Source organism: Geomonas silvestris (genome assembly GCF_014193515.1).
In the GTDB taxonomy this organism is placed as follows: domain Bacteria; phylum Desulfobacterota; class Desulfuromonadia; order Geobacterales; family Geobacteraceae; genus Geomonas; species Geomonas silvestris.
Map to the genome: position 1 here is coordinate 57,672 of NZ_BLXX01000003.1, position 57,671 is coordinate 115,342.

Below are 57,671 nucleotides of genomic sequence, written 5' to 3' on the forward strand. Positions count from 1 at the left end.
GTTCTCGACGAAGCCGCGGATCATCCAGAGCAGGGTGTGCAGCCAGAACACCGCGAAGGTGCCGGTCAGCAGGCCGGTCATGGCGATGAAGGTGTAGTAGAGGATCGGGTAGTGCTCGCGGTCGTTGTGCTCGCCGTGGGCGTAGAACTTGGTGAACAGCACGGAGCCTTTCTTGTGGCAGGCGCCGCAGGTCTTCACCAGGTTGTTCGGGTTGACCGAGGAGTTGGGATCCTTGGAGGGGAGGATGCCGTGCGCGGTGTGGCAGTCGGCGCAGCCGGCGACCTTCTCCGGGTAGCCCAGGCGGTAGTTCTTGCCGTGGTAGCTGGCCAGGTAGCTCTCTACGGCAACCTTGGAGATATGGTTGCGCTCGACGAGTTTCTCGTCGCCGTGGCAGCGCAGGCAGACCTTGGTGTGGAACTCGCGGTTGGCGTGCGAGGTCGGATCACCGATCGCCTTGATGTCGTGCAGGTTGTGGCAGTCGTTGCAGGCAGCGGAGTCCTGGTTTCCGGCGATGACACCCTTGCCGTGTACCGACTGGGCAAAGCCGCGCTCATCCTTGTGGCACTGGACGCACTTGGCGATGACGCGACGCTTGTCCTTGTTCCAGGAGGTGTGGGTGTGGATGTCGGTGTGGCAGTTGTAGCAGCCGACCCCCTTCTGGGTGTGGATGCTGCCGGCGTGCTCGGCGGCTTCCTTCTTGTGGCAGCGCACACACTGCACCTTGCCGACCTTCACCTCGCCCTTCATGTGCTTGGCGAGCTCGACGATCTCGATGTGGCAGCTGGTGCAGCCGTTCTTGCCATGCACCGAGTTGGCCATGAGCGTTGCGGAGATCTTGTCTCCGTGGCAGCCAAGGCAGGTGGCCGGGTCGATGGCCAGGCCTTGCTGGGCGGCGACCGGCCGCGCAAGCACAATGAGCAACAGTAGGGGGAGGATACGTCTGAAAACTAGGGCCATTGGTAATCTCCTGTAATTAAAAAAACGACGTTTTACAAAGTCGTATTCATGTGAACTGCCCCTGAGACGGCGCCTAATGTATAACGGGATGTCTCATAAATCAACACAAAATATGCAAAATAATAAGGTACATACAACAGCGGTGCCTGGTTATTTCGCGGAATTGGCGGCGCGAGTGTCGGTGAAATCGCCGAAATCGAAATAGTCTTCATGAACTAAAACACGGGAAGCAGGGGCCAAAGAGGAATGAGTCGCAAGGGAGCGGTAGGAAAACCCCACCAGGATACCGGTGAACGTGAGGGTTCCCCAGAAGGGGCTATCGAGGGGGTGGCCGGCTGCGGTCAGGCTCCAGGCGCGCCCCCGGGGGAAGCGCGGGGCGTTCCGTGTAGTGCGGGGGCGTGTCGGTCCTGTCCGACACGCAGGCACTCAAGGTGGTGCCCGGGTAAGTTAGCGTAAAATAACGATTCCTTCGCTGAGGGCAAATTCGAGAAAGGGGAGGGTGTCGCGCCAGAGGAGCTTCAGTCGACTCGCCAGCTCCCCGGTAGCGGTGCTGCCGTCCAGGGAGGCCAGGAGATCGTAGTAGGCCTGGTCGAGCGATTCGGTGCAGACCTCTCCCTGGGCGGGGTAGATCACCGCGCAGGAGGCCTGCGGCCTGAAGCAGGAGGCAAAGGGGGCGAGCTCGATGTCGCCCGCTTCCAGCAGGTCGAGGATCTCGTACGAGAAGCGGCCCAGGAAAGCGGAGGGGGCGAGGGCCAGCGCCCGGTGCCTGAGGTCGAGCTTCTTCAGCTCCTTGGGGGCTGGCGGCCGGGGGGGCGCTGCCATAAGCGCCAGGGCGTAGTAGTGGTGGTAATCGACCAGGTCCAGGGCGAGCGGCAGCAGCTTCGCTTTCTTGCGCGCCGGGAAGATCTCGCTCAAAAAGCCGCGCTGCAGCTCCCAGATCTCCTCCTCGGCCACCTCCTCCTCGCCGCGACCGGCGCGCGCGCCGAGGAAACGGGCGAACTCGGCGAGGAGCTGCGCGGGGGCGAGCTTCACGGCCTGGGTGATGGCGTTGAACCAGGCGACCGCCTTGCCGCGGCTGTAGAAGACGTCGCAGGCTGCGGCGAGGCGTTGGGCCTGGTCAAGCTCCTCCCCGGAAAAGGTCGGGGTGACTGTCACCGTGTAGGGGGGGGCGTCCAGGTACTCGAGCTTGAGTGCTGCGGCCTTGGTGGAGAGCCGGGTCCCGGGCAGCACCGCGAGCGGGAAGATGTCCAGGTGGTTTGGGTAGAGCGACAGGGCGAAGTCGAGCGACTCCCGGAAGAGCGCGAGGCTGTCGCCGGGAAGGCCGAAGATGAGGTCGAAGCCGAAGATGGCGCCGGTCTGGTTCAAAAGCGAGACCCGGTGCACGAAATCATCGCGGTCGAAACCCCGCCCCACGCCGCGCAGTACGCCGGGGTCGGCGCTTTGCAGGCCGATCTGCAGCGAACAGGTGATCGAGGCGAAGAGCTCGGCCATCTCGGGGTCGAGGAACTCGCTGCGCACCTCGAAGTGGAAGTGCACCCCGGGCGCCAGGCGCCGGATCAGCCTGAGGATCTCCTTGGCGCGGGAGGGGATCTTGTTGAAGGTGGAGTCCAGGACGAAGACCTGGGGCACCTCGAGCCGGTCGAAGAGGCGCAGTTCGGCTTCGATCCGCTCCAGGGAGACCCGGCGCACCCCGCCACCTCCCTTGTGGTCGAAGCAGAAGGAGCAGGCGAAGTCGCAGCCGCGCGAGAGCTGCCAGAGCGCCCCGCCGACCGCGGTCGGGTCGAGGATGCCGGTCAGGTAAGGGGAGGGGATCTCCTCGGGATCGACGGAGAAGGCAAGCGGTGCGGGAGCCTCTCCCGGAACCTGCACACCCGGAATGCCGGTGAGCGTGCGCCCCTCCTCGAGGGCCTGGACCGCGGCCGCGAAGGGGGCCTCGCCCGCGCCGCGCACCAGGAAGTCGCAGAGCCCCTCGCCGAGAAAGATCTCCCCGGCGGTGGTCGGCTCCGGTCCCCCGGCGCACAGCATCACCCCCGGCCGGGCGCGGCGCAACCCGCGGGCCAGGGCGAGGGCGTCCTCGCGGCACCAGACGTAGACCGAAAGGGCAACGAGGTCGGGACGCTTGTCGAGGATCGCCGCGGCACCCGCGGAGGCGTCGGCCCCGGCGTAGCGGTCGACGATCTCGATCCGGTGCCGGCCCGGCTGGATTTTTTCGAGGTGGGCCTTGAGGAAGGCGCAGGCCAAGGGGACCGCTTGGGGCGACGGGTGGGGATGGATGGCTACCAGGACGATGTTCATGAACGGACCGGACGAGCCTTCAGGCGAGGCTTGCCTCCTTCCACGATGACCGCGAACTCGATGTCGCTGCAGCGGTACTTCTCCATGATGGCGGGTTTCTGCCGTTCGATGGCCGCGGCGATCTTGTCCTTCGAGAGGTGATCCACCGGGAGGTTGCAGGCGGAACAGGCGGCGAGGTAATCCTGGTAGATCTTCTCCACCCCGGCCCCCCCGCTCTTCGGGGTCCTCTTGGAGGACTTCTCCGCCCCCTCGCGCTGGTGCAGCGACATCTTGAAGCGGTCCCGGTTGTACTTCCCCTCCTCGATGAGCCGGTTGATCCGGCTCCACTTCTGCCGGTGCACGGAGAGGGTGGCCACCAGCGAATTGTACTTGAACTTGTACATCGAGTTGGTGATGTTCACGTTCTGGTAGCGCCGGCAGGTCCGCTCCGCCGCCTCCAGCAACAGCAGGGGCTCGCGCTTCTCGATGCCGCAGAAGTACTGCTCGTAGCGGATGATCAGCTCGCGCAGGTCCTTCTCCAGTTGCGCTATGTCTTCGGGTAAACCCATGCCACTCCTCCACGAGCGACTATAACGGGAAGTTATCGCCCTGTAAATCTTAAAAGTTAGGCACGATACGGGCTTGGGGGGCCGGTTAAAGACCTTGACGCGCATCGCTAATGTTGTTAGAAATACGCAATCTCGCATATTGAAGGGTTAAGGAGGAGAGATGGCAGCAATATCTGCAGTGGTGCTGGCAGCCGGAATGGGAACCAGGATGAAGTCCGGGCTGGTGAAGGTCATGCATCCGCTGGCCGGCCCTCCCATGATAGCCTGGCCGGTGGCCGCGGCGCTCGATGCCGGCGTGGACGCCTGCGTGCTGGTGGTCGGCCACCAGGGGGAGAAGGTGCGCGACTACTTCGCCGGCCGCCCCGAGATCGCCTTCGCGACCCAGGCCGAGCAGCTGGGGACCGGGCACGCCGTGGCCTGCGCGCTGCCGGAGCTTCCGGCGGCAACCGACACCGTCCTGATCCTTTGCGGCGACACGCCGCTTTTGACCTCTGGCACCTTGAGCGCCATGCTTGCCGCCCATGCCCAAAGCGGCGCCGTCCTCACCGTGATGACGGCGAGCTTCGCCGACCCCTTCGGCTACGGCCGGATCATCAAGGGGGCCGACGGCAAGGTCCTGAGGATCACCGAGCAGAAGGACGCCACCCCCGAGGAGCGCGCCATTCGCGAGGTGAACGCCGGTGTCTACTGCGTGGAGCGCGCCTTCCTGCAGCGGGCGGTGGCGGAGCTGGGGAACGACAACGCCCAGGGTGAGTACTACCTGACCGACGTGGTGCGTCAGGCCGGAGCCGAGGGGCTCACCTGCCTGAGCTATCCCGTCCCCGACGCCGAGGAGATCACCGGGGTGAACGACCGGGTGCAGTTGGCCGAGGTGGCCCGCGTGCTGCGCAGCCGGATCAACCGCGAACTGATGGTGGCCGGCGTCACCATGATCGACCCGCAGGCCGTCTACATCGACCGCGGGGTCTCCATCGGCCGCGACACCGTGGTCTATCCCGGCGTCACCATCACCGGAACCACCGTGATCGGGGAGCGCTGCGTGATCCAGCAGGGAGCGATCATCGAGTCCTCGCAGATCGCCGACGGCGTCGTGGTCAAGGCGGGGAGCGTCGTGGAAGAGGCCGTGGTGCACGAGGAGGTTTCCATCGGACCGATGGCGCACTTAAGGGCGGGTAGCGAGCTCTCGGCCCACGTGAAGATCGGCAACTTCGTGGAGACCAAGAAGGTCTTCATCGGCGAGGGGTCCAAGGCCTCGCACCTCACCTACCTGGGGGACGCCACCATCGGCCGCGACGTCAACATCGGCTGCGGCACCATCACCTGCAACTACGACGGCGTGCGCAAGCACCAGACCATCATCGAGGACGAGGTCTTCGTGGGGAGCGACGTGCAACTGGTGGCACCGGTCACGGTGGGGCGGAACTCGCTCATCGCCGCCGGGACCACGGTCACCAAGAACGTGCCGCCCGACTCGCTGGCCCTCTCCCGGGTGCCCCAGGTGAACAAGGAAGGGTGGAAAAAGAAAAAAAAGGCCTAACAGGGGTCTAGGTTCTAAGTTCTATGTTCTAGGTTAAAAGCCGAGATTGTAGTATGATGGCACGTTCCCCTACGTGCCACCATGGGCGAGCCCAGGTGCCCGACGGGGGGCGCAGTTCACTTAGAACGTAGAACATAGAACGTAGAACGGATTTTTTGAGAGGATTTTATGTGCGGAATCGTTGGATATACCGGAAGTCAGGAAGCGACCTCCATCATCGTCGAGGGGCTGAGGAAGCTTGAGTACCGCGGCTATGACTCTGCCGGGATTTGCACCATAAGCAGCGGCAAGGCGGCCATCAGGCGCAGCGAGGGGAAACTCGCGAACCTCGAGCGGCTGCTTAAGGCCGAGCCGATCAACGGTTCGCTCGGCATCGGGCACACCCGGTGGGCCACCCACGGGCGCCCCTCCGAGATCAACGCCCACCCGCACCAGGCCGGCAGCTTCATCGTCGTGCACAACGGCATCATCGAGAACTACCTGCAGTTGCGCGACGAGCTGAAGGCGGCGGGTCACACCTTCAAGAGCGAGACCGACACCGAGGTCATCTCGCACCTCATCGAGGACCGGCGCCGGCGCACCGACAGCTTCGAGGCCGCGGTAAGGCTTGCCCTCTCCGAGGTACGCGGCGCCTACGCCCTGTGCATCCTCTCCGAGCAGGAGCCCGATGTCATGATCGCCGCCAAGCACGGCGCTCCCATGGTGGTGGGGCTCGGCGAAGGGGAGTTCTTCGTCGCCTCCGACATCCCGGCCATCCTGGCCCACACCCGCTCCATGGTCTTCATGGAGGACGGCGAGCTCGCGGTCTTCAAAAACGGCACCGTTAACTTCTCCACCGTGGCCGGCGTCGAGCTGGAGAAGACGCCGCGTCACATCGACTGGTCGCCGCACATGGCCGAAAAGGGCGGCTACAAGCACTTCATGCTGAAAGAGATCTTCGAGCAGCCGCGCGCGGTGCGGGACACCCTGGCAGGGCGCCTGCGCGAGGAAGAAGGTGACGTCTACCTCGAGGACCTGCAGCTCTCCGACGAGCAGTTGAAGGGGATCGACCGGGTCACCATCATCGCCTGCGGCACCTCGTGGCACGCGGCGCTGGTCGGCAAGTTCCTCATCGAGGAGCACTGCCGCGTTCCGGTCGAGGTGGACATCGCCTCCGAGTTCCGCTACCGCAACCCGGTGATCGACGAAAAGAGCCTGGTGATGCTCATCTCGCAGTCCGGCGAGACCGCCGACACCCTGGCCGCCATGCGCGAGGCGCGGCGGCGCGGCGCCAAGTGCGTGGCCATCTGCAACGTGGTGGATTCCTCCATCGCCCGCGAGGCCGACGGCGTCGTCTACACCCACGCCGGTCCCGAGATCGGTGTCGCCTCCACCAAGGCCTTCGTTACCCAGTTGATCGCCCTCTACCTCTTCACCATCCGGCTGGGGCGTTCGCGCGGTATGATGACCGTCGATGCCGGCCGTGCGCTGATCGCCGCCGTGGTGCGGGTCCCCGCGCTCATGGAAGAGGCGCTGAAGCTGAACGAGCAGGTCGAGAAGGTGGCGCGCAACTACCTGCAGGCCCGCGACTTCCTGTATCTCGGGCGCGGCATGAACTACCCGATCGCGCTGGAAGGTGCCCTGAAGCTGAAGGAGATCAGCTACATCCATGCCGAGGGGTATCCCGCCGGCGAGATGAAGCACGGCCCCATCGCCCTCATCGACGAGCACATGCCCGTCGTTGTTCTGGTGCCGCAGGGATCGAACTACGAGAAGGTCTTCTCCAACATGGAGGAGGTCATCGCCCGCGGCGGCCGCGTCATCGCAGTTTGTTCGCAGGGAGACAGCGAGGTCGCTGCCAAGGCAGAAGTGGCCCTGGAGATCCCGACCGAAGGCGAGGAAGTGGCGCCGATCATCCTCTCCATCCCGATGCAGCTGCTGGCCTACCACGTCGCCGTCCTGAAGGGGACCGACGTCGACCAGCCGAGGAACCTCGCGAAGAGCGTGACGGTGGAATAAGTAGGGACACGAGAGAAGTAGGTAGGTGAGGGGGGAGGGCTTCGGCTTTCCCCCCTTTTTATTTGATGCCCGGGATTCCCAGGGGCGCGCTACCGGCAAAGGCAGTCGCGGCAAGTAGCAGGTCGGTCATTTAGTGGAGGAAGGTGCTCGTGCGCTCCCCCCCTTTCCAACGTGGGGAACCTGAGGTCACCTGCAGTGTAGGCTTCCTCGGAATCAGGTCAATACGCTGTCTATCGCGATGCACACGCCGTAGAGAGCGATTCACACGGTGTAACTCGCGGTTCACGCGGCGTAACTCGCGGTTCATACGGCGTAACTCGCGGTTCACGCGGTGTAACTCGCGGTTCATACGGCGTAACTCGCGGTTCATACGGCGTAACTCGCGGTTCATACGGCGTAACTCGCGGTTCATACGGCGTAACTCGCGGTTCATACGGCGTAACTCGCGGTTCACACCGTGTAACTCGCGGTTCACGCGGTGTAACTCACAGTTCACGCGGTGTAACCCGCGGTTCACACGGCGTATATCGCGGTTCACACAGTGTAACTCGCGGTTCACACGGTGTAACCCGCGGTTCACGCGGTGTAACCCGCGGTTCACACGGCGTAACTCGCGGTTTACGCGGTGTACATCCCGATTCACACGGCGTATATCGCAGTTTATATCGAAAGACTGTCAGCACAGTCGGAAGCCATGGGGCATAATCAGGCTTCCATTGCACAGAGCACTAAAAAAGCCCCCGACTAAATCTGCAGGGGGCGGGCGCCCCCGCCCCCGGAGACCGGGAGGTAGTTCCAGGTGGCACCGTTGTCGCGCGAATAGATCGGTGTCCCCCTTCGGTCATCTGACCAGGTGCGCCAGCGCCTGGCGGATCGCCTCGCGGAGCGTGCCCATGGTGTAGGGCTTGCGCAGGAAAACCTGGGGCCACTGCAGGTGGTCGCCGCACATCACCTGGCTTTGGTCGTAGCCGCTGGTCAGGATGGCGGGGAGATCCGGGTCCAAGTTGCGCAGGGCTGCGAGGGTGGACCAACCGTCCAGACCGGGCATGGTCAGGTCGCTCACCACCAGGCAGATAGCTCCCGGGTTCTGCCGGTACAGCTCGAGCGCCTCCGCACCGTCCCTGGCCTCGAGGACGGCGAAACCCGAGACCCCCAGCATGGCACTGGTGGTCTTGCGGACCGCCGGCTCGTCCTCGACCAGGAGTACCGTCCCCCCGGAGAGCGCCTGCGGCTGCTCGCCCGCGCTTTTAGGATGGGGGGCGTATTCGAGCTGCGGCAGGTAGACCCGGAAGGTGCTCCCCTTACCTGGCTCGCTCTCGACGGTCACCGCCCCGTGGTGGGTGCGCACCACCCCGAGCACGATGGCGAGCCCCAACCCGCGGCCGGTGAACTTTTTGGAGAAGAAGGGATCGAAAAGCTCGCCGATGTCCGCATCGCTGATCCCGCACCCCTGGTCGACGATCTCCAGGGCGCAGAACCGGATCCCCTCCTCGGGTTCCCAATCCAGCGGAAAGCGGTTCGCGGTCCCAATCTGGGCGGCGTCGACCGACTTAAGGCTTAGCCTGACCTCCCCGGTTCCCCCCGCCAGTGCCTCCCAGCCGTTGGTCACCAGGCTCGCCAGGAGCTGCTGCAACTGCTGCTCGTTGCCGCTCACCCAGGCCGGGGCACCGTCCATTTCGACGACCAGCGCGACCCCCGGCGGCAGGCCGTTTTGCAGCGCCGCCGTGCTGTGCCGGCAGAGCTCGGCCAGGTCCAGCTTCTCGTGGCGCCCAGGGGCCTGCCCCAGGTAGGTGAGCATGAGGGTGCTGACCTCGGCGGCGCGCGAGGCCGCCTTCAAAGCCTCGCCGAGGTTCTCCGCCGGCGGCTTGCCGGGGGGGATACTCAAAAGGGCGAGCTCGAGGTTCCCCAGCACCGCGCCCAAAAGGTTGTTGTACTTGTGGGCGATGGCCGCCGCCATACGGCCCAGGCTTTGGGCCTTGTGGGCCAACTGCAGCCTCTTCTCCAGATCGCGCCTCGCCTCCTCGGAGCGGACCCGCTCGGTGATGTCGTGGATGATGGTGTGCAGCAGGGTTCGGCCGCCAACCCGGATCGCGGTGGAGTAGATCTCGACGTTGCGCAGCTCCCCGCTGGCGAGCCGGTGCCGGAACAGGAAGTGGTCCTCGCCCCCGAGGGCACGGGCCAGCTCTTCCTTGATCCTGGGCTGGGGGAGGTCGTTCAACTGGTCGATGCGCTTCTCGGTGAGGGCGCCAGGGGGGTAGCCGTAGAAGGCGGCGGCGGCCTCGTTGGCATCCAGGATCTCCCCGGTGCCGGGATCGATGAGGAGCTGGACCGCGCTGCTTTTTTGGAAGAGGTCGTGGTAGATCTGCTCGCTTTCGCGCAGCGCCTCTTCGTTCAGCATGAGCCGGTGCGAGAGGGCGATCAGGTTTTCCAGGTTGAGCGCGTTGTTGAGCACCACGGCGCAGACCACCACGGTCTCCCGGGCCACCTGGAGGTACTGTTCGAGGTGGTCCGGCAGGGCGATCCGGTCCACGCAGATCACCCCCAGGGCCTGCCCCTCCCACTCCACCCGGAGCAGGAACCCGGCACCGGAGGGGAGCAGCTGGCTGGGGGCCTCGAGTGCGAGTGCGGCTGCCTTCAGGCGGTTGTCCTGGGCCGGGTCGCCGGGGCCGGTACGCACCACCTCGCCGGCGGCCCCGTCGCCGATCGGGACCCAGGCCACCTCGCCGGCCGCGAACATCATCTGGTAGAGCTGCAGGATCTCGCCCAGCACCGTCTCCTTCCCGGTGGTCTGGACGATCAGCTTGAGGAGGTCGAGCACCATGGCGTAGTCCGCGTTGCGGCGCCGGACGAGTTCCAGGCGCTCCCCCGCAGCGGTCTCGCGCCGCTCGGCGCGCCAGGTGAGCACCAGCCGCTCGCAGCGCAGCGCAAGCTGGTCCAGCCCCAGCAGCACGGTCTGGTGCGGCAGCCGGAGTTGGGAGGCGAAGGCGCTGAGCTCGCGGTCGGCCTCGGGGAGGACCCCCGTGTCGAGGTGCAGGATCCCGGCGACCGACTCGCCGAAGAGTTCCGCGGCCGTCTCGCCGGCGAGCCCCTGTTCGGCGAGGCGCTCACGCCACTGGCCAAGCCACCCCGAGGTCACCAGGTACAGCCCCTGTTCCTGGTAGCGCGCGACGGCGAAGTCCCCGGCCAGGGGGGAGAGGCAGTGCGCGAGGCGGGTGACCCGAAAGACGGGGGCGCCAGACGGCTCTCCGAGCCTCTCCAGGCAGCACCCGGCGAACAGCTCGACCCGGTCCACCTCAAGCGCCTCGGGTATGAGCCGCACCAGTTCGTCCCAGGCAAGGGGGGGGCGGCCGCAGCGCGCGGGGTAGCTTAAAAAGACCACCTCGGCGGGGTCGAAGCCGCGTGCCACGTGCTCGAGCTCGGTTGCCAGCCGGGCGCAGGCCACGATTGCCAGGCGTCGCTCACGCATCGGGGGACACCTCCTTGGCGATCGGGTAGCTGCCGTAGCGCCGCACCGTTTCCGAGATCGCCTCCAGCACGGTTTCCGGCACCTGCCAGGGGATCTCGCCGTGGTTGTCGGCCAGGATGAACCCGCCGCCGGGGGCGCCGGCGGCGATGGCCCGGCGCACCTGGAGTTCCGCCTCGCGGGGAGACCAGCCGCCCATCTCCAGGCCGTTCAGGTTGCCCAGGATGGCGAGCCGCCCGGCGAGCGCCGCCTTGAGCTCCGCCAGGTCCTCGCGGGCGCTCACCCCGATGGCCGCAGTGCCGGTGCCGGCCACCTGGTCGAGGAGCGTCCCGACGCGGCCGGAGGCAAGGTGCGTGGCGGTGGGGCCCTTGATGCGGGGGAGGGTGGCGCGGGCGACGGCGCCTCCCAGCTGCAGGTAGTCACTGGCGGGGGTGATCTCGGGAGAGGAGAGGGGGTCGAAATAGCAGATGGCGTTGGCCCCGGCGGCGAGCTGGGCGTTCGCCCAGGCCACGCAGAACTCGGTGTTGAGGCGCATCAGCTCCCAGAACAGCTCGCGGTGCAGGTAGATGAGTTCCAGGTAGTTCTCGAACCCCAGTTGCAGGACCGGGAGCGAGAACGGGGACATGACGGTGCCGATGATGGGGACGCTCCCCTGGGAGCGCGCCTTGAGGCCGGCCAGTACCGCGAGGACCCTCATGAGCCCCGGGGCCCCCTCGATGCGCGGCGGCGCGAGTCCCGGGATGCTCGCAATAGCGGTGATGCAGGGGGCGGCCGCGTTGGGGGGGCCGTCTTCCCGGAAGGCGGTCTCCCCGCCCCAGGCCTCGGACTCGACCGCGGCGTAGAGGAACCCGTACAGGCAGTCGTGGCCGTAGCGCTTTCTGAGCCTTAGTTGCGCCTCGACCACCAGCTCGGGGGAGTGGTAGTACTCCCGGATCCCCACGCCGAGCTCGCGGGCCCCGTGCATGGTGAGGAGCAGGAAGAAGGGGACCCGGTCCGGTTCGCGGTGTCCCAGGGTGCAGAGCACCCGCTCGAGGGGGGTCATCTCTATCATGGGAGCTCCGCGATGAGTCGGCGCAAAAGGGGGACCACCCCTGAGGCGGTAGCGCTGGTGCCGTCGGCACCCACCTCCCACCAGAGGTCGGGGTGCAGGCGGAAGGGGGCTCCCCCCACCACCAGCCGGGTCCCGGGGAGGTCGCGGTCCAGGCACTCCTTGAGCTCGCGCACCCTGAGGGCAGCGGGAAGCATGAGGGTCGAGACCAGCAGGATCCGGATGCCGTCGTTTTGGGCACGCCGGACCAGGTCGTCGACCCCGATCAGGCCGTAATCGGCCAGGCGGAAGCCGCTGGCGCGCACCACGGAACTCACGATCCGTTTGCCTAAGGGGTGGAAGTCGTCCAGGACCGCGACGGCCATGGCCGGGTGGCTGGTGTCGGGGAGTTGCTGCGGGGGGAGGATCTCGTCCAGGAGTTCTTCGCTGATCCGGCCGCTCATGTAGACCTGGGAAAGGGCGACCTCGCCGCGCTCCCATCCCGTTCCGACCCGCTCCAGTGCCGGGGCGAGTACGGTCTCGGCGAAGGCGAGCGGCACGAGGGCGCTGCGCTGGAAACAGTCCCGCGCGGCGTTGCGGTCCAGCTCCAAGAGGGCAGCGACCAGCAGGTTGATGAGCTCTCCGGTTTCCAGGGGACAAGATGGCATGGCGCCTCGCAGATGCAACGGGCTGAAACGCTGGAACTGGTTTCAAAAGCTTGCAAAGCGGTGGTCGGTTACAGCATATACTCCTTTCGCCAGGCTTTGTCCAGCACCGACTCCGTTTCGCCGGGCTCCGGAAAAACTTTCAGAGATCAGACGGTTAGCTGTCGGAGCGGTATGGACATCCGCGGCCACGTGCGGGCTCGTGCGGTTGCAGGATAAATCTTACTTGGGTGCCGGGAGGGTGCGGGGACAGCCAGGGAAGCCGCTCGAGGCGCGGCAGAGAAGCGGAGGTTTGGCGGGAGGCGCAGGGGGGCGGCAGACGAAGAAGGCCCGGGTGCCAGTGCGGCCCCGGGCCCTCGAAAAGGCGGAATGCGTGCGGCTCCGGAGAGCCTCAGGCGGCGCTGCGTCTTCTGGTGCTTCGGCAGCGGGTGGAAGCGGAATCAGGCGCCGTCGCCGGCCAGCAGGATGTACCCCATGTTGTGGCGGGCACGCAGCGGCAGGGTGGTCCCCGGGTCCGCCTTCTGCACCTTGGTGCGCAGCCTGGAGATCAGCACCTCGATACGTGCGTTCGAGGAGATCTCGTCGGGCTGGCCCAGGGCTGCGAAGATCTGCTGGCGCGAGACGTTCTGCCCCAGGTGCGCGAACAAAAGCTCCAGGAGGATGCACTCCTGCGCGGTCAGCGACACGGTCACCCCGTTGGGGGTCTGCAGGCTCGAGGTCTGGGCGCTGAAGCTCCACGGCGTGCCGACCGGGGGCGCCAGGCGCCGGCCCAGGTTCTTGATGGCCGCCGCGAGTTCGGCGATCTCCACCGGTTTCACGAAGTAGTAGTCCGCTCCGCTCTCGAGACCCAGGATGCGCTCTTCGGTCATGCTGCGCCCGGTGAGGATGATGATCCCCAGCGTCGGGTTGTCCCTCATGCGTGCCGCGATCTCCAGTCCCCCCTCCTTGGGGAGTCCCAGGTCGAGCAGGATGATGTGCGCCGGCCGCTCGGCAAGGGCGGCGTTGAGCTCGGCCCCGTCGCCGACCCCCCGCAGATCAAAACCAAAGTACGACAGTCCTTTCATGAGGTGGTCGCGCAGTTCCAGGTCGTCTTCGACAATGACAATTGACAACGTGTTCTCAAGCTTCATGGGGATGTCCGCTCCAGTCGTGAGTTGCAGTTGTTCCCGAGGAAAACGGCAATAATATACGTCATTTCGCGCACTACCTATAACAAAAAATACTTACAGTTCCTAAACCGTTTTCAGGGGTGCAAAGTGCCGAAAGAAAGTGTAAGTCTGCTTCACTTTACTCCGTAAGGAAATAATTGCAACAGCCAAAATGCGCCCGACACTCCTCAGGTAAAATCCCGTGGGGCTCGGGGGAAAAGCCAGAAAATTCGGAAGCTTCTCTCAGTGTACGCCGCGCCGCCACATGAAAGCCGCCCTCCGGCGGCCGCAGAGCCCGGTGCGTCGGTCAGAAAAATCTCACAATTCCCGAAGGATAGCCACCTCCGCCGCAGCCGGCCTGCCGACCCTGCGGCAGCTCAGCGCCGGGAGAGGCCGGCGGGAAGGGGGAGGCGCCGCACCGGGGGGCTTGCCCTGCAGGGGAAAGGTTGCTATCGTTCTGGGCTTGAGGGGGCCCCGAGCCCCGCCAAGGAGGTCATGAGTTGGAACCGACGATTCTACTGGTCGACGATGTGCGACTTTTCCTGGAGATGCAGAAAGAGTTCCTCGAGAGCGCGGCAGTGCGCGTGGTTACCGCCCGCAACGGGCGAGAGGCGCTGGAGTGCATCGGCAAACGGCGCCCGGACCTGGTGTTCATGGACATCGAGATGCCCGAGATGGACGGGATCGAGTGCTGCCGCACCATCAAGTCCACCCCCCAACTGGCGGACCTCCCGGTGGTGATGATCACCGCCAAGGGGGACGAGGTGAGTCAAAAGCGCTGCCACGACGCCGGCTGCGACGACTTCCTGACCAAGCCGTTGAACCGTACCAGGTTCCTGGAGGCGGCGGGGCGCTTTTTGCGCGGGCTGGACCGGCGCGCCAGGCGCAGTGCCGTCTCCCTCCCGGTCACGGTCCGCTGCCGCGGCAGCGAGGTCGCCGGGTGGGTCATGAACCTCAGTGCCGGCGGTGCCTTCGTGGCCGCCCCCTGCCTGGCGGAGGTGGGGCGCAGCGTCGAGCTCACCTTCCAGCTGCCGGGGGGGGCGCTCCAGGAGTTCCGGGCCAAAGTGGTCTGGACCCAGGCCGCGGAAGGTTCCAAGGCCGGGTTCGGGGTCTCCTTCGTCCTGTTGCCAGATCAGATCCGCAGAACTCTCGAGGGCTACCTGAAGACCGGGGGCCACCTCGCCTAGGGGGGCGGCACGCCCCGGAAACGCTCCACCGCCTCCGGGATGCGCTCCTCGGTGATGTTGCCGAAGGCAAGCCGCAGGTAGCGCTCCAGTCCCGGACCGAAAACCTCACCCGGCAGGAGCAGCATCGCGTGCTGCTGCGCCAGGCGCCGGGCCACCTCCCGCCCCGACTCCCCCGCGAAGGGGTGCCGCACCCAGCCGAAGAAGGGACCGCTCGCCACCAGGGTGAACGGGTTCCCTCCCCGGGCGAACTCCGCCTGGAACACCTCGTGCCGGCGCTCCATCATCACCCGGTTTCCCGCCACCCACTCCCCAAGGTTCTCCACCCCGAAGCGCACCGCATGCTGGGTCAACCGCGGCTGACAGACCGCCATGGTGTCCTGCGCCTTGAGCGCGTGCCCCAGGAACTCCTCGGAGGCGACCAGCATCCCGGCCCGGTAGCCGGTGAGGGCGTAGGTCTTGCCGAAGGAGGCAATCTGGATGAAGTGGTCCATCCAGCGCGGCTTCTCGAAGAGGTGGTGGGGTCGCCTGCCGCCGGTTATGAAGCTGTGGTAGGTCTCGTCCAGGATGAGGGCGATGTCGTGGCGGGCGGCGAGCTCGTAGAGCCTCTCCACCAGCTCGGGGGGGATGACGGCGCCGGTCGGGTTGCTCGGGGTGACCAGGAGGATGGCGCGGGTGCGCGGGCCGATCAGGGAGGCGATCCGGTCCGGGTCGGGGAGGCCGCGGCGCTCCTCCTCGAAGGGGGCGAAGACGCAGCGGATCCCGAGCATGGCGAGCGCCATGGGGTGGTCGAAGTAGGCGGGGAGCTGCACGATCACCTCGTCGCCGGCGCGGCACAGGGTGACCATGGCGAGCCAGAAGGCCTGGCTCGCACCGACGCTCAGCAGGACCTGGCGCGGGTTCAGCTCGGCCCCGTACTGGAGCCGGTAGCCGGCGCAGATCGCCTCGCGCACCTCGACGAGCCCCTCGTCCGGGGTGTAGCGCGAGGTGAGCGGGTCCTTTAGAAGCCCGGCCAGGTGCTCCACCAGGGCGGGTGCCGGCGGGTAGTCGGGGACCGCCTGGCAGAGGTCGATGAGCGGCAGGGCGGGATCGGCGGCGGCAAGCCACCCCCTCACCTCGGAGATGGGGGGTGGATGCACCCCGCGGATCAGGTCGGAGACGGGAAACTGCATGTGGTACCCCTGCGGGCCCGGAGGCCGGGCTCAGGTGGCGGTGGAACTCCCTTAAGGTGCTGCGGCAGACACCGGCTCACCCGGGTCCCGGGTGAGCCGCTTCTCAACCTCAACCTTGACCTCCCTCCTTCGACGGGAGGTGCTGCTCGAAGAGCTTCTTGTCGTTGCAGCAGCGGTAGGCCTCCTCGGGGGAGATCCGCTTGGTCTTCAAGAGGTCGAGGATGTGCTGGTCCATGAGCTGCATGCCGTCTTTGCGGCCGGTCTGCATGATGGAGGGGATCTGGAAGGTCTTCCCCTCGCGGATCAGGTTCCCGATGGCCGGGGTCCCCACCATGATCTCCAGCGCCGCCACGCGCCCCTTGCCGTCGGCGCTCTTCAGGAGCTGCTGGCAGATCACCCCCCTGAGCGCCTCGGAGAGGACGGCGCGCACCTGCTCCTGGGCGTCCTTGGGGAAGACGTCCACGATGCGGTCCACGGTCTTCGCGGCCGAGGCGGTGTGCAGGGTCCCGAAGACCAGGTGGCCGGTCTCGGCGGCGCTCATGGCGAGGTGGATGGTCTCCAGGTCGCGCATCTCCCCCACCAGGATGACGTCCGGGTCCTCGCGCAGGGCGGCCCTGAGCGCCGTGGTGAAGCTCTCCGAGTGCTCGCCGATCTGACGCTGGTTGAACAGCGACATCTTGTTCTCGTGGATGAACTCGAGCGGGTCCTCGAGGGTGATGATGTGCTCCGAGCGGGTCGAGTTGATCAGGTCGATCATGGCGGCGAGCGTGGTGGACTTCCCCGAGCCGGTCGGGCCGGTGACCAGCACGAGCCCCTTCTTGAGGGAGGTCAGGCCGCGCACCGCGTCGGGGAGCCCCAGCTCGTCGGCCGAGAGGATCTTGGTCGGGATGATCCTGAACACCGCCGAGATGCCGCGGTGCTGCATCATGAGGTTTCCGCGGAAGCGGGCGAGCCCCGGAACGGAGTAGGCGAAGTCGAGGTCGTGGTGCTCCTCGAAGTGCTCGCGCTGCGCCTGGGTCAGGATCTCGAAGAGGATCGCCTTCAGCTCCTCGTGCCCCAGCGCCTTGAAGTTCTGCCGTTCCATCTCGCCGCGCAGCCTGAAGATCGGCGGTGCCCCGGTGGAGAGGTGCAGGTCCGAGGCCCCCTTGTCGCTCATCAGTTTGAACAGCGCATCAATTCGTGCCATGGCTGGTCTCCGTCATAAAAGGATCGCGGCGACGTACTCGCCCGGGGAGATCTCGCCGCGCTCCAAGAGCTGGGCCCCCTCCTCGGTGATGCCGCGATACCCGTTATCTTTCATGTAGCTTATGATGTCGGAACTCTTGCGGATGGTCTCGAAGATCTCGAGAAAAGCCGCGTCGAAGCGGATCACGTCCACCAGGTAGCGCCTGCCGCTTAGGCCGGTGAAGTCGCACTCCGGGCAGCCGCTCGGGCGGAAGTAGTCGCCCCGGTGCGGCGGGAGCCTCAGGGCGGCGAGCTCCTCGGCGGTCGGCTGGTAGCGTTCCTTGCAGGAGGGGCACAAGAGGTGCACCCCCTTGCAGGAGAGCACCCCCTTGAGCTGGCTGGGGACCAGGAAGTTCTTCTGGTGCAGGTAGAGGAGCTGCTTGAGCACCTCCCCCTTGCTGCCGTGGGAGAGCCCGGCGAGCACCCTCTTGCCGCGCAGCACCGCCTTGCTGGCCGCGATGAAGGAGGCCGTGTCGCTCACGTCGTCCAGCACCAGGAGGTCCGGCTCGTGATCGAGAAGCGCCGCGATGGTGCCGGCCGCCCCGTCGGCGACGCCGGCGCCGGCCGGGATGCGCGGGAAGCGCTTCTTGCCCCGGCCCAGCCGCTCGCCCACGAGGAGCACGGTCTTCCCGGCGGTGTCGCAGCTCTCCAGCACCAGGTCGATGAGCCGGCAGCGCTCCTCGGGGTCGCGCTGGGCGACGAGGAGGAGCCCGTCGGGCGCCTGCAGGAGCTCCTCCAGGTCGCGGAACTTGGCGGGGGAGAGCTGCAGGTCGGCAAGCCCCTCAAGCCTCGGGGCGGAGATCTGCAGCTTGATGGTCACGTACTCGCCGCCGTCGCCCGCTAAAAGCAGCACCTGGAAGGGGATCCGCTTCCCCTGCCAGAGAAAGCTCAAGACCCCGGAGCAGGCGAGTCCCGGCTCGGCGGGGAGCTTGGCGAGCTTGCGGATGCGGCCGGTGAGCTTCGCGTAGTGGGCGGGCTCGAGCCGCCCCAGTTCGCTCGTCTGGCCGGTGCTGCGGGCGACCAGCAGCACCCGGTCGCCCAAGGGCTGCAGGGCGAGGCTCGCGTACTTCTGCTGCACGATGCGCAAGAGCAGGTGGTTCAGTAACAGCGCGCAGCTCAGGTCGGCGTTGATCGCCTCGACGACCTTGGCCGGGAAGAGGGCCGAGCTGAAACCGAGGTCTGCCACCCCCTGGTCCGGACCGTAGGCCAGTTCCTGCATCTCGCGGATCTCGCGGATGAGCCCCACCGAGATGGTGATCTGGCAGCCGGTCACCCGGCGCAGCGCCTCGATCGCCTCCTGGTTCAAGGGGTCGGCCATGGCGACCGAGAGCTCGTTACCCGAAAGGAAGAGGGGGAAAAGCTGGTAGCGCCGGGCCAGTTGGGCGGGGACCCGCTCCACCGCCGCGGCGTCCAGGTTGTCCTTTTTGAGGCGGACGTAGGGGATGTTCAGCTGGTGGGCCAGCGCCCAGTCGATGTCCTCCTGGGTCACCACACCCTGGCGGACCAGGGCCTCCCCGACGCGGCAGCCGGAAACCTGCTGCTCCTCGAGCGCGGCCTTCAGTTCCTGTTCCGTGATGATCTGCGATCTGAAGAGGACGGCTCCAATGGAGCCCTCCTTGACAAGCCCGTTCATAGCCACACCTCCAGGGATAGTCAGACGGACGGCAAAGGGGAAATGTACCCGAAAAAGGAAGTGTCGACAACCTTTACTTTGACAGCCGCTTCATGGTAGTTTGGGCCGAATTGACAGTTGACAATGGACAATTGGCAATGGTCGTCCCCCCCTCCACGAGGCAGGTGAGGACGTCTCCTTTTTTTATGTCACTGCACACCACCCGTTTATCAGGCAGCAGTCACCACTTCCCTTCTGAAACCAGCAGCCGACCCCGTCGAGCTAAAAATTCATCGTCAATTGCCAATCGTCCATTGTCAATTGGGGTATAGGAGAACGCATGCAACGTAAAGCCATCGCCCTTTTGTCCGGGGGGCTCGATTCCACCCTCGCCGTCAAGGTGCTCCTCGACCAGGGGATCGCCGTGGAGGCGCTCAACTTCACCTCCCCCTTCTGCACCTGCACCGGGAAGAACGCCGGCTGCAAGTCCGAGGCGGTCCGGGTGGCCGAAGAGTTCAAGATCCCCATCAAGGTGATGCACAAGGGTGCCGAGTACCTGGAGATCCTCAGAAACCCCAAGCACGGCTACGGCAAGGGGATGAACCCCTGCATCGACTGCCGCATCTACCTGTTGCAGAAGGCCAAGGAGTACATGCACGAGGTCGGCGCCGACTTCGTCTTCACCGGCGAGGTGCTCGGGCAGCGCCCCATGAGCCAGCGTCGCGACACCCTGAGGGTGATCGAGCGCGAAAGCGGCCTGGAGGGGTACCTCTTGCGCCCGCTCTCCGCGAAGCACTTCAACCCGACCATCCCCGAGCAGGAGGGGTGGGTGGACCGCGAGAAGCTCCTCGCCATCCAGGGGCGCTCGCGCAAGGACCAGATGGAGCTTGCCGCCGAGCTCGACGTGAAGAACTACCCCTGCCCGGCGGGGGGGTGCCTTTTGACCGACCTCTGCTTCGTGGGTAAGGTGCGCGACGTCTTCGAGCACTCGGACGAGCTGAACCTGAGGGATTTCCGGCTCCTCAAGGTGGGGCGCCACTTCCGCATCGGGAACCGCACCAAGGTGCTGGTGGGGAGAAACGAGGCAGAGAACGCCCTCCTGGAGAGCCAGGTGCAGTCCGGCGAGGCGACCCTGCGCTGGGCCGACGGCCCGAGCCCCCTGGCCGCCCTCACGGGCGAGACGACCGAGGAGCTCTTGGCCCTGGCCGGCCAGGTGCTGTTGCGCTACACCAAGGCGCCGGCGGGCGAGAGCGCCGAGCTCGAGCTGAAGGTGGCGGGGGAGGAGCGCCGGATCAGCGTGGTGCATGCGCTCGACGAGGCCGCCGTGGAGAAGCTCAGGCTGTAACCGGCTCAAGAAGCCTTTTAGCCACAAAAGGCGCAAAATTCACAAAATGAAAACCTCTGAAACGGGTTCGGACTCTGTCGCTTACGCACAGGGCCGGACAAGTTTGCAGAGGTTTTTTTGTGTCGTTGGTACCTTTTCGTGGCAAGAACGTTTTTTCCATTTCACGCCGCGTCCAGCACGTCGCGCACCCGGCTCAAAAGGTCCGACGGGGTCAGCGGCTTGGAGATGAAGTTCACCTCCTTGGTGAACATCCCCTGCGAGCGGATGTACTCCTCGGAATAGCCGCTCATGAACAGTGCCCGAACCCGGGGGTCGAGCATCCTGATCTCCCGGTACAGGTCGAGCCCCCCCTTCCCGGGCATGATCACGTCCACCAAAAGCAGGTTCACCTCGCCGCTGAACCGGGCAAAACGCCTGAGCCCCTCCTCTGAATCCCCCGCCTCGAGCACCTGGTACTTTTCGCCGCGCAGCACCTCGCCGACGATGGCCCGCACCTCCGGGTTGTCCTCCACCAAAAGCACCGTCTTGCCGCCGCCGGCGGACTGGGGGGCCGCCTGCACCAGGCGCGGCACCACCGGCTGGGTGAGCGGCAGGTAGATCCGGAAGCTGCTCCCCTGGCCCGGCGCGCTCTCCACCTCGATGAACCCCTTGTGCTGCTCGACGATGCCGTGCACGATGGAGAGCCCCAGCCCCGGGCGCCCCCCCAGCCCGTGGGTGGTGAAAAACGGCTCGAAAATCCGTTCCCGGGTGGCCTGATCGAGCCCCACCCCGGTGTCGGAGACGCTCAGGAGGGCGAAACGGCCGCGCCTGCCGTAGCCGTGCTGCCGGACGAAGTCGGCCTCCAGCTGCAGCTCCTCGGTCCGGATGGTGAGGGTGCCGCCGCCGGGCATGGCGTCCCGGGCGTTCACCGCGAGGTTCATGAGTACCTGTTCCAGGTGGGCGGAGTCGGCGAAGAGCCTGAGCGGCTCCGGGGCAAGGGTGGTGCTGACCGTGATCCCTTCCCCGAGCACCCGGCTCAAGAGCCGGTCCACCCGCTGCGCGATGTCGTTGAGATCCAGGTGGCTTGGGTGCATCGCCTGGTTCTTGCTGTAGGCCAAAAGCCCCCGGGTCAGGACGGCCGCCTTCTCCGCGGAGGCTACCACCTGGGCCGAGAACTTCGCGTTCAGGTCCCCCTCGCCGCTGTTCATCTGGATCAGGTTCGCATAGCCGATGATGGCGGTGAGGATGTTGTTGAAGTCGTGTGCCACGCCGCCGGTCAGCGTCCCGAGCGACTCCATCTTCTGGGCGTGCCTAAGCGCCTCCTCCAGCGCCCGCCGTTCGGTGACGTCCTCCTTGAGCGCGATGAAGTGGCTGATCACGCCGCGATCGTCGAGGATCGGCGCCACCATGGCGAGTTCCCGGTAGAGCTCGCCGTTTTTCTTCTTGTTCTGGAACTCGCCGCGCCACTCCTGCCCGGAGGTCACCGCGCCCCAGAGTTCCTGGTAGAGCTCGTCGGGGGTGCTGCCGGACTTGAGCAGCCGCGGGTTCTGCCCCACCGCCTCGGCGCTCGAGTAGCCGGTCACCTCGACGAACTTGCGGTTCACGTACTCGATGGTTCCCGCCGTATCGGTGATGACCACGATGCTCGGGCTCTGCTCCACGGCAAGCGACAGGGTGCGCAGCCGGTCCTCGGAGCGCTTGCGGGCCGTGATCTCCTCCACGGTCTGGATCGCCGCGATGACCTCGCCGCTGCCGTTTTTCACCGGCGCCGAACTGAAGAGCAGGTAGCCGTCCAACCCGTAGCGGTTGCGCCCCCACCCTTCGCCGTGCATCCCGCCGGGGATGAGCGTCGAGCGGAACCAGAGCGGGTTGTAGCGGTTGTCCGCCTCGCGGTAGTCGCCGTCCAGCACCAGGTCCGCCGGGGTCGGGTTTTCCTCGAGGTTGAACCCGGACCACTGGCGCCGCGTGCCGATCACCTGGTCGGCCGCAAGCCCGGTCAGCTCCTCGCAGGCCCGGTTCCAGATGATCACCTCGTGCCGCTGGTTCAGGACGAAGGCGGGGACCGCCAGGTTCTGCACCAGGTTTTCCGAGAACTCTTTCTGCTCCGCCAAAAGCGCTTCCATCCGCTTGCGGTCGGTGATGTCGAGCAGCGTCCCGACCACCCCGGCCAGCTCCCCGGTCCTATCCAGGAACGAGGCCTTGTAGAAGATCACCTCGCGGCTCGACCCGTCGGCGTGCACGATCCGGTTCTCGTACTGCTGCACCCCGCCGACCAGCTGGAGCTCGCGGTCGGCGCGGTAGTAGATCTTGGCGATCTCGGGGGGGAAGACCTCGAAGACCGACCTGCCGATCAAGGCGGCGCGCTCGCGCCCGAGGTAGCTTTCGTAGGCGCGGTTCACGCCGAGGTAGCGGCCGGCCAGGTCGCGGTAGAAGATGGGGACGGGGAGGGAATCGAGGATGGCGCTTACCTGGTGCAGCTCCGCCTGCGCCCGGGCGAGCCGGGCCAGGTGCGAGCGTACCGCGCCCGCCAGGCGGGAGAGCTCGTCGCAGGGGAGGGGGGCGTCTGCGGCACTCTCGGCAGGGCCGAGTTCGGCTGCCAGAGGGGCGAGCAAAGCGGTGAGCCGGCGGCTTGCCAGGTAACCCACGCAGAGGGCCGCTCCCCAAGAGAGGGCGAGGAGCGCCGGGAAGAGCAGCGATCCCCGTGAGAAGGCGGCGAGCATGCCGGCAGACACGAGCAGGAGCGCGCTCAAAAGGGCCCAGAGAAGGGTCAGTTTTCCAGCTAAGGTCCGCATCAGCATGGCCACCTCCGGGTGCCGGAACGGCGCGCTAGCGAGGGGGAGCGGAGCAGGCGCGACACGGGGAACCCCTTCAGCTGGCGGGCTCTTCCTGCTGCGAGGCGAAGATCTCTTCGAAATCCGACGCGCCCTTCAGGAAGCTCTCGAGGATGCAGGGGTCGAAATGCTCGGGCAGGGTGCGGCCGTCCCCCTTGGTGATGATCTCCACGGTGCGCTCGTGGGTGAGGGACGGCTTGTAGACCCGGACGCTGCGCAAGGCGTCGTACTGGTCGGCCAGCATGACGATGCGCCCCTCGAGCGGGGTCTCGATACCCTTGGTGCCGTGGGGGTAGCCGCTGCCGTCCCAGCGCTCGTGGTGGGTGAGCGCGATGGAGGCGGCGAGCTGCAGCACCTTGTGGCTCGATCCCGCCAGGATGCGCCCGCCGATCAGGGTATGGCTCTTCATGATGTCGAACTCGCTCGGGGTGAGCGGTCCCGCCTTGAGCAGGATGGCGTCCGGGATGCCGATCTTGCCGACGTCGTGCATGGCGGCGGCGAGGCCGATGGTCTCCACGAAATCCGCGGGCATGTGCATGATCTCGGAGATGCGCCGGGCGTAGAGCCCGATGCGGGAGATGTGCTTGCCGGTGTCCTCGTCGCGCAATTCGGCTGCGGCGGTGAGCCTCTCGATGGTCTCGCGGCTCATGGAGCGCATCTGCTCCAGCGCGTCCCCCAGCTCGCGGGTGCGCTGCTCGACCGTGCGTTCCAGCTCGATCTTGTAGTTCTTCTCGATGAGGACCAGCCGCTTGTAGTTGATCCCCTTCTCGACGGCGTGGATCAGGTAGGGGGGCTTGAACGGCTTGATGATGAAGTCGAAGGCGCCCTTCTTGATCGCCGACACCGCCATCTCGAGCTCGGCGTAGGCGGTCATCAGGATCACCGGGATGTCCCGGTCGTTTTCGTGGATCTTCTCGAGGAGTTCGATGCCGGTGATGCGCGGCATGTTGACGTCGGTCAAGACGACGTCGGGGGGGGAGCGCCGTAGTTCGGCCAGGGCATCGAACCCGTTGGAGAAGGGGCGCACCTCGAAGCCGCTCACGGTGAGCAGCATCGCCACGCTCTCCAGAACGTACGGGTCGTCATCGACGACGATGACCAGCCCTGATGCAGTTGTTTCCATAGGGTACTCTCCCAGCAAGCCCGGTTTGTGTGTCAGTCACCGCTTCGGCACGACACGCCATAAACTTGAGGGAGAGTTTGTTAGGTAGATCTAAGGGTTAGCTCCTGTCGGAGGGGGAGCGACAGGCGTAGGAGCGCCTCCGGCGGCGGGGGTTTCAGACCCCTTAGGGGCTTCGGAGGGGGGCGGTGCCGGATTGGCGTTTTCCGTCGGGGCCGGTGCCTCGGCGGGGGGCTCGCCGGGAGCCGCACCGGGGGCGGTGCGCGCGCTGCTCACGTTATTGAGCACCGCAGCCTGCTGGATGCTCTGGTCCACCTTCTTCTGCAGGCGTCCGACGTTGGGCATCTCGGCCAGGGCCGTCTGGTACTCGGCCTGGGAGAGCACCCCCTTGTTGGCCAGAAGCCGCAGGATCATGTTGGAGCGCTGCAGCACCCGGTCCAGGTTCTTGTACGGGTTGTAGGCGACCCGCGGCCCGGGGAGCATGGCGGCCAGGAAGGCGCATTCGCGCGGGGTGAGCGCCGAGGGGTGTTTGCCGAAGTAGTAGCGGGAGCCGTGGCCGATGCCGTAGACCATGGGGCCCAGTTCGATCACGTTCAGGTAGAGCTCGATGATGCGCCCCTTGGAGAGCTCCTGCTCCATTCTTTTGGCGAGGTAGACCTCTTTCACCTTGCGGGTGAGCGTCTTCTCGCGGGAGAGGTAGAGGTTCTTCGCCACCTGCTGCGTGATGGTGGAGGCGCCGCGGGCCAGGCTCTTCTTCTCCAGGTCGTACTTGATGGCGTTCTTGATCGCCTTCACGTCGATCCCCTCGTGCTTGTAGAAGCTCGCGTCCTCGGCGAGGATCACCGCCCACTTCATCTCCGAGGGGATGCTGGGAGACGGCGTCCAGTAGCGGTTGGCCGGCCCGACCACGAAGGGGTGGTAGTCACCCTGCCAGTCCTTGACCTGGATGGTGACGTTGGTCTTGCGGTTTCTCAGCTCGGCTACCGGGGGGAGCAGGTAGAGCGACACGGCAACGTAGGCGAGGTAGGCGACGAGCGCCAGGGCGCCCCAGAGGAGGTACTTTTTCACGTGGTTTACCCTTTCGTGTGAGCTGGTGCACGCTCGAGGCGCGCTGCCGGTGATTCGTCATCAGACCGACCGAACCGATCCGACCGATGAGTAAAGCCGTGGGGTGCTACCCCCGGGCCGGGGCCGCGCCCATGGCGGCCATCTGGGCGGCCATGACCAGGGCGGCCTTCATGCTCTGCGCCGAGGCCTTGCCGGTGCCGGCCAGGTCGTAGGCGGTGCCGTGGTCCACCGAGGTTCTGATGATGGGGAGCCCCAAGGTCACGTTGACCCCGTCGTCGAAGTGCAGAAGTTTCAGGGGGATGAGCCCCTGATCGTGGTACATGCAGACCACGGCGTCGTAGCCGCCGGAGACCGCGAAGTGGAACAGGGTGTCGGCGGACAGGGGGCCGACCGCGTCGATCCCCTCGGCACGGGCGGCAGCGATGGCCGGCGCGATCACGGTGCGCTCCTCGTCGCCGAAGAGCCCCCCCTCGCCGCAGTGCGGGTTGAGAGCGAGTACCGCCAGGCGCGGGGCAGGACAGAAATAGCGCGCCAGGGCGCGGTCGGTGATGCGGATAGTCTCGAGCACCCGCTCGCGGGTCACCAGCGCGGGGACCTGCGCCAGCGCCTCGTGGATGGTGACCAGGGTCACCCGAAGGCGCTCGCCGGCCAGCATCATGACCACCTGGTCGGTGCCCGTGAGCTGCGCCAAGAGCTCGGTGTGCCCCGGGAAGTGGTGCCCGGCCCGGTTCAGCGCCTCCTTGTTGATCGGTGCGGTAGCCATCGCCTTCGCCGCGCCGGAAAGGCAGAGCTGCGCCGCCTCGCAGATGTAGCGGTAGGCCGCGTCGCCGCCGGCGGCGCTGGGGCTGCCGAAGGTCATCTCCTCGGAGGCGAGGCGGGTCAGCTCGCGCAGGTAGACGACCCCCGGCTCGCGCCTGAGCGGCCCGGTCTCCTGTACCGTTTCGAGGGTAAGCGGCAGCTTCGTGATGGCGAGCGCGCGCTCCAGTGCGCCGCGGTCCCCCAGTACCAGCGGGCGGCAGAGCCGGTTCAGTTCCGGGTCGGCGAGCGCCTGCACGATGATTTCCGGTCCGACCCCGCTTGGGTCCCCCATGGTTACGGCGATCAACGGTCTTTCCATGTCAGCTCCACGAAAACTGTTTTTCCCCGAGGGTTTGGCCTGGGTCACCTCTCCTCTTGCGGGAGAGGGGCAGGGTGAGGGGGAAGGTGCCACTTTAGCGCAGCTGGCAGCTTCACCCACCCCCTATCCCCCTCCCGTCGAGGGAGGGGGGACCTGAGATCCTCGCTAGGACCCATCACGAAAAAAGGGGCCTCGAGGCCCCTTCCAAAGAGATACACGCGTACTTGGTAGGCGACGGTCCGGCTTCAGGCAGGCATAGCAACATATCAAATACGGCACGATCAAACAAGCACGCTGCCAGCGACCGCGAAAAGCCAGCGGCGAACCCGCCAACCAAGGCCCTACAACCCAACTTCCAACGGCCCAGCCGCAACGACAGGTGCCGCAGCCACCAGGGCCGGAACTCGCTGTCCAATCGTCAACCGTCAATGGGTTTTCACAGCGGCAAAAGCGTGCGGTACTCCTTGCCGGTTTCCCGCTCGCGCCACTGCAGTCTGAGCTCCCGGGCGCTCTTCGCCTCGCCGGGGAAGAAGAGGAAACCGTTGGCCAGGTGCTTGTCGGGGATCGCCTTCGCTTCCAGCCCTTTTTCCCGCAGGTCCTGGGAGATCCGGTACTCGCGCTCCCGCGAGCTCCCCTCGGAGGTCCCGCCGATGACGGCCCCGCCGGCCGCACCCACCGCGGCCCCCTTGCCCAGGTAGGCGGCTACGTTACCGCCCGATACGATCCCCAGGGCGGTGGCCAGGATACCCCCGGCGGCGGCGCCGATGAGAGCCCCTTTGCCGGTCCCCTTGCCGAAGAAGGAGGCGAACTGGGTGGACTGCTCCAGCCTGTCGAAGGCGACCGTGTTGGGGACCACCGGCCAGTAGTTGCCGGCGGCGTCCACCAGGAAGGTCTGGCTCGTGCTGATCTCCAGCTCGTAGCCACTCTTGTTGTCCAGCACGAGCTGCACCGGCAAAAGCCCAGCGCCTCTGATGTCGAATCCGAAGGCCTGCTTCGCGTGCTTCTTGTCGGCGTAGGCCTCGCCCCCCACGGCGACGCCTGCCACCTCGCGGTGGTTCGCGTACCCCTCCGGCGGGCGGAACGGCTGGTACTGGCTCTTGTGCGAGGTGCAACCGGAAAGCGCGATCAGGAGAACCAGCAACGATGCTACCTGTTTCATGGCTACCTCCATAAAAATCAGGTTCTACGTTCTAAGTTCTAGGTTCCAAGCTCAAGTCCAAGTCCAAGGCCAGGTCGGTTCACGTTCCAGTTCGGGTCCTAGGGCTTAACCTAGAACGTAGAACATAGAACCTAGAACCTAGAACCGGCTTTACTATACACACTTTCGAGTCCCTCTCAAGGCTAGTCCCTCTCAAGGCTAGTCCCTCTCAAGGCCGGCAAAGCGCACCAGGAGCTTCTTGTAGCCGACGGCGAACTGCACGATGACCTTCTGGCTGTCCCCCTCACCCTCGATCTTCCTGATCACCCCGGAGCCGAACTGCGGATGGCGCACTCGCATCCCCAGGCGCACTCCGTCGCCCTCGTCCTCGGGAACCTGGCGCACCTCGTTGAACTCGGGCTCCAGCTCCTCCTCGAAGATCGAGGCCAGGTTGTGGATCGGCTGGGCGTAGCTCGGCTGGCTCGCGGCCGGGGCCTCGGGACGCCGGTACTCCTCCTCGTCGGCATGGTACCCGCCCACCGGCTCAAAGCCGCCGCGCTGGCCGTACCCCGAGCCGTAGCCGCTGCCGTAGCCCCCCCCGAGACCCGAACCGTAGCCGCTCCCCTGCGCCGGGACCCCGAAGAGGTCGCCGGTATCGAGCAGCTCGGCGGGGATGTCGCGGATGAAGCGCGCCGGCGGGTTGGCCTGCTCCTGCCCGAAGATGTGGCGCCTTTTCACGTTCAAAAGGAAGAGGCGCTCCTTGGCGCGGGTCATCCCGACGTAGCACAGGCGGCGCTCCTCCTCCATCTGCACCGGGTCCTCCAGGGCGCGCACGTGCGGGAAGAGCCGCTCCTCCATGCCGATCATGAAGACTACCGGGAACTCGAGACCCTTGGCGGAGTGCAGGGTCATCAGGGTCACCGAGGACTTCTTGGCCTCTCCCTCCTCCTCGAGGTCCGAGACCAGCGCGACCTGCTCGAGGAAGGCCGCCACCCCCTTCTCACCCTCGCCCTGCTCGAAGACCTGCATGGCGGTGACGAGCTCCTGGAGGTTGGCCAGGCGGTCCTGGGACTCCTCGGTCTTGGCCTCCTTAAGGCGCAGGAGGTAGCCGGAATCCTGCATCACCGCCGCCGCCAGCTCGGCGAGCGGCAGCGTGTCGGCGAGCCCGCGGTAGCGGCGCAGCTCGTCCACGAAGGCCTTCACCTTGCCGCGCGCGCCGGTCGCGAGCAGCGTCCCCTCCACCGACTCCAGCATGGCGCGGTAGAAGGAGAGCCCCTTCTCGTGGGCGAGATCGGAGATGCGCTGCACCGTTGCGTTGCCGATGCCGCGCGGCGGGGTGTTGATGATCCGCTTCAGCGCCACGTCGTCGGAGGGGTTGTCGAGCACCTTCAGGTAGGCGAGGATGTCCTTAACCTCCAGGCGGGCGTAGAAGCGCACGCCGCCCACCATGTGGTAGGCGATGCCGGAGGAGACCAGGGCGTCCTCGATGACGCGGGACTGGGCGTTGGTGCGGTAGAAGACCGCGACGCCGGAAAGCGCGCCGCCGCGCGAGAGGTAGCGCTCGGTCTCGCGGCAGACCAGGCGCGCCTCCTCCCACTCGTTGGGGAGGGTGCGGTACACGATGCTCTCGCCGGCGGCGTTGTCGGTCCAGAGCTTCTTCGGTTTGCGCCCCCGGTTCTTTTCCACCACGCTCCAGGCGGCCTCCAGGATCGTCTTCGACGAGCGGTAGTTCTGCTCCAGCTTCACCACCTTGACGTTGGGGAAGTCCTTTTCGAACTCGAGGATGTTGCGGATGTCGGCCCCGCGCCAGCCGTAGATGGACTGGTCGTCGTCCCCCACCACGCAGAGGTTCTGGCGCTCCCCCGCCAAAAGCTGGATCAGCCGGTACTGCACGGCGTTGGTGTCCTGGTACTCGTCGACCAAAAGGTAGCGGTAGCGCTCGCGGTACTTCTCCAGCACCACCGGGTGCTCGGTGAAAAGCCGCACGGTGACCAGCAGGAGGTCCCCGAAATCAAGGGCGTTGCAGCGCTTGAGGCGCTCCTGGTACAGGGCGTAGACCCGGGCCAGGGTGGCCTCCCAGGGGGTGCCGGTGGAGACCTCGTCGGGGGTGAGCCCGGCGTTTTTGAACTCGTCGATGGCGCTGGAGAGGCTCTTCACCGGGTAGCGCTTCTCGTCCAGGTTGAGCGTTGCGGCGCACTCCTTCAAAAGCCGCTCGCAGTCCTTGTCGTCGTAGATGGCGAACTTGCGGTCGTACCCCAGGTGGTGGATATCCTGGCGCAGAAAACGGGCGCACGAGGAGTGGAAGGTCGAGATGAAGGGGAGCTCGCCGCTCCCCAGGACCTGCTCTACGCGCTCGCGCATCTCGCCGGCCGCCTTGTTGGTGAAGGTGACGGCCAGGATCTGCCAGGCGGGGACGCCGCGCTCGCGGATCAGGTAGGCGATGCGGTGCACGATGACGCGGGTCTTGCCGGAACCGGCGCCGGCCAGGACCAGCATCGGGCCGTCGCCGTGCAGCACCGCTTCTTTTTGGGGCGGATTGAGGTTGTGGAGCAGGTTCATGGGATCCTTCGGTTGGACGGGGTTGGGTGCAGGAAGTGCGGCCCCCATTTATACCACCTCGGCAGGTTCAGGTCAAAAGGAATGCCGGGAAAGGCGTACGGGGCGCACCCCTCAGCTTCCGGGACCTCCGGGGAACAAAAAAAGGGGAATGCCGGTCTGGTGTCGGCATTCCCCTTATTGCATTTCAAGAGGTCGTTATCTTCGTGTAAGCCTTACTCTGCCGCGGCTACCGGCAGCAGGTCATCGTCTTCCTCGAGCTCGTCGGCCTCCTCGGCGCCGGCCTCGGCCAGGCCACCTTCCCACTTGGCTACCACGGCGGTCGCGATGGAGTTGCCGATCACGTTGGTCGCGGTGCGCCCCATGTCGAGGAACTGGTCGATCCCCATGATGAGCAAGAGCCCCGCCTCGGGGAGGTTGAACATCGGGAGCGTCGCGGCAACGACGACCAGCGAGGCGCGGGCCACGCCGGCCATCCCCTTGCTGGTGATCATGAGGACCAGGAGGATGGTGATCTGCTTGGAGATGGAGAGTTCGATGTTGAAGGCCTGGGCCACGAAGATGATAGCGAAGGCCTGGTAGATCATGGAGCCGTCCAGGTTGAAGGAGTAGCCAAGGGGGAGCACGAAGCCGGAGATCTTGTCGGAGACGCCGAACTTCTTCAACTGCTCGAGGGTCTTAGGATAGGCAGCCTCGGAGCTCGCAGTGGAGAAGGCGAGCAGCATCGGCTCCTGGATCATCTTCAAGAGGCCGAAGATCCGGCCGCGCAGCACCACGAAGCCGCCGATGAAGAGCAAGGTCCAGAGGGCGGCGAGCGCCACGTAGAAACCGGTGATGAACTTGCCGTAGGTGAGCAGGACGCCCAGGCCCTGCACGGTGATGACCGAGGCGATGGCGGCGAAAACCCCCACCGGTGCAAACCACATCACGTAGTCGGTCACCCGCAGCATCACGTGCCCGAGCTCGTCCACGAACTTCAGGATGGTCTTGGCACCTTTGCCTTCTTTCAGGGACCCGATGGCGAAGCCGAAGAACACCGAGAACACCAGGATCTGCAGGATCTCGTTCTGCGCCATGGCGTCGAAGAAGCTCTTCGGGAAGACATGGGTGATGAAGTCCTTCAGGTTCAACGAGGAGGTCTTCAGGTTGGTGGCGGCGCCGGCTGCCGGCAGGGTCAGGTTCATGGCGTGACCCGGCTGCAGGATATCGACGAAGAACATCCCGATGAACAGCGAAGCGAGCGAGGCGCAGATGAACCAGAGCATCGCCTTCATGCCGATGCGGCCGACGGCCTTGGAATCACCCATGCCGGCGATGCCTGCCACCAGGGTGGCGAAGACCAGCGGGCCGATGATCATCTTGATCAGCCTCAGGAAGATATCGGTGAGGATCGAGAAATAGCCGGCGATCTCCTTGGCGGCGTCGGGACTGGGCGCGTTGACATTGCAGGCATAGCCAACCCCGATACCGAGCAGCATCCCGGCCATGATACACAGTGTGAGCTTGTTCGTTTTCATCAGTGATCCTCTCCTTCTTCTCCGTGGGGTGACATAAAAGGGGCCGGGTGGACAGCTGCCGGCATGGTGAATTCGAGTGTGGGCAGCGCGGGTAAAAACCCTGGCTCGCTGGACGGCTGGTCGGCCGGGCCGGTTCCTGGTGGCGCCCCTGTGGAAGCGACTAGTCCCCCGCGGGGCGCCGCCGCTTCCACAGTTCTTCCGGTACTACAGCATTATGGGGAATACTGCAGATGACCCCGCACGTTCAGCAAGCAGGGTGCCAAGCGGCAAGGCTACAGCTAAGTAATTGTAAGGACAAAGAAAGGGGGCATTTGGGCCGGATCGGCACCCCGCGAAGGGGTATAACCTGGAGGCGCAAATGGGGGCGGGTGGGGCGGTAAGTAGAGCAATAACGGATGGTTGGGTTGGGTTGCAGGAGGTTATAGAGGTCGGGCGGGTTATAAGAGTTCGGGCGAGGGCAAGGGACAGGCTAGGTGTCGACCCCACGCTCCCCCCTTTTTCAACGGTTCATCGCGGGATTCCGGGAACCACACATCCCCCCTCCCTTGACGGGAGGGGGCCGGGGGGTGGGTGAAGCTGCCAGCTGCGCCGAGGTGGCGCCTTCCCCCTCACCCTGTCCCTCCGCAAGGGGAGAGGGGACCTAATGGACGACGTTCCCGGAAGATTGACCTTTTTCAGAGGGGAGAGGGCGAGCCACAGACGCACCGCGGCCCCATCACTCCCCGGCGTCCTCCCGGCTCCCCAGCTTCTTGAGCCTTTTGCTCAAGGCGGGCTGGGAGACGCCGATCAGGCGCGCGGCGATCGACTGGTTGCCGCCGGCACGCTGCAGGGCCTCCAGTACCAAGAGGTCGATGATCTCGTGCAGCGGGGGGAGCGGCTCGCTGGGGACGAAGACGCCGGCACCGGCGGGGCTCACCCGCTCGGGGGGGCGGAACCCCTGCTTGTCCATGGCGCGCTTGAAGCTGTCCATGGAGAGCATCCGGCTTTCGTGCAGGGTCATCGCGTCGTACACCATGGAACGGAGCTCGCGCACGTTCCCGGGGAAGGGGTAGTTCGCCAAAAGCACCGGAAGCTCCTTGGGGACCGTGGGCTTCTTCTTCCCGAGCTCGTTAGCCGCCTGCTCCAGGAAGTGCTCCAAAAGAACCGGGACGTCCGCCGGGCGCTCCCGCAAGGGGGGGATGTGCACGTGGTGCGCGCAGAGGCGGTAGTAGAGGTCCCGGCGGAACTGCCCGCCCGCCTGCTTCCCCGCCAGGTCGCGGTGGGTCGCCACCACCACGCGGGCGTTCATCCTTTTGGGGAGATCGCTCCCCAGCGGGAAGTACTCGCCCTCTTGCAACAGGCGCAGGAGTTTCACCTGTGAGGGGATCGAGAGGTCGCCGATCTCGTCGAGGAAGAGCGTCCCGTCCGCCGCGAGCTCGATCATGCCGCGCCGGGGGAGGTCCGCGCCGGTGAAGGCGCCCCGGGTGTGTCCGAACAGGGTGTCGCTGAACACGTTGTCGTCCAGGCCCGCCACGTTGATGGAGACCATCTTCTCGCGATGCCGGCTCAGGCGGTGGATGGTGCGCGCCACCAGCTCCTTCCCGACGCCGCTCTCCCCGGTGATCAACACCGGCTGGCTGCTCTTCGACACCGCCTCGATATAGCGGAAGATGGAGCGCATCGCCGGGTCGACGGTCACGATATCCGCGAAGACCTCGGGGTGGTCCAGGCGGTCCGACAGAAAGCGCGATTGGATCTCGCGGTTCTCGCGCTGCAGCTCGATCATCCGGATGGCCCGCTGCACCCCCTGCACCAGCCGCTCCTCCTCCACCGTCTTCACGAAGAAGTCGAAGCCGCCGCGCTTCATGCACTCAACCGCGGTCTCCACCTGGTTCAGCCCCGAGATGACGATCACCGGGATCTCCGGGTACTGCTCCACGATCTGGCTCAAGAGCTCCTCTCCGGAGAGGTTCGGCATGTTCAGGTCCAAAAGCACCAGCCCGATCTCGCCGCGCTCCAGGATCCCCATGACCTGCCGGCTGTCGCTGCAGCGCTGCACGTTGTTGATGCCGCCGGAGAGCCCGAGGGTCATGCTGAGGCTTCTGAGCCAGGCCTCTTCGTCGTCGACCAGCAGCACTGCAAAGGATGGGTAGAGGTTCTCGATCATGCGCATCAGGCTCCTTGTGCCGGGAGGGCCACCACGACGGTGGTCCCCGCGCCGGGTTCCGAGCGGAATTCCAGCCGCCCCTGGTGATCTTTCACGATACCCGCCGAGACGGAGAGCCCCAGGCCGGTGCCGCCCGAGTCGCGCTTGGTGGTGAAAAAGGGATCGGTCAGGTGCGAGAGGTGCTCGCGGGGGATCCCCACCCCCTCGTCGTGCACCGTCACCACGACCTCGTCGCCGCGCGGGCCCAGCGAGGTGGCGACCTCGATCCCCTTCTCCGGGTCCGGCAGGGCCTGGCAGGCGTTGAGTATCAGGTTCACCACCACCTGCTCGATGCGCTGCGTGTTCCCCTTCACCCGCGGCAGCTCCGGCGTGCAGTCCAGGGTAAAGCGGCGCGTCGCCTTCTTGATCGAGTTCTCCACCAGGCGCACCGAGGCGGCAACGACCGCGTTCAGGTCGACCGACTCGTCCAGCGCCGAATCGTCCTTGCGGGCGAAATCCTTCAGGTCGTCCACGATCCGCTTGATGCGGCGGGCCCCTTCGTGCATCTCGTCAAACATGCGCGGCGCCTCATCGCGCAGCTGCGAGTAGCGCAGCCCCCCCACCATGAAGTCGCCCGAGTCCTGGAAGCGGTCCTCGAGGCTCTCCTGGGCCACCTGGAAGGTCTTCTTCAGGACCGGGAGGTTGAAGAGGATGAGGCCGGTCGGGTTGTTGATCTCGTGCGCCACCCCGGAGACCAGGATCCCCAAGGAGGCCATCTTGTCGGCCTGGATCAGCTGCTGCTGGCGCTTTTGCAGCTCGGCGGTGTGCTGCGCGATCCTTTTTTGCAGGGTGCGCGACCAGACCACGGTGACCACCAGGACGAGGAAGAGCGGTACGACCACGATGGCCGCGTACTTCGCGAGCTTTTTGAAGGGGAGCGGCTGCGGGTCCAAAACGCCCAGCCATTTGTCGTAGATCTTTTGGTAGCGCCCGGTGTTCTTCAGGATGGCGAGCCCCTCGCTGAAGCGGGAGATCATCTCGGCGTTTCCCTTCTTCACCGCGTAACCGTAGTAGCCGGAGCCGAACGGCCCTCCCACCGGGACGATGTTGGAGAGTCCCAGCTCCTTCCCCAGGTAGAGCCCGGGAAGGTTACCCACCAGCGCGTAGTCGTGTTGCCCCGAGGCGAGCAGCCTGAGCGCCGCGGCGTGCGTGTCCACCAGGATGAGCTTCGCGCCGATCTTGTGCACCAAAAGGTAGTCGTGCATGCTGCCGCCCTTTTGCACGACCACTTCCTTACCGCGCAGCTCCTCGAGGTTCGTGATGGGAGCGGCGCCGCGCCTGGCGAAAACCGAGGTGTTGACGATGTTGTGCGGCGGCGAAAAGTCGAAATCCTTGGAGCGCGCCTCGGAGTAGGTGAGCCCCTGCAGGACGTCGACGCTCCCGTCCAAAAGGCCGCTGCGGGCGTCGTTCCAGTTGCCCAAGCGGAACTCGACCTTGAACCCCATCACCTCGGCGATGGCCTGGGAGAGTTCCACGTTGAAGCCGCTCGGCTTACCGTTTTGGTCCAGGAACTCGTAGGGGGGAAAGTTCTGGTCGCCGCCGATGATTACTGTTTTTCTGGAGGAACCGGCAGCGCTTTCGGCAGCTTGCGCGCCAGCCGGCAGAACAGCAAGAAGCGCGACAAGGGCGACGAGGCTGCCCAGGGCGAAGCGGATGCGCGCCGTGAGGAGGCGGGGAAGATTGTCTCGGGAAGGCAGCATCAAAATAACTCGTGTTGGTGAGATCTGTCAAAAAACGGCAATTCGGCTTTGGCAAGGATACTCCAGGAGTCTCTCAATGGTCAAGAAACCCGCTTCAGTGAGTCTTCTTTCCGGAGAAAGCTGTTGCGGCCGTATGGTTGACAGATGACGAAGGCTGTTATTAAGATTAACGAAAGCTAATATATTCGCTGTGAGTGAGGTATCTCCTCTTCAGAGATAGTCGACACGGCTATGAATAGCAAAAAAATTCACATGTGAATAATTTTGCTTTTTCCTGTAACAGCCTGCAGTGCAAAGGAAAAGCGCGCTATCCCCGTGGCGACGGGTAAACATTTTCACATCAGGGAAGACGGAAAAAACGGTCAGGGTTTCCCGTTCTGTGTGATTCCGTATGGTTAGCGAATTGGTCCGCTGGGCACGGTTTTTGGTTAGCAAGTGGTGGCCGTGGCAGGAAACCGCTGGTACGTGGTTCGCTATCTGGGAGGAAACCGTTCCGTGGTTTGCTCTGGCGAGGTGAAGAGAGACAGATGCTCGTGATAGCTGAACGGAAACATAAGTGGCAATGGTCGGCGCTCTGGTCCCGGCTGGAGAGCAAGACTGCGACCAACCACGATCTTGCCGGGCTGCTGGCGCGGGTCATGATCCCCCTGCTCCTGCCGGCATTGGCACCGTTTTTCCTCAGCTCGGAAGGGGCCTTGAGCGAGTGGGCGACCCAGACCGCGCTCTTCTGGATTGCCCCTCTTGCCAGCCTGGCCTGCTGTCTGGTCGCCTGTCGGGTCAAGCCGCTCAGCAGGCATCTCGCCGGGAAGCTCGGCACCGTGGTCGTCTCGGTGCTGGTCGGGGTGCTGCTCGGTTACGCCTCGGTTGGCTACTTCGACCTCGCCAATGCGCTCACCGGCAGTTACCGTCCGGTCTACGTATCGGGGCCGGTGATCGCGAAGACAGACGCTACAAGTTCTCTCACCCCGCGGCACTACCTCCACGTCGTGTACGAGGGGCGCGAGGTCAACCTGCACGTCCCGGCCAAGGTTTACCACTCCTTCAGCCTGGGGCAACGCTACGGTCAGACCATGTACCCGGGCGGCTTCGGCTATTTCTACCGCTGGAATTTCGGAGCGCGCTCGCCCGAGGCCGCACCGGCCGCTGTCGCCGGGTAAACCGGCTTCCCTCTCCCCCGCCGCTTTCAGGTGCCCCTCAAGGCAACTCTCCCGCATCCCTGCCACGCGCAGATTGAAAACTGCACGCCGCCCCCACCGCACCTCATTCACCCTCACAGGAAATTCAGCACTCCGGTTAGCGTACGTCAAGCACTCTCTCAGATTAATCGCACATTGCCAACCTTTCGCCTCACTCTACACTGTGTCGGATGGCACGCGTTCTTCACCTAACGACGCCGCGATTCTGATCCAGAGTTTGCTCGGCCTGCTTACCTGGTTTTGACTTTGGTCATTTTTTTCTTCCTTTGATACGACTACAATAGCTCTGTTTTGTTCCGTGAGCCGTTTTTTATTATTGGATTCGAGGTTCGGGAAACGGCGCAGCCCTTCCTGGACGACTACCCATGCAATTGAGGAGGAAACGATGCTGAAGAGGAACCTGGTCCTTGCTGCAGCTCTGGGCACTGGTGTGCTAACCGCACTGGCGCTCCCGACGCTCACCACCGCCGCAAAGACGAAACCGGCCCCGAAAGCGGTCAACGACGGACGCGCCAAGTGTTACGAGTGCCACGAGGAGGTGAAGGCGCTCAAGGAAGGGTCGAAACATGCCGCCCTCTCCTGCAAGACCTGCCATGACAAGCTCGACGAGCACCTGAAAGACTCCTCCAAGGCGCCGGTGACCCGTCTGGACCACGCGGTCTGCGGCACCTGCCACAAGAGCCAGTACGACAGCTTCTTCGAAGTGCACTACGATCCGAACGGCGCCCGCAAGGAGAAGGGCGTTCCGGGCGGGCGTTCCCCGATGCAGGACAAGCTTCTGGCCGGCCACGGCTTCACCTTCGAGCACACCGAGCCGCGCGGCCACGCCCACATGGTTGTCGACCAGTTCGCCTCCGACCGTTTCCAGGGCGGCCGCTACCAGTTCAAGGGCGGCTGGGCAAACTACGACAAGGTCGGCAAGACCTGGGACATCCTGGAAGACAAGGGTCCGAACACCAAGATCCCCGAGTCCGCGATGGCCGGCAACCCGACCTGCATGCAGTGCAAGACCTCGGACCTCACCCTCAAGTGGAAGTTCCTGGGTGACAAGGGTGGCAAGTTCGACCGCACCTCCAACGTGAACGACGTGGCGAAGGCCGTCGACAATCCTCTCGGCTGCATCACCTGCCACGACCCGCACGGCACCCAGCCCCGCGTGATCAGGGACGCCCTGATCCAGGCTGTTCAGAGCAACACCAGCGGCAACATCTTCTCCAAGGGTGGCAAGACCGACCTGAAGGTCGTCGACTTCCGCGGTTTCCGCAAGATCGGCGTGATGGAGAAGACCGACTCCCGCATGATGTGCGCCCAGTGCCACGTGGAGTACAACTGCAACGCAGGCGGCCAGTGGAGCGACGGCAAACCGGTCAAGTACGACGACTCCCGCACCAACCATTTCCCGCTGAAAAACGCCAAGGAGATCCTGGCGCACTACAAGAAGCTCGACTTCTACGACTTCAAGCACGCGATTACCGGCGCGCGTCTGATCAAGCTCCAGCACCCGGAGAGCGAGACCTACGCGGGCAGCACCCACGACAAGGCCGGCGTCCAGTGCCACCAGTGCCACATGCCGACCAAGAAAGGCAAAGACGGCAAGAAGTTCTCCAGCCACTCCGTGATCCGTCCGGTGAACGACGTCCAGGCGGCCTGCCTCGGCTGCCACCCGAAGGACAGCGCGGCCAAGAAGAAGTACCAGATCGAGACCATCCGCAACTACACCAAGGGTAAGATGCGCAAGGCCGAGTACTGGCTGGGGAACCTCATTGACACCTACGCCGCGGCGCAGCGCCAGGGTGTGCCCGAGACCGTGCTGGCACAGGCCCGCGAGAAGCACGAAGAGGCCCACGTCCTCTGGGAGTACTGGACCGCCGAGAACAGCGACGGCTTCCACAACCCGGCCCTCGCCCGCGACAGCCTGACCGCTTCCATCAGCGCCTCCAAGGCGGGCGTGAAGGTCCTGAACGACGCGATGCTGGTCAAGAAGGACGAGAAGAAGTAACCAGGGGAACATCCAGAAAAGCGCCCCGGCCGGTATCGGTCGGGGCGCTTTTTTTGTGGCTGCGGGAGCTGAGGGTTACAGGGGCCCCGCGCGCATACTGCGGCTTGGTTCAGGTGGGGAAGATCGACTCGGCAGGCTCGAAGCGTGGGTCATGCTCCCGGGAAAGCTACCCCAGTGGCCCGAAGAACGCGGCCATCTGGCGGCAGAGTTCCTCTTCGGGCTCTTTTTTCACCTGCACGCCGTGCAGCGCGGTCAGGAAGATCTTCCCGTAGTTCTTGGTGAGCACGCGGGAGTCCAGGATGAGCACCGCACCGCGGTCCTCCTTGCTCCGGATCAGCCTGCCGAACCCCTGCTTGAACTTGATCACCGCCTGCGGCACGGTGTAGCTCATGAAGGGATCACCCCCCTTGGCGGCGATATGCTCGTTGCGCGCCTCGAGGATCGGCTCGGTTGGGACCCGGAAGGGGAGCCGGGTGATCACCACCAGCTCGAGCCCCTTCCCCTGCACGTCGACCCCCTCCCAGAAGGAGTCGGTGCCGAAGAGCACCGGGTTGGGTGCCGTGCGGAAGCGGGACAAGAGGAGGTGCCGGTTCGTTTCGCCCTGGCGCATGGCGGTGAGCCCCGCGGCCTTGAGCGGCTCGGCGAGGCGGTTCGCCACCCGCGTCAAAAGGTCGTACGAGGTGAAGAGCACGAAGGCGCGCCCCTGGGAGATCTTCAGCGCCTGCAACAGGTGGCTGCAGAGTCTCGCCTCGAACTGCGGCGAGGCCGGCTCGGGCATGTCGGAGGGGGCGCCGACGAAGGCCTGGTGGGCGTAGTCGAAGGGGGAGGGGAGCAACAGCTCGCTCACCCGCTCCTTGGGGAGCATGGCGATCCCGGTGCGGCGCTTCAAAAAGTCGAACTTCTCGCCGACAGCCAGGGTCGCCGAGGTGAGCACGATGGTCTTGAAGCGGTCCAGGATGACCTTCTTGATCGATTCGGCCACCTCGAGCGGCGAGGAGCAGAGCTTCACCAGCGGCCCTTTCCTAAGCTCGAACCAGTGGCAGTAATCCTCCTGCTGGCTGGTGAAGAAGTGCAGCGCCTCGACGGCGGTCTCGATGCGCCCCTTGGCGCCCCGCAGGTCGGTGAGCGGGCCGGCGAGCTTCTCCAGCACCTTGTCCGAGAGCTTTTCACACGACTTCAAAAAGGTCTGCATCAAGAGCGCGTAGTCCGAGAGCTCCTTGCACATGGTCTCGATCTCTGCGGCTACCTTCTTCCAAAGCGGCGAGCCGTGGACCTCCGGCGTTACCCGCAGTTTCTGCTCGATCCCCACGTGTTTCAGCCTTTCCACCAGCGCGTCGCCGATGGCGTCCATGCCGCGGGCCACCGCGTCGTTGATGGCCACCCGCTTCGGGATCAGTCTCCCCTCGAGGACCTCGGCGATCTCCAGGTAGAGGTCGTCCTGCGCCTCGGGGACCGCGGAGGAGAGCTGGGTGGAAAGCTGCGGCAGGATGCCGCGGTGCGCCTTGCGGGGGTGCTGCAGCTTGCCCAGAAGCTTCATGAGCCCCAGGCGGGAGACCTGGCTGGAGAGGAAGTTGGTGGCGACGTCCTCCAGGTGATGCCCCTCGTCAAAAACCAGACGCGTGAAGGGGGGGAGGATGGCGGTGGCGTCGTAGCCGGTCTCCTGGCGCACGGCCAAGTCGGCAAGCAACAGCGCGTGATTCACCACCAGGACGTCGGCGCCGGCGGCCTCGCGGCGGGCCTTGTAGAAGAAACAGCGGGTGTAGAAGGGGCACTTGACCCGGCCGCACTGGTCCGACTCGCAGGCGAGCTCCTCCCAGACCTCGTCCTTGGGGATGAAAGAGAGGTCGCTGCGGCAGCCGTCTTCGGTCTGCTTGCTCCAAAGGGCGATGGCGTCCAGTTCTTCGGCAGTCTCGTCCTTGAAGAGGGAGGCGTCGGCGGCGTTGGTCTGCAGCTTGCGCAGACAGAGGTAGTTGCCGCGCCCCTTGACCAGCACCGCGCGGAACTCGATATCCAGGTGCTCTTGCAGGAAGGGGATGTCCTTCTGGATCAGCTGTTCCTGGAGGTTGATGGTGTTGGTGGAGACGACTACGCGTTCCTTGTTGCGCACCGACCAGAGGACCGCCGGCAAAAGGTAGGCGAGCGATTTTCCGGTGCCGGTGCCGGCCTCGACGACGGCGACCTTCTCGTCGTTGAAGGCCTCGGCGAGGGTGAGCGCCATGCGGGTCTGTTCGGGGCGGTGCTCGTAGCCGGAAAGTGCCTGGGCCAGCACCCCGTCCGGGGCGTAGAAGCGCTCCACCTCGGGGAAGGCCAGGCGTTCCACCACCTTGCGCGCGAAGGCGGATACCGCCTGGTAGCAGCGTTCCGCCTTGTTGTCGATGATGTAGAAGCCGACCCCCTGGTTGCCCATGAGCGAGGCGATTTCGATGTCCGCTTGCGAGGGGGTCAAGTGACCGGAGGGGTGGTTGTGGATCACTACGTCGCCGAAAGAGGCGGCGATCATGATGGCGGCGACGGCGTCGCGGTTGCCGCGGGCCAGCGGTTCGACGTCCACCACCAAGAGGGCGTCGTCGGTGCGTCCCAGGAAGAAAACCTCGTTGCCGCCGGCATCGGCGATTGCTGCGCGGAGCTGCTGAATTGCGTGGTCAGAAAAAGAGTTAAGCATGACGCCCTCGAAGATACAGGCTTTGCCGGGGGGAGGCAATAGAAAAGGGGCTGGGGGACCCGCGCCTGATGGGACTGATCCGCCCCATCGGACTGATCGGACGGGGTGCCCCTATCGCCTTTGGCGCCGGACTGTGCTACTGTGCGCCCGGGGGATTACACGACAATGCAGCGCTACAACAGTTTTTCCGAAGAGCTGAAGCGGGTCTTCGGCTGCAAGGTGCAGCGGCTTTCGGTCGATGCCGGGTTCACCTGCCCGAACCGCGACGGCAGTGTGGGGACCGGCGGCTGCATTTTCTGCGGCGGCCGGGGCTCGGGGTCCTACGGCATCCTCGAGGAGGCCTCGGTGGCCGCCCAGATGGAACACTCCAAGGAGGTCATGGTCCGCAAGTACAAGGCCACGCGCTTTATCGCCTACTTCCAGTCCTTCTCAAACACCTACGCGCCGGTGGAAAAGCTGAGGCAGCTCTACGACGAGGCGCTTTCGGTGCCGGACGTGGTGGGGCTCATCGTCGGCACCCGCCCCGACTGCCTCCCGGAGGAGACGCTGGACCTCTTGCAGGAGTACGCCGAGCGCTCCTATTTCTGGCTCGAGCTCGGGCTGCAGTCGCACCTGGATCGGACCCTTGCCGCCATCGGGCGCGGCCACGACCTGGACTCCTTCAACCGGGCGCTCGAGGGGTGTCAAAAGCGCGGCATCCGGGTCTGTGCGCACGTCATTTTGGGGTTGCCCGGCGAGAGTCGGGAGGAGATGCTGGCGGGTGCGGAGTTTTTGAATACTGCCAAGGTGGACGGGGTGAAACTGCACCTGTTGCACGTGATGCGCGGCACCCGGTTGGCGGAAGAGTACCAGGCGGGGAGGGTGCCCATGCTGGACCGCGACGGTTACGTGGGGCTGGTCTGCGACTTCCTGGAGCGCCTCGACCCGAACATCGTGGTGCACCGGCTGACCGGCGACGGCAACCGGGCGGACCTGATAGCGCCCCAGTGGTCGCTTAAGAAGTTCGAGGTGCTTAACTGCATCGACCACGAACTGGAGCGGCGGGGGAGCAGGCAGGGCCAAAAACAGGTTCTAGGTTCTACGTTCTAGGTTCTACGTTAAACCGAAACGTGGTGCTTCAAACTCTTCGACCATGACGACCACTTGGCGCGCCGTTAACTTAGAACGTAGAACATAGAACGTAGCACCGCAGTTAAAACGGGTACCCCAGCCCGACGAACACCGCCGGACCTTCCTTGCCAATGCCCACGTCGATGCGGCCGATGATGTTCGGACTCACCACGGCCCTGAACCCGATCCCCGGGTTGAACTCGAAACTACTGGTATCGCCCTCGTCCAGGGACTTCATCACGCTCCCCAGGTCGATGAAGGGAGCGAGCTCCCAGTCGGCCCGCACCCCGAACACCTCCCAACGAAACAGCCTGATGCGCTCCTCAAGGTTGCACAACAAGTAGCTGTTGTCGATGAACCGGTTCCGGCCGTAGCCGCGCAGGGTGCTCTCGCCACCCAGGATACTGCGCTCCAGGAACGGGACGTCATTTCCCAGGGTCTGGTTGTAGCCGATCCTGCCTACCGTGATGAAGCGCGCGTCCAGCAGCGGGTAGTACCCTTTGAGCTCCGCCTCGTAGTGCCGGTAGTTCGCACTGCTGCCAAAGGCGGTCAGGCTCGACTCGATACTGGCCTTCGCCCTGATCCCGGTGGTCGGGATCACCTGGTTGTCCATGGTGCTGTACACCAGGGCGAGCTGCTGGGCGTGCGCCGCGAAACCGTCGGCTCCCGGGATGTTCGCAAAACGCGGTACGTCGCGCAGAAAGGGGAGTTTCTTCACGGCGCCGGTACCGATCTCGACATCTTTGTAACGCTCGCCAAAGACCAGCTGGGTGTTGGGGAGGATCGGATAACCGGCCGAGGCGGTGAAGCCGATCTCCTGGTCGGTGTAGTTGGACTCGTCCTTCGAAGCGCTGCGCGACTGGAAGCCGAAGAAGCGCGCCGAACCGTCCCGGAAACCGAAGACGAAGAGGTTCAATTCCAGCTTGCGGTCGAACAGGTCCTGGTCGCGCAGCTTGATCTCGTAGTCCTCGTTGATGCGCCCGGACTTGGCGAGGTTCACCTCGACGCTGCGCAACGGCGAAGGGTAAAAGGCCCCGTAGAGGGTTCCGGTCACCCCGAAATTCTCGTTGTAGTTGACCTGCGGCGCGAAAAGCGTCGTGACCTCGTCTTTCTGGTTATGCAATAAGAAGGCGGTGAGCCCGCCGTAGGTGATCCCCTCGTTGGGGCTGGAGGCGATCACCGGGAGCGGAATGGTCACGACTTTGACGGTCTCCTGATCCGTGCGGACCAAGGGAAGGTTCGCCGCAGGGATGAAGCTGGTGCAGCCGGCAAGACACGCCATCAGAAACAGTATGAGAAAGAAAATGCTGGTGCGCATGGTTCTCCATCCGATCTTAAAAATGGCAAAGATAACTACTCTCAGGCATTTTTACAACCACAAAAAGCGCCTCCGGTCCGCTCCGGCGCCGCGCCGGCTTGCCGGTCAAAAACTTGACTGGCATCAGACAAAAATGACGTGACCCCCGCCGGATTTCCGCCTGTTCCCCCGCGTCCCTGAAGTCGCTCCCTGCGCGGTTTCACTGGCAAAATCATCGCCTTTGAAAAACCTGCCGACCGCTGGCATACCGGTTGCACAACTCCCTGCGCAAGTTATCCCACGCGGAGAGAAGGAACGGTACCTATGGCCAGCAGCGCAGTGGAGACCCTCGAGGTCCCTACTCCCAGCAAGAACGCGGACATCTACATGGCGCTTGCCCTGATAGGGATTCTTGCGCTGATGATCGTCCCCTTGCCGGCCATCCTGCTGGACATCTTCCTCGCCGCCAACATCACCATCGCCCTGGTCATCCTGCTGGTCTGCCTCTACACGGTGCAGCCGCTCGATTTCTCGGTGTTCCCCTCGATCCTCCTGGTCACCACGCTGTTCCGCCTGGCGCTCAACATCGCCTCGACCCGCCTCATCCTTTTGCACGGCTCGGAAGGGGTGGAGGCCGCCGGCGGGGTCATCAAGGCCTTCGGCCAGTTCGTGGTGGGGGGCAACTACGTGGTGGGCGCGGTCATCTTCCTGATCCTGGTCATCATCAACTTCGTGGTCATCACCAAGGGGGCCGGCCGCGTCGCCGAGGTCGCCGCCCGCTTCACCCTGGACGCCATGCCGGGCAAGCAGATGGCCATCGACGCCGACCTCTCCAACGGGATCCTCACCGACAAGGAAGCCAAGGCCCGCCGCAAGAAGGTCTCCCGCGAGGCCGACTTCTACGGTTCCATGGACGGTGCCTCCAAGTTCGTACGCGGGGACGCGGTCGCCGGCATCATGATCGTTTTGGTGAACATCGTCGGCGGCTTCGTGATCGGCGTCTGGCAGAAGGGGATGCCGCTTGACCAGGCGCTCTCCAACTACACGCTTTTGACCATCGGGGAAGGGCTGGTAGCCCAGGTCCCGGCGCTCATCATCTCCACCGCGGCCGGCGTCATCGTGACCCGCTCCGCCGACGAGAACAACTTCGGACACGAGATCTCCGGTCAGCTCCTGAACTACCCCAAGGCGTTCCTGGTCACTTCCGGGGTGCTCTTCGCCTTCGCCATCATCCCCGGCTTCCCGCACTTCGCCTTCCTGCTCCTCTCGGGCACCTCGTACCTGGTGAGCAGAATGGCACGCGAGAAGGTGGAAGAGGTGGAGGATTCGGTGGCGCTTACCCAGGCAAGCGACGAGGACCAGGACAAGATCAGCACGATCCGGCCGCTGGACATGCTGGAGCTGGAAGTGGGCTACGGCCTGGTCCCCATGGTGGACGCAAGCCAGCAGGGGGAGCTTCTGGACCGGATCCGTTCGATCCGCAAGCAGTTCGCCGACCGGATGGGCTTCATCGTCCCGCCGATCCACATCCACGACAACCTGCAGCTCAAACCCTACGAGTACAACATCCTCATCAACGGCGCCAAGGTGGGGGGGGGCGAACTCTCCGGCCAGTACCTCGCCATGGACTCCGGCGGGGCCGCCGGCCAACTGGAGGGGATCAAGACCACCGAGCCGGTATTCGGGCTCCCTGCGGTCTGGATCAAGGGGAAGGACCGGGAGCAGGCGCAGGTTTCGGGGTACACCGTGGTGGACAACACCACCATCCTGGCCACCCACATCTCCGAGATCACCAAGAAGCACGGCCACGAGCTGGTGGGACGCCAGGAGCTGCAGCAGCTTCTCGACGGCGTCGCGGCGACGCTCCCCAAGGTGGTCGAGGAGCTGGTCCCCTCGCTGCTCTCCCTGGGTACCGTGCTGCGCGTCGTGAAGAACCTCCTGAAGGAAGGGGTCTCGATCCGCGACTTCCGCTCCATACTGGAGACCCTGGCCGATTACGGCGGGGTGACCAAGGACCCGGAGATGCTCACCGAGTTCGTGCGCCAAAGCCTCGGGCGCTACATCGTGGAACAGTACCAGCGCGAGGACGACACCCTCTGCGTCATCACCATGGACCGGGACGTCGAGGAGACCATCGTCGACGCGGTCCAGCTCTCCGAGCAGGGGAGCTTCCTGGCCATCGAACCCAACACGGCGCAGGCGATCCTGGCCAGCATCCGGCGCCAGGCCGAGCGCTTCGACGGCGCGGGCGCGCTGCCGGTCCTGATGGCCTCGCCGACCATCCGTCGACACGTGAAGAAACTCACCGAACGGTATATGCCGAACCTGGCGGTGATCTCCCACAACGAGATCCCCCCCAACATAAAAATCCAATCCTTAGGCGTGGTGGTGCTCAATGCTAGTTAAAACGTTTCAAGCGGGCGAGATGGTGGAAGCCCTCAAAATGGTGAAGGCCGAGATGGGCCTCGACGCTATGATCCTCTCCTCCAAGAAGGAGCGCAAGAAGGGGATCCTCGGTTTCTTCTCCAAGCCGTACTTCGAGGTGACCGCCGCCCTGGAACCCAGACCGGTCCAGCGTCCCAACCCCTACCGCGAGACGCCGGAACCGGCGGCACCGCCGGCACGCGAACTCTCCACCAAGGAGGAGTTCCAAAATTCCATGCTGCTCCCCCTGGCCCGCGAGGTGCGCGAGCTCAAGCAGCGCCTGGAGGCCCTCACCAAGAAGGAAGCCGCGCAGCAGGCCGGACTGCAGGGCGTGCAGCCGGCGGCCCAGCCGGCGGCAGTCGCCCCCCCCGCGGAGCTGCCGCGCACCTTCGGCAAGGAGGATCTCGAGGAGATCAAGAAGCTGCTGTTCAGCGCGGTGGCGGGCAAACAGGAGGCCAAGCCGGTCAGCTTCCCGACGGTCGGCGCAGCACAGAGCGCCCAGCCGCAGGCGGCGCCGGCCTTCGACGCCCAGGCCCTGCGCGAGCAGCTGGCCGGCCTGCAGATCCCGAGCTTCCGGGAGCCGGTACCCGCCACGCCCGAGCCGGAAGCCGCCGAGGAGCGGATCTTCAGGGCCGAGCCGGCAAGCGTCCTGGAAATCGAGGCGGCCGCCGCCCCGGAGGCCGCAGCGGCAGCCGGGAGCGCCCCCCTTGCTAAGCTGGCGCAGAGCCTGCGCGACGAGGAACTCTCGGCCGAGGTCGTGGAGATGCTGGTCGCCCCGCTGCGCGAGGCGGCCGCCGCAGGCGCCGAACTGGCGGACCTTAGGGCCCAGCTCGCCGAGAACCTGGCCGGCCAGATCAAGTGCTCGGGTGCCCTGCGCATGAAGAAGAACGGCCCGCGCATCATGGCCATCGTCGGCCCGACCGGGGTCGGCAAGACCACCACCATCGCGAAGCTCGCCGCCATGCACGCCCTGAACCGCGGCGCCTCGGTGGCCATGGTCACGGCCGACATCTTCCGGGTGGGTGCCATCGAGCAGCTGAAGACCTACGCGAAGATCATGGACCTGCCGCTCGAGGTCGCCGCCACCGACCAGGAGCTCGCCAACGTGCTGGCTGCCCACGCGGACAAGGACCTGATCCTCATCGACACCACCGGCAGAAGCCACAAGGATTCGGAGCGGCTCGCCGAACTGAGGTCCTACCTCACCTGCCACCCGGGGATCGAGATCTGCCTGTGCATGTCGGCCACCACCCGCAGCCGCGAACTGGACGAGATCGTGGCTACCTTCGGCGAGCTCCCCGTCTCGCGCGTCTTGTTCACCAAGCTGGACGAGAGCGAGAGCTACGGCAGCATCGTCAACGCGCACCTAAAGCACAAGCTCCCCGTCTCCTACCTGACCACCGGTCAGAAAGTACCCGAGGATATCGAAGTGGCAACCGGAAAGAAACTCGCCTCGCTGGTGGTCAAGGAGTCCGCTCGATGACCGCGGCACGCACTACAGATCAAGCGGACATGCTGCGCCAGCTGGCCGGCAGCGCCAAGAAACGCCGGTCCGGAGAGCCCAGGCCCGAGCGGCGCACGGGGAGCCGGGTCATCTCGGTCACCGGCGGCAAGGACGACGCCGGCAAGTCGACGGTGGCGATCAACCTGGCCGAGGCACTGGCCGACCGCGGAGAGCGGGTGCTGGTGGTCGATGCCGACCGGGGGCAGGGCGATCTCTGCATGCGGTTCGGGATCCTCCCCACCTGCTCGCTGAACCAGGTGCTCTCAAACGAGCACAGCCTCGAGGAGCTGGTGGTGGACCTGGGGGGCGGGGTGCAGCTTTTGCCGGCCGGGACCGTGGTGCAGCAGTACCAGTCGCTTTCGCCCAGCGAGCGGCTGGGGCTGTTCCAGGCGATGGAGCGGCTCGAGGAGCGCTTCGACTTCGTGCTGATCGACGCCGGCGCCGGCATTCCGGCCAACGTCACCGGGTTTGCCAGCGCCGCCCGCGAGGTGATGCTGGTGATGACCCCGGAGCCGATCTCGATCACCGATGCCTACACCATGGTGAAAACCCTGTCCGGGCGCTACGGCGCCCTGAAGTTCAGGTTTTTGGTCAACCGGTGCCGAGACGCCGAAGAGGGGGCAGCGCTCTTCAGAAAACTCTCGGCGATCACCGGGAAATTCCTGGAGGTCTCCCTGGAGTACGCAGGGTGCATCCTCCACGACGAACTACTCGTCGAATCCGGCAAGCGGCGCGGAACGCTCAGCCGCCTGTTCCCCGATGCCACGGTCACGCAGCACTTCCAGACCCTGGCTCAGCAACTGACGACAGAGGGACCTGCCGGCGCCGTTGCCGCGCCGCTGGACCCGCCGGCCGCACGACGCAAGGAGTGGAGAAATCATGAACTGTCTTCTTAAGGCGTATGAGCAGGAAGCGCACCGCGCCGTGCCGCTCACCAGGGACGAACTGGTGGTATCCCACCTGCCGCTGGTCAAGTTCATTGTGGACAGGATCGCCTCTTCGCTCCCCCCCCACCTGGACCGGGACGATCTGAGGAGCGCGGCGGTCATCGGGCTCATCTCGGCGGCGGAGCGCTTCGATCCCGCGCGCGGGGTGCAGTTCAAGACCTTCGCCGAGCAGCGCATCCGCGGCACCATCATGGACGAGCTGAGGGCCCAGGACTGGCTGACCAGGAGCCTCAGGGACAAGTTCAAGCGCCTGGAGCGCGAGTTCTCCCAGCTCGAGCAGCGCCTGGGGCGCAACCCCTCCTCCGACGAGGTGGCGCTCGCCATGGGGCTGGAGCTCAAGGACTACTTCCGGCTTCTGGAGGAGATCCACCTGCTCTCCTTCGTGAGCCTCGACGACGCCTGGCACGACGAGGATGGCGCCCCGTTCGGACTTCTGGACGTCCTGGAGGACCGCAGCACGGAGAGCCCGCAGAGCCAGCTGATCGCGCGCCAGACCGTGGAGCGCCTGGCCGAGGCGATCGACGCCCTCCCCGAGAAGGAGCGCATCGTGATCACCCTCTACTACTACGAGGAGCTGAACCTGAAGGAGATCGGCGCGGTGCTCGACCTCACCGAGAGCCGGATTTCGCAGCTGCACAGCCAGGCCATCATCAGGCTGCGCGGCAAGATGAAGCGCGTGGCCTAGGAGAACACCATGAATAGCGGCATGTATGCGGCCCTTTCGGGCAACCTGACGGCACAGAGGCGGCTCGAGGTGGTTTCCAACAACCTGGCCAATGCGAATACCTCCGGTTTCAAGGCGGACCAGATCCAGTTCGAAAGCCTGCTCGCCAACGCCCAGAACCCGGGCAGCCAGGACCCCGCGCTCTCCAGCGAGCGTTTTTCCACCGATTTCGCCCCCGGCGCGCTGCAGCGAAGCGACAACGTCTTCGATGTCGCCCTGGACGGCGAGGGGTTCTTCGTGGTGAACACCCCGGACGGGCTGGCCTACACCCGGCAGGGGAACTTCCACCGCGGGGCCGGCGGCAAGCTGGTTACCGCCGAAGGGTACGAGGTGCAGGGGCAGGGTGGGGCGATCACGGTTTCCGGCAAGCAGGTACTGATTGACGGCAAGGGGGTGGTGAACGTGGACGGCAATGCCGTGGCGACCCTCTCCACCGTCGATTTCCCGAAGCCCTACCAGATGACCAAGCTCGGCGCCGGCCTGTTCAAGCCGGCCGATCCCCAGGCGGTCCCGAGCGCGGCCAACGCGCAGGTGAAGCAGGGGTACCTGGAGGGGTCCAACGTGAAGGTGATGGTGGAGATGGCCCGCATGATCGAGGCGAACCGCTACTTCGAACTGTGCACCAAGGCGGTGAAGACCTACGACGACCTGGCCACCAAGGCCGTCACCGAGCTGGGCAAAATTTAACATCCGACCGGTCGGCAGGATTCGGACCGCTAACAAAGGAGAGGACCAACCATGATCAGGGCTTTATGGACCGCAGCATCCGGGATGCAGGCGCAGCAGATGAACATCGACGTGGTTGCCAACAACCTGGCCAACGTGAGCACCGCCGGCTTCAAGAAGAGCCGCGCCGACTTCCAGGATCTCATGTACCAGACCGTGAAGACCACCGGCGCGCCGGCGACCAACACCACCACCAACCCGACCGGGATCCAGGTGGGTCTCGGGGTGAAGCCCGCCTCGGTCACCAAGATCTTCTCCGCCGGCAACATCACCCAGACCGGCAACGAGCTGGACGTCGCCATCCAGGGCGATGGCTTCATCCAGGTGCAGCAGGCCGACGGCACCACCGCCTACACCCGGGCCGGCACCCTGAAGAAAGACGGCCAGGGGCGGGTGACCACCGCGGACGGCTCGCCGATCCTGCCGGAGATCACCATCCCCAGTAACGCGACCAAGATCAGCATCGGAAGCGACGGCACGGTCTCGGTACAGCAGGCCGGCCAGACCGCCGCCACCACGGTGGGCACCCTGCAGCTCGCCTCTTTCGCCAACCCCTCGGGCCTCAACGCCATCGGCAAGAACCTCTTCCTCCCCACCGACTCCTCGGGGGCGGCCACCACCGGGACCGCCGGCCAAAACGGCCTGGGAACCCTGGAGCAGGGGTACGTCGAGATGAGCAACGTGAGTATCATGGAGGAGATGGTGAACATGATCGTGGGGCAGCGCGCCTACGAGATCAACTCGAAGGCGGTGCAGGCCTCCGACGACATGCTGCAGCAGGCAGCAAGCCTCAAACGCTAACATGAGAGCCCTCCTGGCTGGCCTGATACTCCTCGCCCTGGCGCTCCCGGCGTACGCGGCACCCGCCGCGCCGGCCCCGGCGGCCGCCCCGGCAGTCGCTGCGGGGAGCGTGGTGACCGAAGAGGAGCTGCGCCAGGTGATCCGCGAGTTCCTGGTCAAGAAGACCGAGCACCTAAGCGCGCAGGTCGTGGTGAAGAAGATCGGGGTCAGCGGGGATCTGAAACTCCCCGCCGGCAAGGCGAGCTTCGAGGTGGTGGCCCCCAACCGCTGGGAAGGGTACGGCAGCACCTCGCTCGCGCTTATCGTGCGGGTGGACGACCAGGTGAAGAAGAACCTCACCGTGCAGGTCGAGGTCGAGGCGCTGGCCGAGATGGTGGTGGCGACCCGGACCCTGGAGCGCGGCGAGGTGGTGAGTGCCGCCGACGTGGCCCTGGACCGCCGCGACCTGGCCCACGTGCAGGGGCGTTTCAGCCGCACCCCGGACGAGGTCGTGGGGCTCAGGGTGAAGAGCGCGATCCGCGCCAACGCGCCCCTGCGGGGGGACTACCTGGAGCGGGTCCCGGTCGTGAAGAGCGGCCAGCTGGTCACCATCGTGGCCGAGAACGACGTGGTCAGGATCACCGCCACCGGCCGCGCCAAGCTTTCCGGCGCCGTGGGGGACACCATCTCGGTGCAGAACCTGTCCTCGCAGAAGGAGATCGCCGCGCGGGTGGTAGACGCGACGACGGTAAAGGTGGATTTCTGATGTACCGTACCGCACGTTTTCCCCAGATTCTCGCCGCAGCCGCGCTCCTGGCGCCGCTGTGGCTTTCCGGCTGTTCGCACCAAAGTACCGAGGTGAGGACCCCGGCCTTCGACGAGCAGATCCCCCGGCCCCAGATGAACTACGCCTCGGGGAGCCTCTGGCAGGCCTCCTCCACGGGGCTTGCCGAGGACCTGAAGGCGCGCCGCAGGGGCGACATCGTCACGGTGGTGATCTCCGAGAACGCCTCGGCGAGCAAGCAGGCGAGCACCGCGACCTCCCGGGCCAGTTCGCTGAGCGCCGGGATGCCGAACCTGCTGGGGCTCGAGAAGACCCCGATCAAGAGCTGGTTTGACCTCGCGAACCTCTTGAACGCGAGCTTCTCCACGAAGTTCGACGGCTCCGGCTCCACGAGCCGCGCCGAGACCCTGACGGCGACCATCTCCACCAAGGTGATGGAGGTGCTCCCCAACGGGAACCTGATGATCGAGGGGCGCCGCAACGTCAAGGTGAACAACGAGGACCAGATCATCGTCTTGACCGGCACGGTACGAAGCCGCGACGTGAACGCCGACAACACGGTGAACTCGGCGCTCATCGCCGACGCCCGCATCAACTACACCGGCAAGGGCGTGATCAGCGACCGGCAGAAGCCGGGGTGGCTGATGAACATCATCGACAGCGTCTGGCCGTTCTAGCTAACGGGCAAGGACGAGCGGACCGATCTGTCCGATCAAAGAGCACAAGGTCACCATGAAAACTCTGCGTACCGCATACCTCATAGCCCTGTTCCTGCTCGCGCTCCCCCAGCTCAGCCTGGCGGCCCGCATCAAGGACATCGCCGCCTTCGACGGCGTCAGGGAGAACCAGCTGATCGGCTACGGCCTGGTGGTCGGCCTGAACGGCTCCGGCGACACCGACCAGACCAAGTTCCCGGTGCAGTCCCTGGTGGGCGCCCTGGAACGGATGGGGGTCACCATCGGCCGCACCGAGCTGACGGTCAAGAACATCGCCGCCGTCATGGTGACCGCCCAGCTCCCCCCCTTCGCCAAGCAGGGTAACCGGCTCGACGTTCTGGTCTCCTCGCTGGGCGACGCCAAGAGCCTCGCGGGCGGCACGCTCCTCATGGCACCCTTGAAGGGCGCCGACAACCAGGTGTACGCGGTCGCCCAGGGTGCCATCCTCACCAACTCGTTTTCCTACGGCGGCCAGGCGACCAGCGCGGTGAAGAACCACCCCACCGCAGGCACGGTACCGGGGGGGGCGCTCGTCGAGCGGGAACTCCCCAACGTGCTCGCCGACAAGAGCGTCCTGAAGCTCAACCTGCACCAGTCCGACTTCACCACCGCCGCCCGGGTGGCGCGCACCATCAACGAGCGCTTCCAGGGCGGCGTCGCGGCGCTCACCGACCCCGGCAGCGTGCAGATCATGGTCCCCGACCCCTACCGCGGCCGGGTGGTCGAGTTCGTGGCCGACCTGGAACGGCTCGAGGTGAACCCGGATGTCACCGCACGGGTGGTGATGAACGAGCGGACCGGCACCATCGTCATGGGCGAGAACGTGCGCATCTCCACGGTAGCGGTCTCGCACGGCAACCTCACCGTGGTCGTCAAGGAGACCCCCCGGGTCTCCCAGCCCGGGCCGTTTTCCAACGGCACCACCACCACGGTCCCCCGGACCGAGGTCAAGGTCGCCGAGGAGCGCGTGAACCTCTCCCTGATCCGGGAGGGGGCCAACTTAAGCGACGTGGTCCGGGGGCTCAACACGCTCGGCGTCACCCCGAGGGACCTCCTTGGGATCATGCAGGCCATCAAGGCCGCGGGCGCGCTGAACGCCGATCTGAGCGTGATGTAAGGGAGAACCAGGAGATGGAGATCAACAGTTTGTCGGGCGCGGGCATTGCCGGAGCGCCCCAACAGAACCAGGCGCTCAAGTCCGCCGGCCGGGCCGCCGATAAGGATCCGGCGGCGGTCAGGAAGGTGACCCAGGAGTTCGAGGCGATGTTCCTGGGGATGATGCTCAAATCGATGCGGGACACCGTCGGCAAGGACAAGATGACCGGCGGCGGGCGCGGCGAGGAGACCTTCCAGTCGCTGTTGGACCAGGAGTACGCGGCGACGGCCGCCAAAAGCGGCGGCGTCGGCCTGGCCAGGAGCCTGGAGCAGGAGCTTACCCGCGGCAACCAAGCCGGGAAGGTGATCAAACATGAGAATTGAGGGATCGGGCCCCCCCTATCTGGTCGACATCGGGCGCACCGCACCGGCCGGTTCGGTCGCATCCACTACCCCGGTGCAGGGAGCGGCCCAGACGCCGGCCGCCGCCAAGCCGGCGAGCCAGGAGCGGGTGGTCTTCTCCGCGAAGCTCAGGGAGATCGCCAGCCTGAAGCAGCAGCTCGCGGCACTCCCCGAGGTTCGCCCGGAGAAGGTGGCTCTCGCCAAGCAGCAGCTGCAGTCCGGACTGCCGGACGGGCGCTCGGTGGCCCAGAGCCTTATGGAAGCGCACGGGGTAGGGTAAGCCCCCGGTAGACCCCCAACGTAACAGGAGAATCTCAGATGCCGGATACCCAAGAAAAACTGATCGCCCTTTTGACCCAAAAACAGCAGCTGCTGGAGCGGGTGATCCCCTACCTGGAGGAGGAACGCGGCTGCATCCTGGAGTCGAACCTGGAGCGGCTTGCCGAGGTGACGGAGAAAACGAGCGCGCTTTTGAACGAGCTCCAGGAGCTCACCCGCCGCTGCCGGGGCCAGGTCGCCCAACTCGCCGGCGAACTCGGGATGCCCGAGGCGAAGAGCCTCTCGCCGCTCGTCGCCCGGCTCGCCGAGCCGCAGCGGGAGGCGCTGCACGGCCTGCAGGCGGCGCTTATGCAGATGGGAGAGCGTTTCGACCAGCTGCTGCGCGGCAACGGTGACCTCTTGAGCGGCGCGCTGGGCACCGTGAACCGGTCCCTCGAGTTCTTCGGCCGCCTCTTGAACCGCAACGCCACCTACGGCGGGGCCGGCCGGATCATCGACGGCGCCGCCCGATCCAGAATCGTATGCAGGGAGATATGACATGAGCGTCAGCAACCTCTTGGACATCGCCAGTACCGGCCTCAACGCGCAGCAGATGGCTCTCAACGTTGCCGGCGAGAACGTCACCAACGTGAACACCGCCGGCTACTCGCGCCAGAGCGTGGTCTTTGACTCGGTGCAGAGCACCACGACCCACGGCTTCCCCCTGGGGAACGGCGTCCTGGTCGCCGCGATCCAGCGCAACTACGACAGCTTCCTGCAGTCGCAGATGATGGCCGCCAACTCGGCCAGCGGCAACGCCACCACCAGCAACTCCGCCATGGGGATGGTGCAGCCCCTGTTCAGCGACCTGACCGCCTCGGGGCTCGGCACCTCGCTGCAGTCCTTCTTCAACTCCTGGCAGGACCTCGCCGCCAACGCAGGGGGGATACCGGAACGCCAGGTCGTCCTTTCCAGCGCGCAGCAACTGGTCACCGATTTCAACAACATCAGCAACAACCTGACCGACGTCAAGGACAGCATGGACACGTCGCTCAAGGGGGTGGTCACCGACATAAACGACCAGCTGCAGCAGATCGCCAAGTTAAACGGCACCATCAAGCAGGCCGAGATCTCCGGAGCCACCGCGAACGAGCTCAGGGACCAGCGCGACCTGCTCTTGCGCCAGCTCTCCGGAAACGTCGGGGTGGACACCCAGGAACAACCGGACGGGACCTTCAACGTGAGCCTGAAAAACGGCGAGCTCCTGGTGACCGGTACCACGGCCGGCAAGCTCATGCTGCAGCCCCAGGCCCTCCCTCCCAACTACTCGGACATCGTGGCCATCCCCCCGGGAACCGGGGCGGCGACCACGGTCACCGGCACCATCGGCGGTCCCAACAACAGCCTGGGCAAGCTCGGCGCCACCATCCAGATGCGCGACGTGACGGTGAACAGCTATCTGGCAACCCTGGACCAGCTGGCCTCCACCGTGGCCACCGAGGTGAACAACGTCTTCACCACCGGTTACGACCTCAACGGCGTCACCGGGGGCTCGCTGTTCTCTCCGGCGCCGCCGGCCACCGTGACCGCCGCCAACCTCTCCCTGAGCATCAGCAACCCTTCCGACATCGCCGCCGCTGATACCGCCCCGGCGACCGGAGGCACCGGGAACAACGTGATCGGCCTGAAGATCGCCGCCCTCTACGACGCGAAGCTCACGCTTCCCGGCGGCAGCATGACCATGGCCGAGTTCTACGACTCGCTGGTCGGCAAGGTCGGCGTCGATGCCCAGGCGTCCCAGCGCGCCGAAACCTCGAGCACCGGCACCTTGAACCAGATGAACAACCTCCGCGAATCCAACTCCGGGGTGTCGCTCGACGAGGAACTGAGCAACCTGGTGAAGTACCAGAAGGCCTACCAGGGCGCCGCCAAATTGGTCAACGTGGCCAACGACATGCTCGACGCGGTGCTCGGCCTGGTTCGCTAGGTGGGGCACCGGGGATAGCCGAAACTAAAGGTGGACTCGCCGCAGGCTTGCCAGGTGCGGGGGACCCGAAGAAGGAGTACATCATGCGCGTAACCCAGAACACGACCGCGAACCTGGTGCTGCAAAGCCTCCAGAGTATTGTGCAGCGCCAGACCCAGCTCGAGCAGTATGCCTCGACCGGTTCCAAGATCAGCCTGCCGAGCGACGACCCGGTCGCCACACAGCAGATCCTCAAACTGAAGGCCCAGAACACCGCCCAGAACCAGTACGACCGCAACATCTCCAACGCCACGGCGCTTTTAACCATGAGCGATTCGGCCATGTCGGCGATGAGCGACGTGCTCGTCAGGGCCAAGGAACTCGCCCTCGCCACCTCGAACGGCACCAACTCGGACGAGTCCATGGCTGCCGCCCAGAAGGAGATGCAGCAGCTCAAGTCCCAGATGATCACCCTGGGCAACAGCCAGTTGAACGGCAAGTACCTCTTCGGCGGCTACCGCAACGACACCCCGCCCTTCGATACGACCACCGGGGCGTTCCAGCCTGCCACCATAGACGCGACCCAGCTGGAGATCTCCCAGGGAACCCTGATGACGGTCGACTACTCGGGTGCCACCCTGGTCTCGGGCGGGCTCCCCGCCGGCAGCACCGGGGTCGACATCATGAAGAGCTTCGACAACATGATCGCCGCCATGAACCCGCCCAGCAGCTCCGCCGGGGTGCAGGCCGAGCTCGGCAACCTGGACAAGGCCGCCTCGCAGGTCCTGGTGGGGCGCTCCATCATGGGGGCCAACCTGAACCGCCTGACCAACCTCTCCGAGGTCGCCGCCGACAAGAAGATCGCCACCGACAAGGTGCTTTCCAACCTGCAGGACGTCGACTTCACCCAGGTGATGAGCGATCTGTCCAAGCAGCAAATCGCGTACTCCGCGGCGGTCGCCGCCTCGGCCAAGATCTCGCAGATCTCGCTGCTCGACTACCTTAGGTAGCGGGGGGAACATGCTCGTACTGTCCAGAAAAGTCGGAGAGGTCATCGCCATCGGCGACAAGATCAACATCACCGTGGTCGAGGTGAAGGGGAACCAGGTGCGTCTCGGGATCGAGGCACCCCAGGACCTGCGCATCTATCGCCAGGAGGTGATCGTCACGGTGCAACAGGAAAACCAGCAGGCCTCCGACTGGAACCTGGCCGATCTGCAAAATGCCGTGCAACTGCTCGGCGGCGGCGAGAAGGGGTGAACACGATGCAAGTGCAGACAGCACGTTTCGGTGCTCTGGAAATCGAAGAGAGCAAGGTCGTAGAGATGCCGCAGGGGATGCTCGGTTTTGCCGGCACCCGGTTCGTACTGCTTACCCCGCCAAACCTCGGTCCGTTCTGCTGGCTTCAGTCGGTAGGCCAGCCCGAACTCGCCTTCGTGGTGACCGACGCGAAGCACTGGTTTCCCCGGATGGAGTTCCGGCTCACGGCAGAGGAGTGCAGCTCGCTCGAGCTGGGCGAGGCCGGCGCGGTGGTCTTCCTGCTGGTCGTCACCATGGCCAAGGATCCCAAGCAGATCACGGCGAACCTGCGCGGCCCCATCGCGCTCAACCCCGAGCGGCAGATCGCCCGGCAGATCGTCTTCGAAGGGGAAACCTACCCGACGCGCCAGCCGCTCTTCGCTCCCCAGGAGAGCG

Annotated in this window: 44 protein-coding genes (2 of these 44 cut by a window edge); 23 read left to right on the plus strand and 21 right to left on the minus strand. The window is 65.3% G+C overall.

Annotated elements, in window-relative coordinates; genetic code table 11:
• The 3 genes from GMST_RS06600 to GMST_RS06610 all read right to left on the minus strand — a co-directional run.
• Positions 1-957, minus strand: the 5' portion of a protein-coding gene (locus GMST_RS06600) for a cytochrome c3 family protein (protein WP_183353846.1). The gene continues 894 nt to the left of window position 1, outside the view; 957 of the gene's 1,851 nt are visible here — the first part of the coding sequence; it begins with the start codon at positions 955-957; the stop codon falls past the left edge of the window.
• Positions 958-1,404: 447 nt separating this feature from the next.
• Positions 1,405-3,252 (minus strand): B12-binding domain-containing radical SAM protein, encoded by a 1,848-nt coding sequence (locus tag GMST_RS06605; RefSeq protein ID WP_183353847.1) that lies wholly within the window; start codon positions 3,250-3,252, stop codon positions 1,405-1,407.
• Positions 3,249-3,800, minus strand: a complete 552-nt coding sequence (locus GMST_RS06610) for an MXAN_5187 C-terminal domain-containing protein (protein ID WP_183353848.1) — start codon at positions 3,798-3,800, stop codon at positions 3,249-3,251. The genes GMST_RS06605 and GMST_RS06610 overlap by 4 nt, the downstream gene beginning before the upstream one ends.
• Positions 3,801-3,960: 160 nt before the next feature.
• On the opposite strand from GMST_RS06610, the gene glmU reads away from it, so the two are divergent.
• Positions 3,961-5,337 (plus strand): bifunctional UDP-N-acetylglucosamine diphosphorylase/glucosamine-1-phosphate N-acetyltransferase GlmU, encoded by a 1,377-nt coding sequence (gene glmU / locus GMST_RS06615; protein ID WP_183353849.1) that lies wholly within the window; start codon positions 3,961-3,963, stop codon positions 5,335-5,337.
• 168 nt (positions 5,338-5,505) lie between these two features.
• Positions 5,506-7,335, plus strand: a complete 1,830-nt coding sequence (gene glmS, locus GMST_RS06620; protein WP_183353850.1) for a glutamine--fructose-6-phosphate transaminase (isomerizing) — start codon at positions 5,506-5,508, stop codon at positions 7,333-7,335.
• A gap of 841 nt (positions 7,336-8,176) precedes the next feature.
• Here glmS and GMST_RS06625 read toward each other — a convergent pair.
• From GMST_RS06625 to GMST_RS06640, 4 genes are all read right to left on the minus strand, one after another.
• The gene (locus GMST_RS06625) at positions 8,177-10,801 is read right to left on the minus strand and encodes an ATP-binding protein (protein WP_183353851.1); all 2,625 of its coding nucleotides are present in this window, start codon (positions 10,799-10,801) and stop codon (positions 8,177-8,179) included.
• Complete coding sequence (locus GMST_RS06630) at positions 10,794-11,849, minus strand: uroporphyrinogen decarboxylase family protein (protein WP_183353852.1); 1,056 nt, start codon at positions 11,847-11,849, stop codon at positions 10,794-10,796. Before GMST_RS06630 ends, GMST_RS06625 begins: the two co-directional genes overlap by 8 nt.
• Entirely contained in the window at positions 11,846-12,493 is a 648-nt protein-coding gene (locus tag GMST_RS06635) for a cobalamin B12-binding domain-containing protein (RefSeq protein ID WP_183353853.1), read from the minus strand. The genes GMST_RS06630 and GMST_RS06635 overlap by 4 nt, the downstream gene beginning before the upstream one ends.
• 437 nt (positions 12,494-12,930) lie before the next feature.
• On the minus strand, positions 12,931-13,620 hold the full coding sequence (locus GMST_RS06640; protein WP_183353854.1) for a response regulator transcription factor: 690 nt from the start codon (positions 13,618-13,620) through the stop codon (positions 12,931-12,933).
• 518 nt (positions 13,621-14,138) lie between these two features.
• On the opposite strand from GMST_RS06640, the gene GMST_RS06645 reads away from it, so the two are divergent.
• Positions 14,139-14,825, plus strand: a complete 687-nt coding sequence (locus tag GMST_RS06645; RefSeq protein WP_183353855.1) for a response regulator — start codon at positions 14,139-14,141, stop codon at positions 14,823-14,825.
• On the opposite strand, the gene GMST_RS06650 is transcribed toward GMST_RS06645, so the two are convergent.
• From GMST_RS06650 to GMST_RS06660, 3 genes are all read right to left on the minus strand, one after another.
• Entirely contained in the window at positions 14,822-15,994 is a 1,173-nt protein-coding gene (locus GMST_RS06650; RefSeq protein ID WP_183353856.1) for an aminotransferase, read from the minus strand. The two genes, GMST_RS06645 and GMST_RS06650, sit on opposite strands and share 4 nt — an antisense overlap.
• A 109-nt stretch (positions 15,995-16,103) precedes the next feature.
• Positions 16,104-17,180: a type IV pilus twitching motility protein PilT gene (locus tag GMST_RS06655; RefSeq protein WP_183353857.1), complete on the minus strand. Its 1,077-nt coding sequence runs from the start codon at positions 17,178-17,180 to the stop codon at positions 16,104-16,106.
• A gap of 12 nt (positions 17,181-17,192) precedes the next feature.
• Positions 17,193-18,851: an ATPase, T2SS/T4P/T4SS family gene (locus tag GMST_RS06660; protein ID WP_183353858.1), complete on the minus strand. Its 1,659-nt coding sequence runs from the start codon at positions 18,849-18,851 to the stop codon at positions 17,193-17,195.
• A 319-nt stretch (positions 18,852-19,170) separates the two neighbouring features.
• Here GMST_RS06660 and GMST_RS06665 point away from each other — a divergent pair, with 319 nt between their 5' ends.
• Positions 19,171-20,175 (plus strand): hypothetical protein, encoded by a 1,005-nt coding sequence (locus tag GMST_RS06665; RefSeq protein ID WP_183353859.1) that lies wholly within the window; start codon positions 19,171-19,173, stop codon positions 20,173-20,175.
• Between the two features lie 161 nt (positions 20,176-20,336).
• On the opposite strand, the gene GMST_RS06670 is transcribed toward GMST_RS06665, so the two are convergent.
• The 9 genes from GMST_RS06670 to GMST_RS06710 all read right to left on the minus strand — a co-directional run bounded on the left by GMST_RS06670 (position 20,337) and on the right by GMST_RS06710 (position 35,386).
• The gene (locus tag GMST_RS06670; RefSeq protein ID WP_183353860.1) at positions 20,337-22,952 is read right to left on the minus strand and encodes a hybrid sensor histidine kinase/response regulator; all 2,616 of its coding nucleotides are present in this window, start codon (positions 22,950-22,952) and stop codon (positions 20,337-20,339) included.
• 70 nt (positions 22,953-23,022) lie between these two features.
• Entirely contained in the window at positions 23,023-24,108 is a 1,086-nt protein-coding gene (locus GMST_RS06675) for a response regulator (RefSeq protein ID WP_183353861.1), read from the minus strand.
• A 90-nt stretch (positions 24,109-24,198) separates the two neighbouring features.
• Positions 24,199-25,173, minus strand: a complete 975-nt coding sequence (locus GMST_RS06680) for a transglycosylase domain-containing protein (RefSeq protein ID WP_183353862.1) — start codon at positions 25,171-25,173, stop codon at positions 24,199-24,201.
• Between the two features lie 106 nt (positions 25,174-25,279).
• On the minus strand, positions 25,280-26,290 hold the full coding sequence (pdxA, locus tag GMST_RS06685) for a 4-hydroxythreonine-4-phosphate dehydrogenase PdxA (RefSeq protein WP_183353863.1): 1,011 nt from the start codon (positions 26,288-26,290) through the stop codon (positions 25,280-25,282).
• Positions 26,291-26,726: 436 nt separating this feature from the next.
• Complete coding sequence (locus GMST_RS06690; RefSeq protein WP_183353864.1) at positions 26,727-27,449, minus strand: glycine zipper family protein; 723 nt, start codon at positions 27,447-27,449, stop codon at positions 26,727-26,729.
• Between the two features lie 198 nt (positions 27,450-27,647).
• A complete protein-coding gene (locus GMST_RS06695) occupies positions 27,648-29,987 on the minus strand; it encodes an ATP-dependent helicase (protein ID WP_183353865.1) in 2,340 nt (779 codons plus the stop codon).
• Positions 29,988-30,199: 212 nt separating this feature from the next.
• Entirely contained in the window at positions 30,200-31,501 is a 1,302-nt protein-coding gene (locus GMST_RS06700; RefSeq protein WP_183353866.1) for a dicarboxylate/amino acid:cation symporter, read from the minus strand.
• A 715-nt stretch (positions 31,502-32,216) separates the two neighbouring features.
• Positions 32,217-33,647 (minus strand): sigma-54-dependent transcriptional regulator, encoded by a 1,431-nt coding sequence (locus GMST_RS06705; protein WP_183354132.1) that lies wholly within the window; start codon positions 33,645-33,647, stop codon positions 32,217-32,219.
• A 5-nt stretch (positions 33,648-33,652) separates the two neighbouring features.
• Positions 33,653-35,386 carry a transporter substrate-binding domain-containing protein gene (locus GMST_RS06710; protein ID WP_183353867.1) on the minus strand — a complete coding sequence of 578 codons (1,734 nt, stop codon included), beginning with the start codon at positions 35,384-35,386 and terminating at the stop codon, positions 33,653-33,655.
• A gap of 527 nt (positions 35,387-35,913) precedes the next feature.
• Between GMST_RS06710 and GMST_RS06715 the strand changes: the two genes are divergently transcribed.
• Together GMST_RS06715 and GMST_RS06720 are read left to right on the plus strand one after the other, a co-directional pair.
• Complete coding sequence (locus GMST_RS06715) at positions 35,914-36,543, plus strand: hypothetical protein (RefSeq protein ID WP_183353868.1); 630 nt, start codon at positions 35,914-35,916, stop codon at positions 36,541-36,543.
• 424 nt (positions 36,544-36,967) lie between these two features.
• On the plus strand, positions 36,968-38,581 hold the full coding sequence (locus tag GMST_RS06720; protein WP_183353869.1) for an ammonia-forming cytochrome c nitrite reductase subunit c552: 1,614 nt from the start codon (positions 36,968-36,970) through the stop codon (positions 38,579-38,581).
• Between the two features lie 166 nt (positions 38,582-38,747).
• Here GMST_RS06720 and GMST_RS06725 read toward each other — a convergent pair whose 3' ends face one another.
• Positions 38,748-41,243, minus strand: coding sequence for a helicase C-terminal domain-containing protein (locus GMST_RS06725; protein WP_183353870.1), 2,496 nt, complete (start codon positions 41,241-41,243; stop codon positions 38,748-38,750).
• A gap of 165 nt (positions 41,244-41,408) precedes the next feature.
• Between GMST_RS06725 and mnmL the strand changes: the two genes are divergently transcribed.
• A complete protein-coding gene (gene mnmL, locus GMST_RS06730; protein WP_183353871.1) occupies positions 41,409-42,332 on the plus strand; it encodes a tRNA modification radical SAM protein MnmL/YtqA in 924 nt (307 codons plus the stop codon).
• A gap of 103 nt (positions 42,333-42,435) precedes the next feature.
• Here mnmL and GMST_RS06735 read toward each other — a convergent pair whose 3' ends face one another.
• Entirely contained in the window at positions 42,436-43,671 is a 1,236-nt protein-coding gene (locus tag GMST_RS06735; RefSeq protein ID WP_183353872.1) for a BamA/TamA family outer membrane protein, read from the minus strand.
• A gap of 303 nt (positions 43,672-43,974) precedes the next feature.
• On the opposite strand from GMST_RS06735, the gene flhA reads away from it, so the two are divergent.
• The 16 genes from flhA to GMST_RS06815 form a co-directional block, all read left to right on the plus strand.
• Complete coding sequence (gene flhA, locus GMST_RS06740) at positions 43,975-46,056, plus strand: flagellar biosynthesis protein FlhA (protein WP_183353873.1); 2,082 nt, start codon at positions 43,975-43,977, stop codon at positions 46,054-46,056.
• The gene (locus tag GMST_RS06745; RefSeq protein ID WP_183353874.1) at positions 46,046-47,557 is read left to right on the plus strand and encodes a flagellar biosynthesis protein FlhF; all 1,512 of its coding nucleotides are present in this window, start codon (positions 46,046-46,048) and stop codon (positions 47,555-47,557) included. The genes flhA and GMST_RS06745 overlap by 11 nt, the downstream gene beginning before the upstream one ends.
• Positions 47,554-48,474 carry an AAA family ATPase gene (locus GMST_RS06750; RefSeq protein ID WP_183353875.1) on the plus strand — a complete coding sequence of 307 codons (921 nt, stop codon included), beginning with the start codon at positions 47,554-47,556 and terminating at the stop codon, positions 48,472-48,474. The genes GMST_RS06745 and GMST_RS06750 overlap by 4 nt, the downstream gene beginning before the upstream one ends.
• Entirely contained in the window at positions 48,458-49,210 is a 753-nt protein-coding gene (locus GMST_RS06755) for a FliA/WhiG family RNA polymerase sigma factor (RefSeq protein ID WP_183353876.1), read from the plus strand. The genes GMST_RS06750 and GMST_RS06755 overlap by 17 nt, the downstream gene beginning before the upstream one ends.
• Before the next feature lie 9 nt (positions 49,211-49,219).
• Positions 49,220-49,936: a flagellar basal-body rod protein FlgF gene (gene flgF, locus GMST_RS06760; RefSeq protein WP_183353877.1), complete on the plus strand. Its 717-nt coding sequence runs from the start codon at positions 49,220-49,222 to the stop codon at positions 49,934-49,936.
• Positions 49,937-49,987: 51 nt separating this feature from the next.
• Complete coding sequence (gene flgG / locus GMST_RS06765; protein WP_183353878.1) at positions 49,988-50,776, plus strand: flagellar basal-body rod protein FlgG; 789 nt, start codon at positions 49,988-49,990, stop codon at positions 50,774-50,776.
• 1 nt (position 50,777) lies between these two features.
• On the plus strand, positions 50,778-51,521 hold the full coding sequence (gene flgA / locus GMST_RS06770; protein WP_183353879.1) for a flagellar basal body P-ring formation chaperone FlgA: 744 nt from the start codon (positions 50,778-50,780) through the stop codon (positions 51,519-51,521).
• A gap of 26 nt (positions 51,522-51,547) precedes the next feature.
• Positions 51,548-52,216, plus strand: a complete 669-nt coding sequence (locus GMST_RS06775) for a flagellar basal body L-ring protein FlgH (RefSeq protein ID WP_443093441.1) — start codon at positions 51,548-51,550, stop codon at positions 52,214-52,216.
• A gap of 55 nt (positions 52,217-52,271) precedes the next feature.
• On the plus strand, positions 52,272-53,372 hold the full coding sequence (locus GMST_RS06780; protein WP_183353881.1) for a flagellar basal body P-ring protein FlgI: 1,101 nt from the start codon (positions 52,272-52,274) through the stop codon (positions 53,370-53,372).
• 14 nt (positions 53,373-53,386) lie between these two features.
• A complete protein-coding gene (locus GMST_RS06785; protein WP_183353882.1) occupies positions 53,387-53,734 on the plus strand; it encodes a rod-binding protein in 348 nt (115 codons plus the stop codon).
• Positions 53,724-54,032, plus strand: coding sequence for a flagellar biosynthesis anti-sigma factor FlgM (locus GMST_RS06790; protein ID WP_183353883.1), 309 nt, complete (start codon positions 53,724-53,726; stop codon positions 54,030-54,032). Before GMST_RS06785 ends, GMST_RS06790 begins: the two co-directional genes overlap by 11 nt.
• A 38-nt stretch (positions 54,033-54,070) precedes the next feature.
• Positions 54,071-54,568, plus strand: coding sequence for a flagellar protein FlgN (locus GMST_RS06795; protein ID WP_183353884.1), 498 nt, complete (start codon positions 54,071-54,073; stop codon positions 54,566-54,568).
• Position 54,569: 1 nt separating this feature from the next.
• On the plus strand, positions 54,570-55,997 hold the full coding sequence (gene flgK, locus GMST_RS06800; RefSeq protein ID WP_183353885.1) for a flagellar hook-associated protein FlgK: 1,428 nt from the start codon (positions 54,570-54,572) through the stop codon (positions 55,995-55,997).
• 83 nt (positions 55,998-56,080) lie between these two features.
• A complete protein-coding gene (gene flgL / locus GMST_RS06805) occupies positions 56,081-56,986 on the plus strand; it encodes a flagellar hook-associated protein FlgL (RefSeq protein ID WP_183353886.1) in 906 nt (301 codons plus the stop codon).
• A 10-nt stretch (positions 56,987-56,996) separates the two neighbouring features.
• Positions 56,997-57,236, plus strand: a complete 240-nt coding sequence (gene csrA / locus GMST_RS06810) for a carbon storage regulator CsrA (RefSeq protein WP_183353887.1) — start codon at positions 56,997-56,999, stop codon at positions 57,234-57,236.
• 5 nt (positions 57,237-57,241) lie between these two features.
• Positions 57,242-57,671: the 5' portion of a flagellar assembly protein FliW gene (locus GMST_RS06815; RefSeq protein ID WP_183353888.1), read on the plus strand. The gene runs 59 nt beyond the window's last position; the window shows 430 of its 489 coding nt (coding positions 1-430); the start codon lies at positions 57,242-57,244; its stop codon lies beyond the right edge, outside the window.

What these genes read in the sequence shown, in the direction of transcription:
- GMST_RS06605 (WP_183353847.1), bottom strand. Translation starts at nt 3,252, where the DNA reads ATGAACATCGTCCTGGTAGCCATCCATCCCCACCCGTCGCCCCAAGCG.
- GMST_RS06610 (WP_183353848.1), bottom strand. Translation starts at nt 3,800, where the DNA reads ATGGGTTTACCCGAAGACATAGCGCAACTGGAGAAGGACCTGCGCGAG.
- glmU (WP_183353849.1), top strand. Translation starts at nt 3,961, where the DNA reads ATGGCAGCAATATCTGCAGTGGTGCTGGCAGCCGGAATGGGAACCAGG.
- glmS (WP_183353850.1), top strand. Translation starts at nt 5,506, where the DNA reads ATGTGCGGAATCGTTGGATATACCGGAAGTCAGGAAGCGACCTCCATC.
- GMST_RS06625 (WP_183353851.1), bottom strand. Translation starts at nt 10,801, where the DNA reads ATGCGTGAGCGACGCCTGGCAATCGTGGCCTGCGCCCGGCTGGCAACC.
- GMST_RS06630 (WP_183353852.1), bottom strand. Translation starts at nt 11,849, where the DNA reads ATGATAGAGATGACCCCCCTCGAGCGGGTGCTCTGCACCCTGGGACAC.
- GMST_RS06635 (WP_183353853.1), bottom strand. Translation starts at nt 12,493, where the DNA reads ATGCCATCTTGTCCCCTGGAAACCGGAGAGCTCATCAACCTGCTGGTC.
- GMST_RS06640 (WP_183353854.1), bottom strand. Translation starts at nt 13,620, where the DNA reads ATGAAGCTTGAGAACACGTTGTCAATTGTCATTGTCGAAGACGACCTG.
- GMST_RS06650 (WP_183353856.1), bottom strand. Translation starts at nt 15,994, where the DNA reads ATGCAGTTTCCCGTCTCCGACCTGATCCGCGGGGTGCATCCACCCCCC.
- GMST_RS06655 (WP_183353857.1), bottom strand. Translation starts at nt 17,180, where the DNA reads ATGGCACGAATTGATGCGCTGTTCAAACTGATGAGCGACAAGGGGGCC.
- GMST_RS06660 (WP_183353858.1), bottom strand. Translation starts at nt 18,851, where the DNA reads ATGAACGGGCTTGTCAAGGAGGGCTCCATTGGAGCCGTCCTCTTCAGA.
- GMST_RS06665 (WP_183353859.1), top strand. Translation starts at nt 19,171, where the DNA reads ATGCAACGTAAAGCCATCGCCCTTTTGTCCGGGGGGCTCGATTCCACC.
- GMST_RS06670 (WP_183353860.1), bottom strand. Translation starts at nt 22,952, where the DNA reads ATGCTGATGCGGACCTTAGCTGGAAAACTGACCCTTCTCTGGGCCCTT.
- GMST_RS06675 (WP_183353861.1), bottom strand. Translation starts at nt 24,108, where the DNA reads ATGGAAACAACTGCATCAGGGCTGGTCATCGTCGTCGATGACGACCCG.
- pdxA (WP_183353863.1), bottom strand. Translation starts at nt 26,290, where the DNA reads ATGGAAAGACCGTTGATCGCCGTAACCATGGGGGACCCAAGCGGGGTC.
- GMST_RS06690 (WP_183353864.1), bottom strand. Translation starts at nt 27,449, where the DNA reads ATGAAACAGGTAGCATCGTTGCTGGTTCTCCTGATCGCGCTTTCCGGT.
- GMST_RS06695 (WP_183353865.1), bottom strand. Translation starts at nt 29,987, where the DNA reads ATGAACCTGCTCCACAACCTCAATCCGCCCCAAAAAGAAGCGGTGCTG.
- GMST_RS06700 (WP_183353866.1), bottom strand. Translation starts at nt 31,501, where the DNA reads ATGAAAACGAACAAGCTCACACTGTGTATCATGGCCGGGATGCTGCTC.
- GMST_RS06705 (WP_183354132.1), bottom strand. Translation starts at nt 33,647, where the DNA reads ATGATCGAGAACCTCTACCCATCCTTTGCAGTGCTGCTGGTCGACGAC.
- GMST_RS06710 (WP_183353867.1), bottom strand. Translation starts at nt 35,386, where the DNA reads ATGCTGCCTTCCCGAGACAATCTTCCCCGCCTCCTCACGGCGCGCATC.
- GMST_RS06715 (WP_183353868.1), top strand. Translation starts at nt 35,914, where the DNA reads ATGCTCGTGATAGCTGAACGGAAACATAAGTGGCAATGGTCGGCGCTC.
- GMST_RS06720 (WP_183353869.1), top strand. Translation starts at nt 36,968, where the DNA reads ATGCTGAAGAGGAACCTGGTCCTTGCTGCAGCTCTGGGCACTGGTGTG.
- GMST_RS06725 (WP_183353870.1), bottom strand. Translation starts at nt 41,243, where the DNA reads ATGCTTAACTCTTTTTCTGACCACGCAATTCAGCAGCTCCGCGCAGCA.
- mnmL (WP_183353871.1), top strand. Translation starts at nt 41,409, where the DNA reads ATGCAGCGCTACAACAGTTTTTCCGAAGAGCTGAAGCGGGTCTTCGGC.
- GMST_RS06735 (WP_183353872.1), bottom strand. Translation starts at nt 43,671, where the DNA reads ATGCGCACCAGCATTTTCTTTCTCATACTGTTTCTGATGGCGTGTCTT.
- flhA (WP_183353873.1), top strand. Translation starts at nt 43,975, where the DNA reads ATGGCCAGCAGCGCAGTGGAGACCCTCGAGGTCCCTACTCCCAGCAAG.
- GMST_RS06745 (WP_183353874.1), top strand. Translation starts at nt 46,046, where the DNA reads ATGCTAGTTAAAACGTTTCAAGCGGGCGAGATGGTGGAAGCCCTCAAA.
- GMST_RS06750 (WP_183353875.1), top strand. Translation starts at nt 47,554, where the DNA reads ATGACCGCGGCACGCACTACAGATCAAGCGGACATGCTGCGCCAGCTG.
- GMST_RS06755 (WP_183353876.1), top strand. Translation starts at nt 48,458, where the DNA reads ATGAACTGTCTTCTTAAGGCGTATGAGCAGGAAGCGCACCGCGCCGTG.
- flgF (WP_183353877.1), top strand. Translation starts at nt 49,220, where the DNA reads ATGAATAGCGGCATGTATGCGGCCCTTTCGGGCAACCTGACGGCACAG.
- flgG (WP_183353878.1), top strand. Translation starts at nt 49,988, where the DNA reads ATGATCAGGGCTTTATGGACCGCAGCATCCGGGATGCAGGCGCAGCAG.
- flgA (WP_183353879.1), top strand. Translation starts at nt 50,778, where the DNA reads ATGAGAGCCCTCCTGGCTGGCCTGATACTCCTCGCCCTGGCGCTCCCG.
- GMST_RS06780 (WP_183353881.1), top strand. Translation starts at nt 52,272, where the DNA reads ATGAAAACTCTGCGTACCGCATACCTCATAGCCCTGTTCCTGCTCGCG.
- GMST_RS06785 (WP_183353882.1), top strand. Translation starts at nt 53,387, where the DNA reads ATGGAGATCAACAGTTTGTCGGGCGCGGGCATTGCCGGAGCGCCCCAA.
- GMST_RS06790 (WP_183353883.1), top strand. Translation starts at nt 53,724, where the DNA reads ATGAGAATTGAGGGATCGGGCCCCCCCTATCTGGTCGACATCGGGCGC.
- GMST_RS06795 (WP_183353884.1), top strand. Translation starts at nt 54,071, where the DNA reads ATGCCGGATACCCAAGAAAAACTGATCGCCCTTTTGACCCAAAAACAG.
- flgK (WP_183353885.1), top strand. Translation starts at nt 54,570, where the DNA reads ATGAGCGTCAGCAACCTCTTGGACATCGCCAGTACCGGCCTCAACGCG.
- flgL (WP_183353886.1), top strand. Translation starts at nt 56,081, where the DNA reads ATGCGCGTAACCCAGAACACGACCGCGAACCTGGTGCTGCAAAGCCTC.
- csrA (WP_183353887.1), top strand. Translation starts at nt 56,997, where the DNA reads ATGCTCGTACTGTCCAGAAAAGTCGGAGAGGTCATCGCCATCGGCGAC.